The organism is Rhodovulum sp. FJ3, from assembly GCF_032918305.1.
In the GTDB taxonomy this organism is placed as follows: Bacteria; Pseudomonadota; Alphaproteobacteria; order Rhodobacterales; family Rhodobacteraceae; genus SAT37.
The window spans coordinates 1-42,484 of record NZ_JAWJUU010000012.1 but is presented as its reverse complement, the minus strand read 5'-3'; the positions used below and the strand labels follow the sequence as shown (position 1 = coordinate 42,484).

The window sequence follows — 42,484 nt, the reverse complement described above, 5'->3', positions numbered from 1 at the left end:
CGGTGAAGGGGTATCTACGGCCACAAACAAACACCCGCAACCCCTTTTTCATAAAAATATTAAAAAAGATGGGTTATTGTTTATTTTCAATGGGTTGCGAGATTGCTGCATTTGCAACGCTGCGCGCGCACATAGCCTTGGCTGTGGATAACTCGGGCTATGGCGGCGCAGGGGTTCGATTTACCCCGTTTGCGCCACCATCCGGGCCCGAATCCGGCGAATCCGGACGGCCAGAAGGGCCAGAATCACGGCCAGATAGATCATCGGCTCTATCTGCCAGCCTTTGACGACCATGACATAATGGACGCCACCGAGGATTACCGCAGGATAGACCAGCCGGTGCAACCGCCGCCATCCGGCGCGCAGTTTACGGATAGACCAGTCATTAGAAGTCACCGCCAAGGGCACCAGTAGAGCGAAGCCAACCATGCCGATGGTGATATAGGGGCGTTTGACGATATCCGCCCACACGCGGCCAAGGGTTTGGACATCAAGGATCGCCCAGACCAAGAGATGTGCGAGCAGAAAGAAGAAGGCGACCAAGCCCAGCGCGCGTCGGAACTTGATCAGGTTAATGCCTGCAAATCGGCGCAAGGGGGTGATGGCCAGACCTGCGATCAACAGTTGCAGCGCCAGTTCGCCATAGCGGTGTTCCAGTGCCTTGACCGGATCGACCCCCATGCCACCAGTCAGTGCCAGATAGAAGTACCACCCCGCGACCACAGCGCCCGCTATATATAAGACACCCGACGGAATCCGTCGGGCGCCTGCGTTGATGCGGTCAACCACAGCCATCAGAAGTATTTCTTGAGGTCCATTCCGGCGTACAGGCCAGCGACCTCTTCTTCATAGCCATTGAACATCAGCGTGTCCTGACGCGGCGCGAACAGTCCACCGCCGATCACGCGTTCGCTGGCTTGGCTCCAGCGCGGATGGCTGACGGTCGGGTTCACGTTGGAATAGAAACCGTACTCACGCGGGTTTTGCATGTTCCACGTGGTTTCGGGCTCTTCCCCGGTCAGGGTGATGCGGACGATCGATTTGATCGACTTGAACCCGTATTTCCACGGCACGACCAAACGGATGGGCGCACCGTTCTGGTTCGGCAGTTCCTCGCCATAGAGACCGGTCGCCATAATGGTCAGGGGATGCATCGCCTCATCAAGGCGCAGCCCCTCACGATAGGGCCAGTCCAGAATGTTGCGACGTTGGCCGGGCATCTCTTCGGGGCGGACGAGGGTTTCGAACGCCACATACTTGGCGGAGGGCTGGACACCGACGCGGTTCAACAGCGAACCCAGTTCAAACCCGATCCACGGGATGACCATCGCCCATGCCTCAACACAGCGGAAGCGATAGATGCGTTCCTCAAGCGAGACGCCCGACATGACGTCGGCCAGATCATAGGTGCCGGGGTTATCGACCAGACCGTCGATCTTGATCGACCACGGGTCTGTCGTCAGGGTGTGGGCGTTCTCGGCCGGATCGCCCTTGCCGGTGCCGAACTCATAATAGTTGTTGTAGGTCGTGATATGCTCAAGCGGATTGGGTTCCAGATCGGTGGAATAGATACTGGGCGCCGCGTCGATCTTGGCCATCGCCGGACCGGCAAGCGCCATCCCCGCCGCACCCGCAAGCAATTGGCGTCGATTCAGGAAATCCGCCTTGGGGGTGACGTCCGACCATTTCAGTTGTTTTGACATGCGCTTTACCCGTTGTCTCTGTGTCCTAGAGGATCATCTAGGGCGATGCGCAGAACAAACAAAAACAACTCAACTCACGAAACTGTTGGAACCACTACGAGGATAGAGTTGGTTCATCGGCACCGTAGACCCGTCAGGTTGAACGATGCGGACATGCCGGCGGCGCATCTGGCGGGGCTCGGCCACCCCGACCGAATGGGCGATCATCTCGACCTCATAGGTGATGCATTTGGCATAGGCGGCGACGCGTTTGAACTTGCTCTCGACGACCAGACCTTTTTGCAGACTGGGGTCGTGGGTGGTGATACCGGTCGGGCAGGTATTCTTGTTACATTTCAACGCCTGAATGCAGCCAAGGCTGAACATGAACCCGCGCGCCGAGGTCACGAAATCCGACCCCGCCGCAATGGCCCATGCCACATCGCCTGGATTGACCAGCTTGCCACTTGCGATCAGGCGGATGCGGTCGTGAAACCCGTAGGTGTCGCGCAAGTCGCTGACCATCAGCATCGCCTCGCGCAGGGGCAGACCCACCAAATCGATCAAGGGCATGGGGGCCGCACCGGTGCCGCCCTCACCGCCGTCGATTGTAATAAAGTCGGGCGCATGTTCGATTCCGCGCGCTGAAATCAGCTTGAACAGCTCCTCAAACGGCTCAGGCCCGCCGACAACGGTTTTGAACCCGACGGGTTTTCCAGTGACCTCGCGGATATGACAGAGCATATCCAACAGCTCTTCCATATTGGCGATGTCAGGGTGGCGGTTAGGGGAAATGCTGTCCTTACCCATGGGCACGCCACGGATTTCGGAAACCTCTTCGTTGATCTTGGAGGCGGGCAGGATACCGCCTTTGCCGGGCTTGGCACCTTGGGCGAGTTTCAGTTCGAACATCTTGACCGACGGGATCGCCGCCACCTCGCGCAGCTTGTCATCGGACAGGTTGCCGTCACGATCGCGCACCCCGTATTTGGCCGTCCCGATCTGATAGACCAGATCACAGCCCCCCTGCAGGTGATAGGGGGACAGGCCGCCCTCGCCCGTGTTGAGCCAGATCCCCGCCTCTTTCGCGCCAAGGCTCAGGGCCTCAACCGCGGGCTTGGAGATCGCGCCATAGCTCATCCCCGAAATGTTGAAAATCGACGGGGCATTATAAGGTGCACGCGCATAGGGACCGATCAGCATCGCCTCGGTCGAGGCAAACTGATCATCCAGCGGCGGAAAGGCGGCGTTGACGAAGATCGGCGTCCCCGGAATGTTCAGGTTGCGGGTGGACCCGAACGCCACCGTGTTGCCCTGCCCGCTGGATGCGCGCGACACCCAATCACGCTGGGCGCGGTTGAACGGCATTTCCTCGCGGTCCATGGCAAAGAAATACTGGCGAAAGAATTCCCCCAACATGGTGAACAGATGCCGGAACCGCCCGATGACAGGATAGTTGCGCCGGATCGCATCCGTGGTCTGGAACCGGTCGATCACCAAAAGGACCAGCGCGACCAGAACCCCCACGCCCAACAGGAAGACAAACCCCAGCGCCAAGAACTCAATCGCGCGTGCCGCAAACCCCATAGTACCACCTATTCAAAAAATGAAATGTTTCCGATGCATCACCCGTGGATTGGGGGTACTGTGGTCCTGCCGCCCCCGAACCACAAGGGGCCGCACGTCACAATTTAGAGGGAGGTTGCGATGAAACGACTATTCTCGATTGGTGTGGCCCTATGCGCCATGACCGTCGGTGCTTGGGCGGGGGATGATGTCATCACCTATGAAACGTCCGATACGTTTGACGATGTCACCTTTGCGCTTGAGAACGCGATTATCGGGCAGGGTCTGGTGATTGATAGCGTGTCGCACACCGGTGAGATGCTGGAACGGACCAAGGCGGATGTCGGGTCTGACATTACCCTGTTTACCGAGGCGCAAGTGTTCAGCTTTTGCTCGGCCAACCTGTCGCGCAAGGTGATGGAGGCGGATTTCATGAACATCCGCTTTTGCCCCTATGACATCTTTGTCTATGTGCGCCCCGATGCGCCGGACACCACCGTCGTCGGCTTTCGCACCTTTCCCGAGGGGGCAATGAAAGAGGTAGAGGCGCTCCTCGACGAGATCGCCCAGAGCGCCGTCGAAGGGTTCTAGTTGGGTGGGGGCGTACCCCCACCCGATTTTTAGATTAGTGGACCACCGCGTCCTGCGGCGGTTCGCGGCGGGATGATCCCACGCGGTCGCCGATGATCAGACCCTCGGCGCCTGCGTCGATCGGGATTTCATCCCCGTCCTTGACGTCACCGGCCAGGATCAACTCGGCCAGCGGGTCCTGAACGCTGCGCTGAATCACCCGTTTCAACGGACGCGCACCGAACACCGGATCGTACCCTTCGTCGGCCAGCCATTTCTCGGCGGCCTCGGTCAGGGTCAGCGTGATCTTGCGACCAGCCAGACGTTTTTGCAGACGTGCCAGTTGGATATCCACGATCCCGTCCATATCCTCACGGCTGAGACGGTCAAAGATCACCGTTTCATCCAGACGGTTCAGGAACTCGGGGCGGAAATGCGCCCGCACCGCATCCATCACGTCGCGCCGCGCCTGCGCCGGATCGGCCCCTTCTGGCAGAACGCTCAGGGCTTGGGACCCAAGGTTCGACGTCAGAATGATCAGCGTCTGTTTGAAATCGACCGTGCGGCCCTGACCATCGGTCAGCAACCCGTCGTCCAACACCTGCAACAGGACGTTGAACACGTCGGGGTGGGCCTTTTCGACCTCATCAAACAGGATCACCTGATAGGGCTTGCGCCGCACCGCTTCGGTCAGGACACCGCCCTCGTCATAACCGACATAGCCCGGAGGCGCGCCGATCAGACGGGCAACGGCGTGTTTCTCCATGAACTCGCTCATGTCGATACGCACCATCGCGGTATCATCGTCGAACAGATACTCGGCAATCGCCTTGGTCAGTTCGGTTTTCCCGACGCCGGTCGGCCCGAGGAACAGGAAACTGCCCAACGGACGGTTCTCGTCATTGAGACCCGCGCGCGCACGGCGAACGGCGTTCGACACGGCGGCGACGGCCTGTTTCTGACCGATGACGCGCTTGCCCAGTTCCTCTTCCATGCGCAGCAGTTTGTCCCGCTGACCCTCCAGCATCTTGCTGGTGGGGATACCGGTCCAACGCTCGACCACTTGGGCGATCTGCTCGGGGCGCACGGCCTCTTCGACCAGAACGTCGTCGTCCTGATCCTCGGCCTCGGCCAACTGTTTTTCCAGCTGCGGAATAACGCCATAGGACAGTTCCCCCGCGCGGGCGAGATTGCCCTCACGCTTGGCCAGATCCAGTTCGGCCCGTGCCTTGTCCAGCTGTTCCTTGAGACCGCGCGCGCCCTCCAGCTTGTCCCGCTCGGCCTGCCATTTGGCGGTCAGTTCGGCAGAACGCTGTTGCAGCTCGGACAGCTCTTTTTCCAGCTTTTCCAGACGGTCGATGCTTGCGGCATCGTCCTCTTTCTTCAGGGCCTCGGCTTCGATCTGCAATTGCAGGATTTGACGGTCCAGCGCGTCCAGTTCTTCGGGCTTGCTGTCGACCTCCATCCGCAGACGGCTGGCGGCCTCATCGACAAGGTCGATCGCCTTATCCGGCAGGAACCGGTCGGTGATATAGCGGTGCGACAGGGTGGCCGCAGCGACCAGCGCGCTATCGGAAATACGCACACCGTGGTGCAGTTCGTATTTCTCTTTGATCCCGCGCAGGATCGACACGGTGTCCTCGACCGTGGGCTCATCCACCAGAACGGGTTGGAACCGACGGGCAAGGGCCGCATCTTTTTCCACGTGCTTGCGATATTCGTCCAGTGTCGTCGCACCGACACAGTGCAATTCACCCCGCGCCAGCGCCGGTTTGATCAGGTTCGCCGCGTCCATCGCGCCATCCGTCTTACCGGCCCCGACCAGCGTGTGCATCTCGTCGATGAACAGGATGATTTCGCCCGCTGCGGCCTCAATTTCCTTGAGGATCGATTTCAGACGTTCCTCAAATTCACCGCGGTATTTCGCTCCGGCGATCAGCGCACCCATATCCAGCGCCATCAGACGTTTATTGCGCAGGCTTTCGGGCACGTCCCCGTTCACAATACGCAGCGCCAAGCCCTCGGCGATCGCGGTTTTACCCACGCCCGGTTCCCCGATCAGAACGGGGTTGTTCTTGGTGCGGCGGCTGAGGACCTGCATGGCACGGCGGATTTCCTCGTCCCGACCGATGATCGGGTCGATTTTGCCTTGCTCGGCGGCCTCGGTCAGATCGCGCGCGTATTTCTTAAGGGCCTCATAGCCGTCCTCGGCGCTTGCACTATCGGCGGTGCGCCCTTTACGCAGATCGTTGATCGCGGCGTTCAGCTTCATCGCAGTAACGGCACCGGCGTCCAGCGCCTCTTTGGCCTTGGACGGCACAACCGCCAGCGCGGTCAGAATGCGTTCGACGGGCACAAAGCTGTCACCGGCCTTTTGGGCCAGCTTTTCCGCCTCATCCAGAACCTTGGACGTGTTGCTGTCCAGATAGATCTGACCCGCGTCGCCGGTCACCTTGGCAACCTTGGACAGGCTCAGTTCAACCGCCTCTTTGACGCGCTCAGGCGCGCCACCGGCGCGGGTGATTAGATTGGCCGACAGACCCTGATCGTCGTCAAGCAGTGCCTTGAGCAGATGCTCGGGTCCCAGTCGTTGATGGTTTTCGCGTGCAGCGATGGTTTGCGCAGCTTGGATAAAGCCACGCGAACGCTCCGTGAACTTTTCGATGTTCATCGGCAGTCTCCTTTCCTACAGCGCCCCATATGTCAAACGCCCGCTCGGCGGCACGTTTTGTGGTAGGGCCTTGCCAATAATGTGGAGATGCAGGGGGATCAGTTCAAGATCACAGACGCGTGAATTGAGTCGAATTTTACCCTTAGTAGAGATCGGTAATCCGGTCCCAGATCGTGGGCGGCGCAAGGGTCGCGGGCGGGTTGAACCGGTCCAGTAGCGCGAATTCCTCATCGCTCAGGTTTCGGCGCAGATGCCGCCATGCGCGCGACCGGTTCCAATCGCACAGGGCGCGCTGATGAAAGGTGAAATCCTGTGGCGCATCTTTGGTTTTGGACCCGCCGCCCACGGCCTGTTTTACATCATATTGCTGACGGCTGTTCGCGCCCAACTGATCCCACTCTGCCGCGATGCGCACGCGGGTCGGTTTGCAATAGCCCTCTGCGGGGGTGATATCCATGAATTCCAGCAGATCGGCCATCACATCGGGCGAACTGACGAGGTCATTATAATAATAGACCCGTTTATCCGCCGCATTGGCGCGCGCATAGAACTGAATATTGCCGCTGTAACACTTGAACCGGTGTAAGGCGCGCTTGGCCATCCTTGCGTAGGTTTCCAAAGGGTCGCGCAGGATCAGAACCACGCGGTGCTCGGACATCTCATCTGGATCAAGTCGCTGCCACAATCCCGCGTGACGCTGACGTTTTGTCAGGTTCAGAGCATCGTGCGACCGCTGAAACGCGACCTCGGGACATTCATCGGCGGAAATCAGGGACGTCTTGCCCGGCGTCCGCACACCGTAAAAGTGCTCGGTACAATAGCGCAGCCAATTCATCCCACTGCGCGGCGCGGACACAACATAGGTAACCAAAACGTGAACTCCTCAACCTGAGGCGCTCTATACCACGTCGAATTGCCTTGAAAATAGGGTTCTGTCTTGCCGCTGTTGCAAACGGACGCTAAGCCCAGCGGGATCGATTTCACAGGAGCCACGCCATGACCAACCCGTCCGACAAACTGATCGTTGCCCTTGATGTGCCCAATGCCCTTGCGGGTCTGGAACTGGCCAACACCATCGGCGATGCCGCCAGTTTCTATAAAATCGGACTGGGGATGCTGACCGGCGGTGGTCTGGCCTTGGCGAACGAACTGAAAGACGAGCACGGCAAGCGCATCTTTCTGGACATGAAACTGTTCGACATCGGCGCCACGGTCGAGGCGGCGGTGCGCGGCCTTGCACAGTTCGATCTGGATTTTCTGACCGTCCACGGCGACCCCTATGTGGTCAAGGCCGCCAAAGAGGGCGCGTCGGGCAAGGACATGAAAATTCTGGCGGTGACGATCCTGACCTCGCTGGACCGGCAGGATCTGGACGGCGCGTTGATCAAGGACGGCGCAATTGCCGATCTGGTGCAGGAACGTGCGGGCCGTGCCTTTGACGCGGGCGCGGATGGTGTGATCGCCAGCCCGCAAGAGGCCGCCCTGATCCGCGCCCTACCCGAAAGCGCGGGCAAACTGATCGTGACGCCGGGCGTGCGTCCCACCGGTGCCGCGCTAGGGGATCAGAAACGCGTGGCGACCCCGGCCACGGCAATCGCGGACGGGGCCGATCATATCGTGGTGGGCCGCCCGATCTGGCAATCGGCCGACCCGCGCGGCGCGGCGCAGGCCATTCAGGACGAACTGGCCGCGCGGTAATCGCGCTTAGTAACCGACGGTGAACACCTGACCCGTGTGGGTCGGGTTTTCGACCTCATCCGCGAATGCGATGGCATAGTCCTCGGCGCTGATCCAGCTGCGGCCATCGGCGTCGGACAACAGGACATCAGCACCAACGCGGAAGGTGCCGGTCCGCTCACCCGGTGCGATTTCGGCAGACGGGGCCAGATAGGTGGTCACGACGCCGCCCTCGATCAACGTATCCTTCAGCGCGCGAATGCCCATCGCCTCGGGTTTGATTTCGGGCGGCAACAGGGCCATCACCGGCGATCCGTCGGGCAGGTTCAGCGTACCAGCCCCACCAACCATCAACACCGGCAGACCGGTCGCCTTGGCCGCATCAAGCAGGCCCTGACCCAGTGCTTTTGCATCGGCCTCGGCGTCACCGGTGCTGCGCGGGGACGAGGACGACAGGATGACCTCGGCGCCCTCGGCGGCCTTGGCCAGTGCGGCGCCATCGGTGGCGTCCACGGAGACGGCGGTCACATTCGGCAGGGCCGCGATCTTGTCCGCGTTGCGCGACACGGCGGTCACCGAATGGCCACGATCCGACAGTTCTTTCAGGATGCAGGATCCGATCATGCCGCTGGCGCCAATCAAAAGCAGGTTCATTGTAAATTCCTCTTTAGTTACTTTCGGTAACTTGATACGAAAGAGGAACTAATGTCGGAATACGCATTCTTGCGTCTTATAGTTACTTCAAGGGAACCGCCCCATGACCAACAGCCGCCGCCGTGAAAACCACAATTGCCCGATCCGCGATGTTCTGGACCGGATCGGAGACGCGTGGAGCCTGTTGACCATGATCGAACTGTCCAAGGGGCCTGGACGGTTCAACGCGCTGTTGCGGGTGATTGACGGGATTTCGCAACGGATGCTGTCGGTCACGTTGCGAAATCTGGAACGCGACGGGTTGGTGACGCGCACGGTTCTACCGACGGCGCCGCCGCAGGTGGAATATGCCCTGACCGAGATGGGGTTTGATCTGATCGCGCATCTGGAACCGATGCGCCAATGGGCGGTCAGCAACCAATCCGCCGTGCAGGCCGCCCGCGCCGAATATGACGCGCGCGCCGCTGCGGCCTAGTTGTCGTTGATGTCGTGATCGATGCGCCGCGCCTCATCGCCCGGAATGCCAAACACCTTGCGCATCGCGACCCACGCGATCAGGGACACCACCGCAAAGATCAGCAATAGCACCTCAAGCCCAAGGTCCGCGCCAATCGCGACCAAGAGGGACACGACCCCCGCCCCGATCCCGAACCCAAGCAGGATATAGCCTGGCAACAGGGTCTCAAGGATCACCAGAACGACCGCCGCCGCGGCCCAGACCCACCACAATTGCCAGATCATCACGACCGTCCTTTCAGCATCTTGAACGCATCGCCCAACGCGTCGATCGCATGTGCGGGAACCAGAACGGTATGCGTTCCGTCGCCTGCACTGATTTCCTGCAACGCCTCGACCTGTTTCAGGGCCACCTGATATTGCGCGGCCTCGATGCCGTTCTGGTTGATCGCCTTGGCCACGGTTTCTGTGGCATAGGCCTCGGCCTCGGCGGAGATGCGGCGCGCCTCGGCAGTTTTCTGGGCGGCGTAGAGTTCCGCATCAGCGGCCAATTCGACCGCACGCTTTTTACCCTCGGCCTCGGTCACTTGGGCACGGCGGGCGCGTTCGGCGTTCAACTGTTGCAGCATCGCGTCGCGCGTCGCCTGATCCAGATTGACGTCCAGAATTTCGGCGCGGGTCACCTGAATGCCCCAGTCATCAACCGCGTCTTTGACCAGCGCCTGAATCTGGCTGATCAGGCTAGAGCGGTTCGATTGCACCTCATCCAGTTCCATCTTGCCGATCTCGGCGCGTACGATACCGGCGACGGTTGTGGCAATCGCCCCGTCTACGTCGCGAATCCGGTAAACGGTACGTTCGGGTTCCAGAATGCGGTAAAACACGCTTGTTTCCACCTGCACCAAGACGTTGTCAGAGGTGATGGCATCCTGTTCTGCGTTCGGCAACTGACGCTCAAGGATCGACACCCGATGCGCCACCTTGTCCAGAAACGGCACGATCAGGTTCAGACCGGGTTTCAGAACCGAGCGCAACCGCCCGAACCGTTCGACCACATGCTGTTCCGATTGGGGCACGACGCGCACGCCTTTGAGGATCACCAGCACCACAAACAGCGCGATCAACAAAAGGACAATCGGCGCGCCTGACAGGCTCTCTAACTCGTTCATTCTTAACTCCGTACCAAATCCCGTTCCGTTTACACCGAACCCTACCATCCGCGTGTGACATTGCATAGAAACTGGCGTCCCTTAGATAGAGCGTGCTAGTTTAGCCACATCCTTTGACCGGTGTTTCATGCCCGCACTTTGCCGAGACTGTGAAGCGATCATTGCCCCCGCGCGACGCTGTCCCAATTGCGGCAGCCCGCGGGTTTTGCAGCATGACGAACTGTTCGATCTGTCCATCGCGCATATGGATTGCGACGCGTTCTTTGCCTCGGTCGAAAAGCGGGACAATCCCGATCTGCGGGACAAGCCGGTCATCATCGGCGGCGGCAAACGCGGGGTGGTATCGACCGCGTGTTACATCGCGCGGATCAAGGGCGTGCGATCCGCTATGCCGATGTTTCAGGCCCTGAAACTCTGCCCCGAGGCGGTGGTGATCAAACCGCGCGGCGATCACTACGCCGCCGTCAGCCGCGAAATCCGCGCGTTTATGGATGACCTATCCCCGTCGATTGAACCCCTGTCACTGGACGAGGCGTTTATCGACATGACAGGGACCGAGCGCCTGCACGGCGCGCCCCCTGCGGTGATGTTGGTGAAACTGATCAACCGGATGGAGCGTGAATTACGCCTGTCGGGCTCCATCGGCCTGAGCCATAACAAGTTTCTGGCGAAAATCGCCTCGGACCTCGACAAACCACGCGGGTTTGCGGTGATTGGGCAGGGCGAAACCGACGATTTCCTGCGCGACAAACCCGTGCGTATGATCTGGGGCGTGGGTCAGGCGGCGCAGGCGTCCTTGGACAAGGCCGGCATTCGCACGTTTCAGGATCTGCGCCGGTGGGAGAGGAACGATCTGATCCAACGGTTCGGGAAATTCGGCGACCGTCTCTATCACCTTGCGCGTGGGATCGACCATCGCCCCGTGTCGAACCGCACCCCCGTCAAAGGCATCTCGAACGAAACCACGTTCTTTGAGGACACCGCCGATCGCGAATTGCTAGAGGGGCATATCTGGCGCCTTGCCGAAAAGGTATCGGATCGCGCCAAGGCCAAGGACCGCGCGGGGCGAGTTGTGACGCTGAAACTGAAACTGTCAAACCACCGCATTCTGACGCGACGCCAATCGCTGGACGATCCGACACAGATGGCCGACCGGATTTTCCGCACGGCCAAGACCCTGTTTGACGGGGTGGATCAGGGGCCGTTCCGGTTGATCGGGGTCGGCCTGTCCGAACTCTATCCTGCGGGGGATGCGGACCGGTCGCACGATCTGCTTGACCCCGACGCACCGCGCCGCAATGCCGCCGAACGGGCGACGGATGCCCTGCGCGAAAAGTTCGGCAAGGACGCGATTGTCAAAGGGCGCTCGCTGCGCTGATCACTCGGCGGCCAGAGGGGTGGCGACGAAACGCCCGATTTCGGTGATCTGTTCTACGACAGAGGCGATCAGGGTCTGCATGCCTTTGAAATCCCGACCCGGACAGACATTGGCCTCATCCATATAAAGGGACCGGTCCAATTCGATCTGGATTGCGTGCTGGCGTTTGGACGGGCGGCCATAGTGTTGGGTGATATAGGCTCCCGCAAAGGGTGAATTGCGCGCAACCCGCAGGCCCGCGCTTTCAAATATCTCCTGAACGCGGTCCACGATGTCGGTATTGGCCGCCGCGCCGAACCGGTCGCCCAGAACCACCTGCGGGGTGGATTTGCCACGGCTGATTGATTCGATGGCCTCATGCGGCATGGAATGGCAATCGATCAGGATCGCCTCGCCACATTGGGCCAGATTCTCGTCCAAGAGGGCCTGCAACTTTGCGTGATAGGGGAACCACACAGTACGCAAACGGTCCTCGGCCTCGGTCAGGGGCATCTTGCCACTGCGAATCGCGCGCCCGTTCGCGACCACACGCGGGATCACCCCAAGGCCGGAATTCACCCGCGGATTGTGGCCGGTTTTGCGCACCCCCTCGATCAGCGCGGGGTCCAGTTCGTCGGCACTGCGGTTCAGGTCCACAAAGGCGCGCGGGGCCGTCGCAGCCAGCAAAGGCGCACCACATAAGGGCGCATTCGCGAATAAAAGATCAACAAACGCGTCCTCGGACGAGCGTACAGTGCGCTCATCCAGAATCGATTCCCGCAGGAACGTCCACGGATAATCCCGCCCGCTGTGGGGCGAGTTGAACAGGACGCTGGTCGTGCGCTCTTTGGGTAAGTGCAGCCGATAGGCAGCTTTGTGCATAGGTGGACCCTCCACAAAAAACTATAGACTGAAAATTTACATTGCCAAAAGGCCTTGAACCCCATTCCGACTCTGATTATAGGACTGCGAACCAAGACGACGCTGTTGGGATTTAACGATCTGTCCGGCGATGTTGAGGTAAGGGCGGTTAGCTCAGCGGTAGAGCACTACGTTGACATCGTAGTGGCCACTGGTTCGATCCCAGTACCGCCCACCATGAATTTCCTGTCGGTTTCCGGCAGGCCTGTGAAACCCTGGCGCACGCCGCGCCGCGAATGAGGAGAAGACCCATGAAGGTCAAGAACTCGCTCCGCTCGCTGAAGCAGCGCCACCGCGATTGCCGCGTCGTGCGTCGCAAGGGCCGCGTTTATGTGATCAACAAAACGCAGCGCCGCTTCAAAGCCCGTCAAGGCTAAGCGAACAGGCTGATGACAGAGAAAACCGCGCCCTAGAGCGCGGTTTTTTCATGTCTGGGGTACGGGGTTCGGAAAGGCCCGTCAGAACGGGCATTTCGCGGTGAACGTCATCCCCTTGCCCCCGTCGGGATGAGACACGCGCAGGGATTGCGCATGCAACATCAGACGCGGCGCATCGGCGGCAGGACCTTCGGCATAGAACGGGTCGCCCAGAATCGGATGGCCGATCGCCTGCATATGGACTCGCAACTGATGGCTGCGGCCAGTTTGGGGCATCAGACGGATGCGGGCGGTGTTGCCCTCGACCTTCATCAGGCGCCAATCGGTGATCGCTGGCTTGCCGTTTTCATGGTCAACCATCTGCCTTGGACGGTTCGGCCAATCGACGATCAGAGGCAAATCCACCGTCCCCGTTTTCTCGGAAGGTACGCCCCAAACGCGGGCGACGTAGATTTTCTTGGTTTTGCGATCCTCGAACTGGCGCGACAGGTTGCGTTGGGCATGCGGCGTCATCGCGAAGACCATGACGCCCGACGTGTCGCGGTCCAAGCGGTGCACCAACAGCACCTCGGGAAACACCGCCTGCAGACGCGACAGCATACAGTCGGCCAGATGCTCGCCCCGACCGGGGACGGACAACAGGCCGCTGGGCTTATTCACCACCAACAGTTCATGATCCTGATGGATCACGTCCAACGGGTCATTGGGCGGGTTGTAATCGCTGCTCATGTTCAGGCGGGCCAATCGCCGTGGAAACCGGTCCCGTCACGGTCCAGACGTTCAAACCCGTGCGCGCCAAAGAAATCGCGCTGTGCCTGAATAACATTGGCCGTGCCGCGCGCGTGGCGCATCGTATCAAACCACGCCAACGCATTGGCCAGCGCGGGCATAGCAACGCCCGCCGCCGTACCGGCCCCGACCACACGGCGCAGCGCGGGCACAGTATCCTGCAAGCGCGTCACGAACGCAGGCGCAAAGGCCAGTTGCCCATGCGGGGTTTCCCCACGAAACGCCGCCGCGATATCGTCAAGCAAGGTCGAGCGGATGATGCACCCCGCGCGCCAGATCTCGGCCACACGGGCCAGATCCAGATCCCAGTCGAATTCGTCCGACGCGGCGTTCAACAGGGTCATCCCCTGACCATAGGCCAGAATGCGCGCGGCCAGCAGGGCGTCGTGCAAATCGGCTAGGCTGGGCGGCGTGTCCATTGTCGCGGCTCCGAACAGATCTTGCGCATGGGCGCGGGCGTCACGCTGTGCGGACCAGCTGCGCGCGGCAACGGCGGCCTCAATCGTCGAGGGCGATTGACCGAGTTTCAGCGCCTCAATCACCGTCCAGCGGCCCGTGCCCTTTTGCCCCGCCGCATCGACGATCACATCGACCATCGGCTGATCCGTGCCCGTGTCGGTCGCGCCCAGAACCTTGGCCGTGATTTCGACCAGATAGCCATTCAGAGGCCCATCGTTCCAATCGGCAAACACCTGACCGATCTCGGACGGGGTCATCCTGTCGCGCAGACATCCATAGACCTCGGCGATCAGTTGCATATCGGCGTATTCGATACCGTTGTGCACGGTTTTAACGAAATGCCCCGCCCCGTCAGGCCCCAGATGTGCGGCGCAGGGCGTGCCCTGATAATCCGCCGCGATGGCCTCAATCACGTCCTGGATCACGGCATAATGCCCCTCGGGACCACCCACCATGATCGACGGGCCGTGGCGCGCGCCCTCTTCACCGCCCGACACGCCCATTCCGATAAAGGCAAAGCCCTTGGCGGACAGGTCCGCCTCACGGCGGCGGGTGTCGTTGAAATCGGCGTTGCCTGCGTCGATGATCATGTCGCCCTCATCCAGATGGGGCAGCAGGGTTTCGATGGTTTTGTCCACGGCCTCGCCCGCCTTGACCATCAGGATGATCGCGCGCGGCGATTGCAGGGAGGCGGCCAATTCCTCGGGCGATTTACACCCGATCACACGGTCGACCAGCGCGCCAGCGTCCGCGACAAAGTCGTCCACCTTGTCCGTGCTGCGGTTATAGACCGCGATATCAAACCCGTTGTCGGCAATGTTCAGCGACAGGTTGGCCCCCATGACACCCAATCCGACCAAACCAATTCTTGCTTTTCTGGTACTCATGTCATGTTTTCCCTATATGTGTCGCCTAACGTGGCGCTTGTTTTGCGTCCCTAACCAAGTATCCTCTCGGAAAAAGACTTTAAAGGCACTCAGCAGTACTTGATGTTTCAACAACCGAAAAAAGCGTGGGACACGATTGTGCAACCCATTCTGAAACGCCCCGCATACCTTCAGTTCTCGGCCCTGTGCTTTCGTCAGCGCAAAGGCGACACTGAGGTCTTGCTGATCACCAGTCGCGGGACGGGTCGTTGGATCATGCCCAAGGGCTGGCCGATTTCGGGGCTGTCGGGGGCGGAAACCGCCCGTCAGGAAGCATGGGAAGAAGCAGGCGTTAAAAAGGCCACCATCTATCAGCGCTCGCTGGGCCGGTTTTCCTATATCAAACGTCTGGATAATGAGGTCGACACCCCTTGCGAGGCGGATGTCTATGCGATCCGTGTGGACAAGCTGATCGATAGCTACCCCGAGCGCAAGATGCGCAAACGCCGGTGGGTCACGCCGAAACAGGCGGCCAAAATGGTGCAGGAACCCGGTTTGAAAAAGATCCTGCGCGACTTTGACCCCGCCAAACTAAAACGCACGAAATCATAAACCTGTTGATCCAAACGGCGTGCCTCTGCTAGGGGCAAGCCGATTGTAACAGATTTATGACAGGTGCGCAGATGAGCGACCCGAACAATACCAACCAGTGGAAGACGCTGGACAAGGATCTTGGCCGGATCAATCAGGTCGAGGTCGCCACGCAATACATCTCGCGTCCGCTGGTCGGGCTGGGGTTGTCGTTGGTGTTCATCGTTCTGGCGGGACTGGCCTCGATGCTGTTCTTTGGCCAACAACCCACGTCCTTTGTGGTCATCGCCGCCGCCGTATTCGGGGCCTATATGGCACTGAACATCGGGGCGAACGACGTGGCCAACAACATGGGCCCCGCCGTTGGCGCCAAGGCACTGACCATGGGCGGTGCCATCGCCATCGCCGCCGTCTGTGAAAGCGCGGGCGCGTTGCTGGCCGGTGGGGACGTTGTGTCGACCATTTCCAAGGGGATCATCGACCCCGCCTCGGTCGAGGACAGCCGCATCTTTATCTGGGCGATGATGGCCGCGCTGGTCTCGGCGGCGATGTGGGTGAACCTTGCCACGTACATCGGTGCGCCGGTTTCGACCACGCATTCGGTCGTGGGCGGCGTCATGGGCGCGGGTATCGCGGCGGCGGGCCTTGGTGCGGTGAACTGGCCCACCATGGGCGCGATCGCGGCAAGCTGGGTCATCTCGCCGGTTCTGGGCGGTGTGATCGCGGCAGCCTTCCTTGCCTTCATCAAGGCCAAGATCATCTATGTCGACGACAAAATCGCGGCCGCACGGCGCTGGGTTCCCGTCCTGATCGGGATCATGGCCGCCGCATTCGCCGCCTATCTGGCGATGAAGGGTCTGAAAAAGATCATCAAGATCGACATCCTGACCGCCCTTGGCATCGGGGCCGTGGCCGGTCTGGTGTTCTATGCGATCAGCGCGCCCTTGATCCGGCGTCAGTCCGAGGGCCTTGAGAACCGGAACAAGTCGCTCAAGGTGCTGTTCTCTCTGCCTCTCGTTTTGTCGGCAGGCCTGCTGTCCTTTGCCCATGGTGCGAACGACGTGGCCAACGCCGTTGGTCCGCTGGCCGCCATCGTACACGCCGCTGAATTCGGCGCAGCGGCGGGCAAGGTGTCTATTCCCCTGTGGGTGATGGTGATCGGCGCGCTTGGCATTTCGTTCGGTCTGTTCCTGTTTGGTCCGAAACTGATCCGGATGGTGGGTAGCCAGATCACCAAACTGAACCCGATGCGCGCCTACTGCGTGGCTCTGTCCGCCGCGATCACCGTGATCGTGGCAAGCTGGCTGGGTCTGCCGGTCAGCTCGACCCATATCGCGGTCGGTGCCGTGTTCGGCGTCGGGTTCTTTCGCGAATGGCACGCCGAACGCCGCGCGCGCAATTCCAACCGTAAACGCGTGGCCAAGCCCGTCGCGGCAGAGGAACGTCGCCGCCGGAAACTGGTCCGTCGCAGCCACTTTATGACCATCGTGGCGGCATGGATCATCACGGTTCCGGCCTCGGCCTGTCTATCGGCGGTTGCGTTCTTTGTGCTGAACGCAATCGGGTCGTAAAAGTTTTTCAGAAACTTTGAACGGAAACCCTCTGTTCGTGCGTTCAACATAGGAACGACGAACAGAGGTATCCGATATGACCGACACCCATGATCACGACCATGGCCTGAAACACGACCTGCCCCGCCTAATTGGACGGCGCCGCGCGCTGGCCCTACTGGGGTTGGGGAGCGGTATCGCCATGGCCAGCCCCGCGAACGCCCTGATGTGTGTGGCCGATCAATGGGAAACGGCGGGCCCCTACCCCGCCGACGGCACAAACGCCAAGGCTGGTCAAACCGTCAACGTCCTGACCCAAGAGGGCGTCATTCGCCACGACATACGGCCCAGTTTTGGCGGGTATTCCGGTACGGCGGCGGGCGTTCCCCTGACGTTTCAGATGCAACTGGTCGACACCAAGAATGGTTGCGCGCCCTTGGCGGGCTATGCGGTTTATGCGTGGCATTGCGATGCGACGGGGAACTACACCCTCTATGACCTGACCGATCAGAATTATCTGCGCGGGGTAGGTGTGTCGGATGAAAACGGCGTCGTCGAATTCACCAGCATCTTCCCCGGATGTTACAATGGACGCTGGCCGCATGTGCATTTTGAGGTGTTCGCAACGCCCGAAGACATCGCCACCGGTCGCGACAGCCTCTTGATCTCGCAATTCGCCTTTGCCGAGGCCGACTGCGCCGAGGTCTATGCGGCCAAGTCAGACATCTATACGAACGGCACCCGCAATCTGGGCCGTCAGTCCCTGACACGCGACGGGATTTTCCGCGATAGCAGTGCCGCCCAATTGGCCCAACGCACGATGACCGTCACCGGTGATCCCGAGGGCGGCTATACAGGCACGGTTATGATTGGTTTGGAAACCTAGGTTCGCGTGGCGCAACCAAATTGAAAAAGGGGCCTTGCGGCCCCTTTTGTTATTTTCCTAGGCAGTAGCGCATCACGGCCTTTTGCGCGTGCAGCCGGTTTTCGGCCTCATCAAAGATGACGGAGTTCGGACCGTCCATCACGGCGGTGGTCGCCTCCTCATCCCGGTGCGCGGGCAGGCAGTGCATGAACAACGCATCCGGTTTCGCCAGCGCCATCAGATCCTGATTGACCTGATAAGGACGCAGTTGGTTGTGGCGACGTTCGCGGGCGGATTGGGGATCATGCATGCTGACCCATGTGTCCGTCACGATCAGATCGGCACCTTCCACGGCGGCACGCGCGTCGCGTTCGATGGTGATGTTGACGCCCTTGGCGCGGGCCTCTTCGACAAAAACCGCCTCAGGGTCCAGCGTTTGTGGACCGGTAAAGGTCAGATCAAACCCGAACTGCCCCGCCGCATGGATGAACGAAGCACAGACGTTGTTGCCATCGCCCGACCAGACCACCTTTTTGCCAGCGATCGGGCCGCGATGCTCCTCAAACGTCAGGATGTCGGCCATGATCTGACACGGGTGGGTGCGGTTGGTCAGGCCGTTGATCACGGGCACGGACGCGTATTCCGCCATCTCCTGCAGAGTGGCCTCTTCGAACGTGCGGATCATGATCATATCGACATAGCGCGACAGAACGCGGGCCGTGTCGGCGATGGTTTCACCATGACCCAGTTGCATGTCCTGCCCCGACAGGACCATGGTCTGGCCGCCCATCTGGCGCACACCGACGTCGAAAGACACGCGCGTCCGCGTCGAAGGTTTCTCAAAGATCAGCGCGACCATCTGACCGGCCAGAGGCGCGTCAGCATCCAGCGCGCCCTTGGGCAGGCCCGCGCGGGCGTTCTTGATCGCCTTGGCCTGATCGATAATGGCCCGCAGATCGTCGGCGGGGGTGGTGTTGATATCCAGAAAATGCGTCATCGTACTGTTCCGTGTCGGGGCGCGGCCCCGCCTTATCTTATGTTTGCGCGGTCGCTTTGGCCCGCACGGCGGCGGCGGCGGTATGCAAACGCGCCACGGCCTCGGTGATTTCGTCGTCAGAGATGTTCAGCGGCGGCAACAGGCGCACCACGTTGTCGGCGGCAGGTACCGACAGGAATTCGGCGTCATAGCCCGCGGCCACGACATCGCCCGCAGGGGCCACACATTTCAGACCCTGCATCAGGCCCGAACCGCGCACGCTTTCAAACACATCGGGGTATTCGGCGACGAGCCCCTCTAGCGACTGGCGCAGCGCACCGGCCTTGCGCGATACGTCCTGCAAAAAGGCGGGATCGCCCACGATGTCCAAAACGCGTTTCCCCACGGCACAGCCCAGCGGGTTGCCGCCATAGGTCGATCCGTGCGTACCTGCGGTCATGCCGCTTGCCGCATCCTCGGTTGCCAGAACAACGCCCAGCGGAAAGCCACCGCCGATGCCCTTGGCCACCATCATCACATCGGGTTCGATCCCCGCCCATTCATGCGCGAACAACTTGCCCGTCCGGCCAACGCCGCACTGGACCTCATCCATGACCAGCAACGCGCCGGTTTCATCACACAGATCGCGCAGCCCCTTGAGGCACTGATCGGGGACGGGGCGAATGCCGCCCTCGCCCTGCACGGGTTCGATCATGATCGCGGCCACTTCGGGATCGCGCGCGGCCTCTTGCAGGGCCTCGTGATCGCCGAATTCCAGCTGAATGAAACCGGGCAGCAACGGACCAAAGCCTTTGACCATTTTTTCGGTGTTCACCGCCGCAATCGCCGCCGAGGACCGACCGTGGAACGCACCGCTAAAGGTAATGATCTTGACGCGCTCGGGCTGGCCCTTTTCGTACCAGTATTTGCGCACCATTTTCACGACCAGTTCACAGCATTCCGTGCCCGAGTTGGTGAAAAACGCGGTGTCGGCAAAGGTCTGATCGACCAGAGCATCGGCCAGCGCCTTTTGCTCGGGGATCTGATAGAGGTTCGACAGGTGCCACACCTTGGACGCCTGATCGGTCAGCGCCTGAATCAGGTCAGGGTTCGCATGGCCCAGCGCGTTCACCGCAATACCCGCGCCGAAATCCAGAAAACGTCGCCCGTCTTCGGTGTACAGCCACGCGCCTTGGCCGTGGGTAAACGCAAAGGAAGTCCGGTTATAGGTCGGCAGGATCGACGAAATCATAGAGGTGCCCTCAGAAATAGAAGCAGATTGGTGCCCTAGGGACAGGGTCAAGTCAACGCTTTGGGAAGGAAAATGCGCGTTATGGGCGCACGGGATCACAGGTCAGACGCGGGCGCGTCGACGTCGCAGGCAGTTATCTGTGCGCAAAGTGATCATGGCGCCCGCATAGGACCTTTGCGGGCGTCTGTCTACTGAAATCAATCGCGCGTTAATAAAGCCGCCCGAATGTGGCGTCCAGAATGGTGCGCAGGGCGTCCGCGTCGATCTGGGTAAAGGCCTCGGGCTCTTCGCTGTCGATGTCCAGAACGGCGATCAGATCACCCCGACCGTTCCACACCGGCAACACGATTTCCGACCGCGTGGCCGAGGAACAGGCGATATGCCCCGGAAACGCATCCACATCATCGACCAGTTGCGTTTCCCCCGTGCGCGCCGCCGCGCCGCAAACCCCGCGCGAGAATGGAATGACCAGACAGCCATGCCCACCCTGATACGGCCCGACCTTCAACAACCCGTCGGACACCACGCGGTAAAACCCTGTCCAACTGAACCGGTCATCGCTGTGATGCAGCTCACACGCCATGGTCGCCATTATCGCGACCTCATCGGTTTCGTCCTTGGTCAGGGACGCAATCACCTTGGCCAGTCGGGGATAGTCAGCACGCATCGCGAAACCCTTTCGTTTTATCAGGCTTTTACACGGTTACGGATTGGTAAGAAAACCATTCTAGCCTGCCTGTAAAGCGAAGGTAGGGAAAGATAAAATGCAACTGAATACACAAACGACGGATGATGTTCTGATCATCCATGTGGACGAACCTCGCATCGATGCCTCGGTCGCGATTCAGTTCAAGGACACCGTGCGCGGGTTGATCGCCGATGGGCCTAAACAGGTCCTGCTGGATCTGGCGCGGGTCGATTTTCTGGACAGTTCGGGTTTGGGCGCCGTTGTCGCGGTGATGAAACATCTGGGCAAGGACCGGCAACTGATCCTCAGCGGGCTAACCCCAAACGTCGCCAAGGTGTTTCGCCTGACCCGTATGGACCGCGTATTCCGAATCCACGACTCGGTCGATGACGCGCTTGGCGCGCCAGGGGCGGCCGCATGATGGGGGGCGCAGTGAGCGAAACGCGTGCGTCCGTCCGGTTTCCCGCCACACCGCCCAAGGTGCGGGAATGTCTGCTGTATCTACGCGAATGGCTGCACGGGGTTGTCGATGACGTCGGAGAGGTCGAACTGGTTCTGGCGGAACTGCTGAACAACGTGGCCGAACATGGCTATCCCGCGGATACAGGCGGCGATGTCAGTGTGACTCTAGAGGTCGAACAGGGCGCGCTGCGGCTGGAAATCTGTGATCAAGGCGGGGTTTTGCCCGACTTTTTGATGGAGCATAAAACCCTGCCCGATCCGCTTGATCTGCCCGAGGGCGGGTTTGGCTGGCCTTTGATCCACGCCTTAACCGAAGACATTTCCTACAACCGCAAGGACGGGGTGAACCAATTGCAATGCCGCATGCCGCTAAGCGCGGGTCCGGAAATCGGGATGACAGAGGCCGTTTAAGACCGTTTCGCCCTTTACATTGGTAAAAATGATTGGCCAAACTGTCCCAAAATTCGGGGGGACAGCATTACAATGCGAGATTTTCATAAACCTGGACGCTCTGCCGTTTTCGCCCAGAACGGGATGTGTGCAACGTCGCATCCGCTTGCCGCCAAGGTCGCGGTCCAAATCCTAGAGGCCGGCGGTAACGCCGTTGACGCCGCGATTGCAGGTGCCGTTCTGTTGGGCATTTGCGAACCCCAAATGACGGGGATCGGTGGGGACTGCTTTGTCCTGCTGAAACCGGCCGGTTCGGATGACATCGTTGCCCTGAACGGATCGGGGCGTGCGCCCGCCGCACTGGACGCCGCAGAGATGCGTGCGCGGGGTCTGAAAACCGTGCCCCTGAACACCGCCGATGCGGTCACTGTCCCCGGTGCTATCGACGCGTTCTGCCGCCTGTCCAAGGATTGGGGCAAGATCGGTCTAGCGACCTCTCTGGCCCCCGCGATCTATTACGCCGAACATGGTGTCCCGGTCGCGCCGCGCACGGCCTTCGATTGGGCCGAGGCGGCGGATAAACTGCAGGGCGACGCGCGCCGTCATTACCTGTTCAACGACCAGCCCCCCAAAGTCGGTCAGGTGTTCCGCGCCCTCGGTCAGGCCGAGGTCCTCCGCAAAATCGCGACAGACGGGCGCGAGGGTTACTATGAAGGCGAGGTCGCCGAGGATATCGCCAACTCCCTAAACGCGCTGGGCGGGGTCCATACGCTGGACGATCTGGCGAATACGCGCTGTGATTACACGACCCCGATCTCGGGCACCTATAAAGACATCGAACTGGTTGAGCATCCGCCGAACGGCCAAGGCGCGACCGCGATCCTGATGGCGAATATCCTGTCGAATTTTGACCTGCCGAACATGGACCCGTGGGGGGCCGAGCGCGCCCATATCGAGGCCGAGGCGGCCAAACTGGCCTATAACGCCCGTGACCGGTTCGTGGCCGACCCCGATCACATGTCGCGTCTGGACCATATGCTGTCCCTTGATACGGCCGCGCGTCTGGCCGGCCTGATCGACCCGACCCGCGCCATGGCCGATGCGCATGTGACGTCCGAGGCGGTGCACAAGGACACCATCTATCTGACCGTGGTGGACAAGGACCGGATGGTTGTGTCCCTGATCTATTCAGTGTTCCACAGCTTTGGCTCGGGCCTTGCGTCACAGAAATTCGGCATCGGATTTCAGAACCGCGGCGCGGGCTTTACCCTGCAAGAGGGCCACGCGAACGAGGCCAAGGGCGGCAAACGTCCGATGCACACGATCATCCCCGCGATGCTGCGCAAAAACGGCAAGGTCATCATGCCGTTCGGCGTCATGGGCGGCGCCTATCAACCCAACGGGCACGCGCGGGTTCTGACCAATATCGTGGATTATGGCCTGCACCCGCAGGCAGCCATCGACGCGCCGCGCTGTTTCTCGGACGCGGGCACGATGCAGGTCGAGCGCGGCTATTCCGACGATGTCCGCGCGAAACTGGCCGAGATGGGCCACAAGGTCGACACGCCCAGCGCCCCCATCGGCGGGGCCCAAGCGATTCTGATCGACGAAGACACCGGCGTGTTGCAGGGCGCATCGGACCCGCGCAAAGACGGCTGTGCGCTGGGATACTGATCGGGTGCTTAGTTCAGCTGGAACTGCAGGGGGTAATGGCCGTTCTCAAACTCACCAAAGATGTCTTCGACATCGGGGTGTTGAACGGGCTGCCCCGTCTGGTCGGGCACCAGATTTTGTTCCGACACGTAGGCCACGTAATAGCTTTGGTCGTTTTCGGCCAGCAGATGGTAAAACGGCTGATCCTTGGCGGGGCGGCTGTCTTCGGGGATGGCGTCATACCATTCCTCGGTATTCGAGAATTTCGCATCCACGTCAAAAATCACACCGCGAAACGGATGTTTCCGGTGGCGCACGATTTGTCCCAAATGATACTTGGCCTGCGTCTTTTGCATCATGTTGCATTCCCCCAACTCCTATTTCTAAAGGGACGGGCGGGGGAATGTCCATGAAAACACTTTTGAAAACAGGAAACAGTCTGTGAACCTCTTTGTCACAGTATTAGAGATCGTCGCGCCCGTATTTTTGCTTGCCGCCATTGGGTTTAGCTGGGTCAAGCTGGGGTTTGAGTATCGGGTCGAGTTCGTCACGCGCCTTGCGATGACCCTGTCCGTGCCCTGTCTGATCTTTACCTCGTTGATGCAGACAGAGGTCGATCCGGTCGCCCTGACCACCGTGTCGATTGCGGCGACTGTGTCCTATGCCGCGATTGCGGTGGCGTTTTACGCGATCATCCTGTTGTTCCGGTTGGACGTGCGCACTTATCTTGCGCCGCTGGTGTTCGGAAATACGGGCAATATCGGCATGCCCTTGGCCCTGTTTGCCTTTGGTCAGGACGGGTTGGGATATGCGGTCGTGGTGTTCGCAGTCATGGCCATCGGGTCGTTCACATTCGGCATTTGGGTCGTGACGGGCGGCGGATCGTTGACCAAGGTCATCAAGGAACCCATCGTGGCCGCCACGATCCTTGGCGGCATTTTCCTGTCCCAAGGGTGGCAAACGCCACGGGTTCTGACCAACACATTGGAATTGATCGGACAAATCGCGATTCCGATCATGCTGATCACACTTGGGGTCGCGGTTGCGCGCTTGCATCCCGGGCGTCTTGGGCGGGCGTTAATCCTGTCCTTGGTCAAGGCTGCGGTCTGTGTGGCCGCCGGTCTGGGGATCGGCATGGCATTCGGTCTAAGCGGCATGGCCTTGGCCGTTCTGACGGTCCAATTGGCGACGCCCGTGGCGGTGACGTCCTATATGCTGGCCGTGAAATACGGCGCGGATGATGACGCGGTTGCGGGTCTGGTTGTGGTGTCGACTTTGCTGTCGGTCGGCCTGGTTCCGCTATTGCTCGCATTTTTGATCTAGGTTTTCCCGCAAACCCGTTTCAACCGGCATCATTTTTGCGTATTCTGCCCAAAACACAAAGAAAGCGAGAGGCAGATGAGCAGACTTCTTCGCGCCGTACTATTGTTGATGCTGGTCGCCAGTTGTAGCGGCGGGGACAAATCGCCCCCGCGCAATCTGGACAATGCCTGTAGCATCGTCGATCAGCGCCCTAAGTACCTTAAGGCGTTCAAGCGGACCGAACGGAAATGGGGCGTGCCCGTGCATGTCCAGATGGCCACGATCTATCAAGAGAGCCGTTTTGACGGTGATGCGCGCACGCCAGTGCAATACGTCCTCGGGATTATCCCGATGGGGCGGCAGAGCTCGGCCTATGGATACGCGCAGGCGCTGGACGGGACATGGGACGAATACCGCAAGGACACCGGTCGCCGTGGCGCGGACCGCGATGACATCTATGACGCGTCGGATTTCATCGGCTGGTACATGAACAAAACGCGCGATCGCAACGGCATCGCCCTGTCGGATGCGCGCAATCAGTACCTTGCCTATCATGAGGGCCACACCGGCTACGCCCGTGGCAGTTACCGTAGCAAAAGCTGGCTTGTCCGTGTGGCAGATCAGGTTGCGGCGCGCGCGGACACCTACCGGTCCCAGTTGACGCGCTGCCGCTAAGGTATCGACGGGGCGTTATTGCCCCGTCCGTTCCGCCGTTTCCTGAACAATGTTGAACATCCGCGCGCCCAATTCGACGCCGGTTTCCAGTTCCGACAGTTCGACCAAGGTTTGCTGACCCGCGCCGTTGTCGATCGTCCACTGCGCCAAACGCACCGGCGCATTTTCAAAGATCAGTTCGATATAGCCGTATTCCGGATGCTCGGGGTCTTGGGCCACGACCGAGGTATGGGTGGCGTTGCCGCTGTGGCCGACGACCATGCTGCGCCGGCTGAGGTCGACCTTGCGCTCAAGGATCAGGTTCAGAGGCGTCCGTTTCAACGGATATTGCTCGGGGCGCTGCTTGATGCGGTTGTCATAGATCGCCACCTGTCCGCCCCCCGCAAGGACCAACGCGTCGTTGGGCGGATCATATTCAAACCGCGCGCGACCGGGCCGTTTCAGGAACAGACGACCGGTGGAAACCGAGCCATCAGCGTTCCTCTGTCGGAATGTGGCCTGTGCGGTGGTAAAACTGTTCAGATAGGTTGAGATCTGATCCAGCGACAGCATGTCGGCTGCGAATGCGGGACGGGCGGTCAGTGCCGCCAATCCTGCCATAAATGTACGTCGTGCGAGTTTCATTCGATATACCTAAGCACTGATCGACGCGGGAAAACCCCGCCTTGGACCAGACATAGGCATTCCCCGCCTGATAGGCGATATCACGCCGCCGGTTATCCCTGTTCAGGCACCAGAATTTCGCGTTTACCCACGTGGTTCGCGGGGGAGACGACGCCGTTCTCTTCCATCTGCTCAACCAGTCGCGCGGCCTTGTTATAGCCAATCGACAGCTTGCGCTGAATGTAAGAGGTCGAGCATTTCCGGTCCTTCAGGACAATCGCCACAGCGGTGTCGTAAAGGGCGTCTTCCATATCGGTGTTGCCACCGGTGTTCAGACCCAGAACCGCGTCAATATCGGCCTCTTTGTCGTCATCGGGCCCCTCAACTACGCCGCCGACATAATCGGGCGGGCCATAGGCCTTGAGGTAGGTCACGATTTCCTCGACCTCTTCGTCACTGACGAAGGGCCCGTGCACACGCGTGATGCGCGAACCACCGGCCATGTACAGCATATCGCCCATGCCCAGCAGCTGTTCCGCGCCCTGCTCACCGAGGATCGTGCGGCTGTCGATTTTGCCGGTCACCTGGAACGAGATACGGGTGGGGAAGTTCGCCTTAATCGTGCCGGTGATCACGTCAACCGACGGACGCTGGGTCGCCATAATCAGGTGAATACCCGAGGCACGGGCCATCTGGGCCAGACGTTGGATACAGGCCTCAATCTCTTTGCCCGCGACCATCATCAGGTCGGCCATCTCGTCCACAATGACGACGATATAAGGCAGGGTTTCGGGCGCGAATTCCTCGGTCTCGAACATGGGTTCGCCCGTCTCATCGTCAAAGCCGGTCTGAACCGTGCGCTTGAACATCTCGCCCTTGGCCTGTGCATCACGCACACGACCATTATAGCCATCGATGTTACGCACGCCCATTTTGGACATCTTGCGATAGCGCTCTTCCATCTCGCCGACGACCCATTTCAGGGCGACAACCGCCTTTTTCGGGTCGGTCACAACCGGTGACAACAGGTGCGGAATGCCGTCATAGACCGACAGCTCCAACATCTTGGGGTCGATCATGATCAACCGGCATTCATCCGGCGTCAGTTTGTAGAGCAGCGACAGGATCATCGTGTTGATCGCCACCGACTTACCCGAACCGGTCGTCCCCGCGATCAAGAGGTGGGGCATCTTGGCAAGGTTCGCGACAACCGGATCGCCGCCGATGTCTTTGCCAAGTGCAAGGGGCAGGCGCATGTTGCTGTCGCCGAAATCACGGGCCGACAGGATTTCGCGCAGAACCACCTTTTCGCGGTTGGCGTTCGGCAATTCGATCCCGATCACGCTGCGCCCCGGAACGGTGGAGACACGGGCCGACAGGGCGGACATGCTGCGCGCGATATCGTCAGCCAGACCGATCACGCGGCTGGCCTTGAGACCCGGCGCGGGTTCCAGTTCGTACATGGTGACAACGGGACCGGGGCGGACCGAGACGATTTCGCCTTTGACGCCGTAATCATCCAGAACGTTTTCCAGCATCCGCGCGTTTTCTTCCAACGCTTCATCGGACAGGTGGTGACGCTCAATGCTGACGGGGTTGGTCAACAGGCTGAGGGGCGGATGTTCATACTCGGCGCCCGTGTCCTCAAACTGCAGGGCTGGTTGGGCCTCTTGCTGGGCGCGGCGCGACGGTTGAACGGCGCGTTTCACCGGATGCTGCACGACCTTTTTGGGTTCCGGCGCGGCGGGCGCGCGATATGCGGCAACGGGGACCTCGGGCACGGCGGCAACGGGTTCATCATAGGCCGGTTCATCGAACGACGGCTCATCATACACACGGTCGTCAAAGTCGCGTTCGTCATAGCCATAAGCGTCAAAATCGACCTCAACCTCGTCGACCAGCGGCTGCGGCGGGGCGGCAAATTCCTGCGGCTCGACAAAGACGTTGGTGATTTCCTGATCGTCGATCAGTTCGGCCATGTCGCCTGCGGGCGGCTCCGTCAGGATCAGGGGTTTCGGCCCACGACGGCGCGCCATTGCGGCGGTGGCAAGGCCCGCGCCATTGGCGGACGGCGCGCTCAGCGGCGGTTCCGCGCGGGATGCTGCCGGTGCAGCCTGCAACGGCGGCTCGGCGCGGCGGGCCGGTGCGGTTTGTGCTTGGGTACGGGCGCGGCTGCGGATCACGTCGGCGATGCGCGCCTTGATGCGTTCCTCGGACACGGGTTCCATGTCGGCCACGGCCTCCGGCAGGGCCTGCTCCACCCATTCGGGTTCGGGATCGGGCGCGCGACGGATCAGGGACGGCATCCGCGACAGGAAACCCTTGGTCGGGCGGGTGTCTTGCGGCATGTCCTCATACAGGACCTCGTCATCGTCATCCTGTGCGACCACGGGGGCGCGACGGACCAGCGACGGCTCGGTATGACCGGCGGTCGAAACACGAACCTCGCGGCGGGTTTTCTGACGGGCATGCAGGGTCTGCGCGCCGCGGTAGGCGCCGCTTGCCCCACGGCCCAGCAACCGCATCAACCCGTCATAGGCCACGATCAGACCGATCAACAGATACCGCCCGATCAGGAACATCTCGCGCCGGTTAAACGCGGTAACAAACAGCATGATCGCGATGAACGCGCCCAGCGACAGCAGGCTGAGGAATTTGAGGCCCAGCGCCAGCGGCAGCGGGATCACATTCAGCAACGCCGCCGTCACGGTATCACCGAACAGACCGCCCATGCCGAATTCATGGGTCCAGCTTTCACCGGGCGTCAGGGTCGCCGCAAAAACCGAGGCCAGCGCGATAGCAATCGGGGTGAAAATCGCACGGCTCAGGACACGGTCGGCCCCTTGGTGCAGCGCAAATCGCGCACCCCAACCCAGAAACGCAAGGCCCAGCGCCCATGCACCAAGCCCCACAATCACATGCAAGGGCGACGCGATAGACGCGCCAAACCGGCCAAGCAGGTTCGCCGCCGGTGCATCCGTCGCGGCCATCCAACTGGGATCTTCGGGCACGTATGAGGCCAGCATCATGCAGGTCAAAATCCCCAACCCCAACAGGGCAAGCCCCATCAGTTCGCGGCCACGTCGTTCGATGGCCGCCTGCATGTTGGTGTCAAACAGAGGATCGCGATGCTTGGACTGATACGATGCCATGCGCCTTCCCTTACCCGTACAAACAGTCGCGTAGCTGGATCAGCCCGCGCTTCATTTCTTCTTTTGGGGCCACCATCGCGGCCCGGATATACTTGGCGCCGGGGTTAAACCCGTCCGCCTCACGCGCCAGATAGGCACCCGGCAGAACCCGCACGCCGGTTTCGGTCCACAGGCGCAGGGCCGCCTCTTCGCCATCCTCGACCGGCAACCACAGGAAAAAGCCCGCCTGCGTCGGGAAATAGCCCGGCACATTGCCAAGGATCTCATCGGCGGCGCGGAACTTGTCCTGATAGAGGGCGCGGCTGGCGATCACGTGTTCTTCGTCCGACCAGACCCGCGCCGATGCCATCTGCAGCGGCTGGGGCACGGGCGTGCCGGAATAGGACCGTTGCAGACGCATCCGGCGGATGTTCTCCGGCCCACTGGCCGCAAAGCCCGAGCGCAAACCGGCAAGGTTCGACCGTTTGGACAGGGAATGGAACACCACGATACGTTCGGGGTCCGCGCCCATATCACGCGCGACGGTCAGGGCCCCCACGGGCGGATTGCCCTCTTCGCGGTAAATCTCGCTATAGCATTCGTCGGCGAAGACCTTGAAATCGTACTTCTCGGCCAGACCGATCAGGGTCTCCCAATAGTCGCGGCTGGCCACGGCCCCTTGGGGGTTCGAGGGCGAGCACAGATAGGCAATCGTCACGCGGTTCAAAACGTCCGGCGACAGGCCTGCGAAATCGGGCAGGAAATTGTTGTCCTGCGTCGCGGGCAGATACATCGGCGTCGCACCCACGGACAGGGCGGCCACCGCATAGGCCTGATAGAACGGGTTCGGGATCAGAACGATCGGCGATTGGCCGTTCTTGGTTTCAGGGGCCAGTGCCATCGCGGCGTTATAAAGACCCTCACGCGTCCCGTTCAGCGCCAAAAGCTGTGTCGCGGGATCAATCTCGACGTCGAAACGGGATTTGACCCAACCGGCCATTGCGCCCAGCAATTCAGGCGCGCCCTCATTCGTCGGGTAGTTCCGGAAACCGTCCGCATGGGCGACGATTTCATCCGTGACCCAAGCCGGAAAGTCGTGCTTGGGGTCACCAATGGTCATGTGAATCACTTCACCGCCCGGCGCATGTACGTCGAGAAGCGTCCGCAAACGCGGAAATGCGTATTCGGGCAGGTTCGAAAACCGCTCTGGATAGGAGGTCATGGGACCGCTCTGCTGCCTTTATGGACCGGGGTCGTTGCGCCCCGTTTTGACCGAGCATAGCCCAGCGCGCGGACTCCGTCCAGAAAAACGCAACCCTGTCAGGGCGATAATGTGGCTTTTAGGTCAGGACCCGTTCCGCCGCTGCCCCAAGATGCAGCAAACGCATCTCATCGCCATGCGGGGTCAGGAACATGATGCCCGTGGACGGCACCCCCGTCGGCAGGGTCAGAGCACAGCCCCCCATCAGGTTCCCGATCCGCGTGTTACGCAGCGCCAACAGGTTTTCGGCGGTGAAATAGTCGGGATCGCTCAGCAACCGGTCCGCATTGGGTGGCAGGTTCGCCACCGTCGGCAGGATCACCACGTCATAGCCCGCCGTCATCGCCGCGAATTCGGCGCGCAGGCGGTCCAGATCCTGCCATGCCTTGACGTAGTCGGCGGCTGTGAAATCGCGCCCGCCACGGAAACGGGCCAAAATCGGCGGGAACATCTTGTCCGGCGCGGCCTCAATCACGTCGCGCCATGTGCCGTAGGCCTCGGGCGCATAGAGAACACCGGACAGGGCCATCGCGTCGGATACCTGCGGGATATCGGCGTGATCAATGATCGCACCGGCGTCGCGCAGGCGTTTGACACTGCTCTCGAACCCCGCGTCCGATTGCGGCGACAGGTCGTCCATCGCGATGGTGCTCAGGACCAGAAACCGCCGCCCCGCGATGTCCGCCCCGCGCAGATCGGGAGCCTTAACCCCCGCAAGGGTCGCGAACAGGACCGCCGCGTCCTCAACATTGCGGGTGATCGGGCCGACCGTGTCAAACCGCGCGGCCAAGGGCACAACACCCTGCAACGACAGCCGCCCCGATGTGGTTTTTAGACCCACCAGATCGTTCCACGCCGCGGGCACCCGCACCGACCCGCCCGTGTCCGACCCGACCGCCGCCGCCGCAAGTCCAAACGCCACCGACGTCGCCGCCCCCGAGGACGATCCGCCCGACACCGCGTCATGATCGTTGATACAGGGCGGGCTGGCCGTCGAGGGGTTCAGGCCAAGGCCGGAGAACGCCAATTCGGTCATGTGGGTTTTGCCAATGCACACCGTGCCCGCGTGGGTCGCGACCTGTAGCACATGGGCGTCTGCATCCGGCACCCGCCCGGTCAGCAATTTCGACCCCGCCTCGGTCGCCGTGCCCGCCGTGTCAAACAGATCCTTCCACGAAATCAGCACGCCATCCAACGGCCCCGTGCGCAACCCCGCGCGGGCGCGTTCGCGGGCCGCTGTCGCCTCGGCCATGGCGCGTTCGGGGGTGGTGCGCGCATAAATCCGGTCGCCAAACGGGTGGTTCGCAATCGCGTCCAGCGTCTCGGCCACCAAATCCACGGGATCGACATTTCCGCGTGCGATTTCACGGCCCAGCGCCACCGCGCCCATGGAATTTGCTTGGCTCATCACGACCTCCTGAACTTAGCGCACGCTAGCGGCACGCGGGCGCATGGACAATCCCGTTCAGGCGCGCATATTGCGGTGCATGAGCTACGATTCAGATATCATCATCGTGGGTGGGGGCCTGAACGGCCCTGCCCTTGGGCTGGCCCTTGCGGATGCGGGACAGACGGTCACGATTATCGACGCCCTGCCTGCGCAGGCACGCGAACAGGACACGTTCGACGGGCGCAGCTATGCGCTTGCGCTGGCATCGCAGAAAATGCTGGCGGCCATCGGCATCTGGGGCGCGGTCGGCGATCGCGCCCAGCCGATGCTAGAGATCAAGGTCAGCGACGGGCGCGCAGGTGAAGGCCCCTCGCCGTTCATTCTGGAATTCGACCATGCCGAAATCGAAGAGGGCCCGATGGGATATATGGTCGAGGACCGGTATCTGCGCGTGGCGTTTCTGGAGGCGCTGGAAAACCACCCCAAGGTGACGCATCTGTCGGGCGAAACCGTCATCGCGCAGGATATCGAAGCCAATGGCGCGACCGTCACGCTGGCCTCGGGTCGGACGTTGCGGGGCAAGGTTCTGGTCGGCGCGGATGGCCGCAAAAGCGGCACGGCCGAGCGCGCGGGGATTTCCCGCACGGGTTGGGATTACGGTCAAACCGCACTGGTCTGTGCCATCGGCCATGAACGCCCGCACAATGGCATCGCGCATCAGTTTTTTATGCCGCCCGGCCCATTGGCGATCCTGCCCTTGCCGGGTAACCGGTCCTCTATCGTCTGGAGCGAAAGCCACGACATGGCCGCGCGCATCAATGCGATGGACGACGCGGAGTATATGGACACGCTGCGCCCGCGGTTTGGCGATTTCCTTGGGGATATCGAACTGGCCGGTGTGCGGTTCAGCTATCCGTTGAACCTGACGCTTGCCAATGCGTTTGTGAAACCGCGTCTGGCCCTAGTCGGGGATGCGGCGCATGGGGTGCACCCGATTGCGGGTCAGGGGTTGAACCTTGGGCTGCGGGATGTGGGTGCCTTGGCCGAGGTTCTGGTCGATGCCGCACGGCGGGGCGAAGACATCGGCGCGATCAATGTTCTGGAACGCTATCAGACGTGGCGCCGGTGGGATACAGCGACGCTTGCCGCCGCGACGGACGGGTTCAACAAGCTGTTCTCGAACGACAACCCGATTTTGCGCGGGGTGCGTGATTTGGGGATGGGCGTGGTGAATTCGATGCCGAACCTGCGCCGCCGGTTCATCCGTGAGGCCGCTGGCCTGAACGGAGACCTACCGCGCCTGATGCTTGGCCGTCCGCTTTAGTCTAGCGGGCGCGCCTCATCCACCAGCATGATCGGAATGCCGTCGCGGATCGGAAAGGCAAGGTTCGCGGCCTTGGACACCAGTTCCTGACGCTCGGCGTCATAGGACAGAACGGCGTGCGTCACCGGACAGATCAGGGATTCAAGCATACGGCGGTCGGATTTCGGGTTGTCGGTCATTGCAGGCGATCCTCATTGTCGCCACCCCGAATGGCGAATTGCAGCAGGGTGGTCAAGGTCTCACGCCGGTCAGACAGGTGCGGCGTTTCCAACAACGCCTGCTTTTCCTCGGGGCCCAGTGGACAGAGCATCGACAGCGAATTGATCAGCAATTCGTCCTCGGCGTTCTGCAGGCTTTCCCAATCCGTCGACAGACCCATTTCGTTGAAATAGCGCCCCAAAAGGTCGAAAAACCCGTCGCGTTCGAAATCGGGGTCGGTCTCGGCCTTGCCCAAATCCGCCTCAAATCCTGTCCATTTGACGCGGGCACGGCGATAGGGGGTGAACCCGCTTTCTTCAGTCACGATACGGAACCGCGAAATGCCGGTCAGGGTGATCATATACCGCCCGTCCTCGGTTTCCGAAAACGCGGTAACGCGCCCCGCACAGCCGATGTCGTGCAAGCCCTTTTCGCTGCGCCCCGGAACCTCGACCGGTTGGATCATACCGATCAACCGATGCGGGGTTTTCAAAGCATCCTCAAACATCGCCAGATAACGCGGTTCAAAAATGTGCAGCGGCAGGTTCGCGCGCGGCAGCATCAGCGCCCCCGGTAAGGGGAACAGGGATATCGTGTCTGGAAGATCATTCGCCGTGAGCATGGATAAAATCCTAGCGCCGCGACGCGATCAGGCAAATATCATCGACGACAATTTACGGCGACCGCGCAAAACAACCGGATCCTGGGGCTTGAGAGCATCGAAAATGGTGAACAGCTGATCCTTGGCGGCGCCGTTGTTCCATTCGCGATCACGGCGGAACAGGTCCAGCAACTCATCCACAGCCGCCTCAACATCACCGGCAGCGTGCAGCGCCTGCGCCAGATCGAAACGGGCCTGATGGTTGTCAGGTTCGGCGTCCACGGCGGCGCGCAATTCGGCCACAGGACCGGCATCTTGGGCCTGTTTCAACAGCTCCAGTTGCGCGACAGCGGCCTCATATTCCTTGGACCCTTGGATTTCGGCAGGGGCGGACGCCAACAGGGCCTCGGCCTCTTCCAGCTGTTCCAGTGCCAGATGCGCACGCACCAGACCGCCGAATGCGGCGGCGTTGGTGGGGTCCTCACCCAGAATGGCGGCAAAGGTTTGCGCGGCGTCTTCGACCGCGCCCTCGGCCAACATCGCCTCGGCGGCCTCGACGGCCTCGGACAGACCACCGTCCCCGCCCAGATCGGCCACACGGTTCACGAAATCGGTGATTTCCGCAGGCGATACCGCGCCTTGGAACCCATCGGCGGGGCGGCCTTGGTGAAAGGCATAGACGGTCGGAATGGATTGGATGCGCAGTTGCGCCGCAATGCCTTGGTTTTCGTCGACGTTGACCTTGACCATTTTGACACGGCCACCGGCCTTGCGCACAGCGTCCTCAAGCGCGGGGCCAAGCGCCTTGCACGGGCCACACCACGGGGCCCAGAAATCGACGATGACCGGCACCTCGGCAGAGGCCTCAATCACGTCCTGCATAAAGGTCGCTTCACCGATATCCTTGATCAAGTCGCCGTCTTGCGCCTGTGTCGTCGGATTTCCGCCCAGCTCCAGCATATTCTGCCCCCAAACCAATCTAAGATGATGCTCATATATGGGCGTGATCGCCCCAAAGGAAAAGGCCCAAACCGGATTTGGGCCCCGTGATTACAAATCGAATGTCGCGAAGACGGGGGCGTGGTCGCTGGGCTGTTCCCAACCGCGCGCATCACGCAACACGCGCGAGCCGTGCGCCGCGTTGGAAATATCGGGCGTGGCCCAGACGTGGTCCAAGCGCCGCCCCTTATCCGCCGCGTCCCAATCCTTGGCGCGGTACGACCACCAGCTATAGAGCAACCCCTCGGGGATGTCCTGACGCGTGATGTCGACCCATTTGCCCGCATCCATCACCTGCCCCAGATGGTCGACCTCAATCGGGGTGTGGCTGACAATCTTCAGCAGGTTCTTGTGGTTCCAAACATCGTCTTCGCGCGGGGCAATGTTCAGATCGCCCACCAAAATGGATTTTTCGGGTTGATCCGCAAAGAACGCGTCGCGCATGTCGGTCAGATAGTCCAGCTTTTGCCCAAACTTTTCGTTCACCTCACGGTCGGGTTTGTCCCCGCCCGCAGGCACATAAAAGTTGTGGATCGTCACGCCATTTTCCAAACGTGCCGCGACATGGCGGGCGTGGCCCAGACCCGCGAAATCCTGATCGCCCGCATCCGTCAGGGGCAGTTTGGACAGGATCGCAACGCCGTTATACCCCTTTTGGCCGCGCGCAACCATGTGGGTATAGCCCAGTTCGGCAAAGCCTGCGGTCGGGATTTTCTCAACCGGACTTTTGCATTCCTGCAGGCACAGAACATCGGGGGCCTCTTCGGCCAAGAGTTTCAGGACCAGCGGCTCACGCAAGCGGACCGAGTTGATGTTCCATGTGGCCACGGTAAAGGGCATGCGCGTCTCCTGCATCAAAGTTGCGCGCAGGTTAGTGCCGCGTCCCAGCGGGGGCAAGCCGCCCCTGCCCGGCCAAGCCTGAAACCTGTTCACGAAAAAAAGGCCCTCGAAAAATCGAGGGCCAGTCCAACAGGGAGGTCACGTCTATGTCCCGGACGTGAACGGGGTTCGCTATTCGTGTGGCGGGGCGCGGACGCCCCGACCGATCAGGCCACCAGACGGTAGCCGCCGCTTTCCGTCACCAGCAGACGCGCATTCGAAGGATCGGGCTCAATCTTTTGGCGCAGACGGTAGATGTGGGTTTCCAGCGTGTGGGTCGTTACGCCGGCGTTATAGCCCCATACCTCATGCAACAGCACATCGCGTGCCACAACGCCCTCGGACGCACGGTACAGGAATTTCAGGATGTTGGTTTCTTTCTCGGTCAGACGAATTTTGCGTTCGTCATCGGTAACCAGAACCTTCATCGCGGGCTTGAACGTATACGGACCAAGCTGGAATACAGCATCTTCGGACTGTTCATGCTGGCGCAGCTGGGCGCGGATACGGGCCAGAAGGACGGGGAACTTGAACGGCTTGGTCACATAGTCGTTGGCGCCTGCATCCAGACCCAAGATCGTGTCAGCATCGCTATCGTGACCGGTCAGCATCAGGATGGGACATTTCACGCCTTGCTTGCGCATCAGGCGGCACAGTTCACGACCATCGGTATCCGGCAGACCCACGTCGAGGATGACCAGATCATAGATCCCCTCTTTGGCCTTATCCATCGCCGAGGCCCCGTTGTTGGCCTCAAAGACGTCAAAGTCTTCTGTCATTACAAGCTGTTCGCTCAACGCTTCGCGAAGATCTTCGTCGTCATCGACCAGCAGGATCTTTTTCAAATTGCCCATCTTTGGCGCTCCTCGTTTCGTTGACCTCCAAATGTTGATAGTTGGTCAGAACGACAAGATTACCTTTCAAAAGATCACGCAACCGTGTCGCTCAGAAGGGTTATGTTTCATCTTTTCGCAACACAGGTTACTACCTGTTGCATAAATAACGACGAAAACGGTTTTCTTATGACTCTTGGCCTGTCTGCTGATGAACGCATCGCCCGCGCCCGCGCTGATTTGCGCATGGGTGTTCCGGTTGTTTTGCGGGGCGAAAACGGCGCGGTGGTCTTTGTATCTGCCGAGACTCTGACGCCTGAACGCCTTTCAGCATTGGCCGGATTCGGACCCGAACTGACCCTGACGATCACCGCGCGCCGCGCCGAAACCTTGAACGCCTTTGTCTATGACGGGGACATCGCGCGGCTAAAAGTGCCCTCGCACGCCTGCGCTAACTGGATCAAATCTGTGTCAGATCCGGCCGATGATCTGAACAATCCGATGAAGGGACCGTTCACCGCGATCCGTGGTGGCGACCCGAAACTGCACCGTTCGGCGATTGGCGTGGTGAAATCCGCGCGCCTCTTGCCCGCGATTGTGGTTCAAGACATTGCCGAGCCCGCCGTGTTCGCCGCCGAACACGGGCTGACGGTGCTGGATGCGGGGATGGTGGACACGGCTCTGGCGTTGAGCAGCCCGATGAACGCCGTGGTCAACGCCCGCGTCCCGATCACCGCCGCCGAAAAAACCCGCCTGCATGTGTTCCGCCCTGACGACGGGGGCGAGGAACATTACGCCATCGAAATCGGCAATCCGTCCCGCGACGAACCGGTTCTGGCGCGCCTGCATTCGGCCTGTTTCACCGGCGATGTGATGGGCAGCCTGAAATGCGATTGCGGACCGCAGTTGAACGCCGCCCTGGCACAAATGGGCGAGGAAGGCGCGGGCGTGTTGCTGTACCTCAACCAAGAGGGACGCGGCATCGGTTTGACCAACAAGATGCGCGCCTATTCCTTGCAGGATCAGGGGTTCGATACGGTCGAGGCGAACCACCGTCTGGGGTTCGAAGATGACGAACGGGACTTTCGCATTGGGGCGTCCCTGCTGCGCAAACTGGGGTTCAGCGCAACCCGCCTGATGACGAACAACCCGAATAAAATCAAGATGATGGAGCAAAACGGCATCAACGTGACCGAACGCGTTCCGCTCAAGGTCGGGGAGAACGCCCACAATACGAACTACCTTGCGACCAAGGCGGCCAAGTCGGGACATCTGTTGTGATCACGCCCCGCGATCTGGTCCTGACACCGACGGGCGTGCGGTTCTACGGGCGCAATTTTGCGTGCTCAATCGGACGTGGTGGCATTAAACGGCGCAAACGCGAAGGCGACGGCGCAACCCCCGTGGGCGAACACCAGATTGTCGGGATGCTCTACCGTCCCGACCGCATGGCGCGGCCCACCGATTGGGCCCTGCCGATCCATCCTGGTGACTTGTGGTCCGATGACGTGCGCGATCCGGACTATAACCTGATGGTCCGCGCGCCCCACCCGTTCGGGCACGAGCGTCTGCGCCGCGCCGATCCTCTGTACGATTTGGTTGTGATCACAGACTGGAACTGGCCCTACGCGGAAAAGGGCGCGGGGTCCGCGATTTTCATCCACCAATGGCGCAAACCGCACCACCCGACCGAGGGCTGCGTGGCGTTTTCGCGGTCTGACCTACGGTGGATCGCGCGCCATATCACCTATGGCACGCGACTGATCGTGCGGGGCTAAGCCTTTACGCGGTCACCGAAAATCGCCGAACCGATGCGGACATGCGTGGCGCCAAGGGCGATCGCGCGCTCAAAATCGCCGCTCATCCCCATGGACAGTCCGGTCAGGTTGTTACGCGCTGCGATTTTGGCCAACAGGGCGAAATGCAGGCTGGGCTCTTCGTTCACCGGTGGGATGCACATCAGGCCCTCAACCGGCAGGCCAAGGTCGCGACATTCCGCGACCAATGCGTCGACACCGTCCAGCGGAACGCCAGCTTTTTGATCCTCATCCCCCGTGTTCACCTGTACGAAAACGCGCGGGATACGGTCGATTTCCGCGCCGATTGACGCGATACGACGGGCCAGCTTTTCACTGTCGACCGTGTGGATCACGTCAAACAGCTCTAACGCCGCACGGACCTTGTTGCTCTGCAACGGGCCGATCAGGTGCAATTCCACCCCACCGTATTTCTCTTTGAACTCCGGCCACTTACCGGCGGCTTCCTGCACGCGGTTCTCGCCGAACACGCGGTGGCCTGCGGCCAAAACCGCCTCAACCCGTTCGTTCGGCTGTACCTTGGACACCGCGATCAGGGTCACATCATCGACCGAGCGCCCCGCCGATGTGGCGGCCTTGGCCATCGCGTTTTGAATATCGCTCAACCCCATGATGGCCTCCTTAGTCTACCGCGTCGCCCAAGGCCTCAATCATCGGGGCCAGATCGTTTTCGAACCTTTTCCACGCCGCTTGGGACGTTTTGTAGATCGGTTGACGCACCTGCGCGAGGCTGAGCGTCGCCACACGGCGGTCATTCTGGTGGAAGTTCAAACAGTCGTCCTGCCATTCCAGATCACAGGCCGCGACCAGTTTGCGCGCCTCTTCCTCGGGGTTTTCGATCAGGTCCTCATAGGAGATTTCATAGAAGCCGCCCGGCATCTTTTCGCGCCAGAAATCAACGATTTCCTCGAACATCCGGTAATAGAGGCCAAGGTCGCGCTGATTATACGCGTAGCGGTGGTTGCCCTCGGAAAACACGTTTTTATAGATCGACAGCAGGGTGTCGCGCGGATCGCGACGGACCAGAACGATATGGGCGTTCGGGATAACGGCCTTGATCGCGCCGATATAGCTGAACGTCTGGATCGCCTTGTCCGTGATCCGTTCGGCATCGGGGCAGATTTTGCGCAGACGCTCTTCGACCTGATAGCCGAGCGTGGCAAGTTTATCCTGCGGTAAGTCATTGAAATGATGGAACGACTTTCCATCCGGCTTGATCAGCATCCGCATCAGTTCGCCGTTGAACACCCCGACCTCACCTGCGCCGTCAACGCGGCTGTGGCTGGCAAGGATCTGTTCGACAAGCGTCGTGCCCGAACGCGGCAGGCCGGTCACGAAGATCGGGGCGAAATCTGTCGCACCCGGCACCGGTTTGATGTTGGTGAAATCGATGCCGTCGAACGCGGTCTTGATGCCGTCGACCTCCATCCGGCGAGATTGGATGGTGTAGGGGTATTTCTTGCGCATCAGATCGTTCGCCGGATCCAGATAGCGGAACACCTGATCGTATTCTTTCTGCTGTTCCTTCGCGCGAGCAAGAGCAAAGCCCATGTGCATCTTGCTGTTGTCATCAAGACCGCCGTTGTCAAAAAGATCCTGCATTTGCGCGACAAGAGGATCGTCCGGCGTCGCCTTATAAGAGGCAAAGAAGGTGCGATAGGTCTCGCCCATCTTGGGGTTCAATTCGATCGCCTTGCGGAAATCGGCCTCGGCTGCATCGAAATCCCCCAATGTTTGCAGATACATACCACGTAGGGACCAGATCATCGGGTTGCTCGGGCCCTTTTCCACGGCGGTCGCGAAATCGGCCAGTGCGCCCTCCTGATCACCCGCCTTGCCACGTGCCTCGGCACGGCGCGCCCAAAAGATCGGAAGCTTTACCCCCGCCTTGAATGCATCGTCATAGACCGCAATCGCGGCCTCGGCGCGGTCACTGTTTACATAGACCCGCGCAAGGAACGCATAGCTTTCCGGCAGGTTCTTGTTCAGCTTCAGCGCCTCGCGAAAGGCCTGTTCTGCCTTGTCATTGCTGCCCGCGCGCATCATCCCGATCCCGAGGTTCTGATACCCCAGCGGCAGTTTCGGCGACAGTTTGAGGGCCTGTTGCACGCGCTGAATGCCCTCACCCACACGGTCACTTTCGATCAGGAACCGACCAAAGGTGTTATGCGCCTCGGCGTAATTTGGGGCCATAGCGGTTGCCTTGCGATAATTCGCCTCGGCATCACGCATTTTACCCATAGAAAACTGCGCATTAGCCATAACCAGAACCAGAATCGCGGCATCCGGATGGACGGTCAGCAGAGCCTTGGCGCGGCGCTCGGCCTCGGCGAATTTACCGGTTTCGACCAGTTGGATCACCGCCTGCACCTCGGCGGGCGGCGCGGTTCCGGCGGACGGTTTCTGGCTGACCGGTTTGGCAAGGTGGTTTTGCAGCGTCACCAATAGGCTCGCGGGCAGGTTCGCCGCCTTGGCCTCGGCCAAAAACGCGCTGTTTTGCGCACCGTCACCGACTTTGCCCAGCGTTTCCGCCGTCATCATCCAAATCGCGCTCTCTTTCGGCTTGAGCCGACGTGCATTTGCAAGGTGCAACAGCGCCGGACCCGGCTGACGGCGCAACAAGGAAATACGTCCGCGTTGAAAATGCGGTTCGGCCAGTTTTGGCGCGGATGCCGCGACGTGCGCGAACATCTTATCCGCCTCATCCAACTTGCCCGCAGACATCAGTTTCATCGCCTGTTCATAGGTCGATTTGATTTGCGCAGAACTTAGCGGCAGCATTCGAAACCCTCGGATCAATCGTTTGTTGTTGGCTAGCACGCCGGTCGCGCCATGTCGAATGCCACAAAAGAAAAGAGCGGACCAAATGGCCCGCCCTTTCCGATCGTAATCCTTGGGAGGATTAGAACGACATTGCTACACCCAGCGAGAAGGTGTCGGTGCCGGTCGAGCTGTCGCCGTAACCGAACTGAACAACAGCACCGCCGCCCAGATCGTAGTTCGCAGCCAGACCAAAGCCGTCTGCGCCGGTGTCGAACTCACCGTAGTTTACAGTGAACGACAGTGCGTCAACGGTGTAACCCAGAGCAACGCCGATGTAGTCGTTGTCGGTCGTTGCGGTGCCAGCCGACAGTTCCCAGTAGTTCAGGACAGCTTCGAAACCGTTGCCAAAGTCAGCGTCAACCGACACACCAACGATGTCGCCGTAGGTCGAACCACCGTCTTGGTAACCCAGGCCAAAGCCCAGAGCGATGCCGCCCAGGTCGGTGCCGTAGGTCAGACCCAGACCGTAAACATCATCAGCCGAACCCGAGTCATCCAGTTCCAGCGATGCAGCAACGCCGAAGTGGCCGAACGAGTAGTCGTAACGCAGGATTTGACCGTCGTTCAGACCGTCGAACTCGTCAGCTTCCGAGAAGCCGGCGTGCGTGGTTTGGTCGTCAGCGATCGCGCCGGCAGCGATTTCCAGATCGGCCAGAGCCCAAGCCAGAGCGCCGTCAACGTCACCCAGGGTTACGGTACCGAAGCCGCCCGAAACGAACACAGCCAGTTCTTCAACCGGGTCGCCGTTGTTCGGGTTAGCGTCGATCGGGTCACCAGCGACGACACCAGCGGGATCGTCATCACCGATTTCGTCCAGATCGATGGTCGCGCCAAAGGTCAGGCCGTTGTCCGACTCGCCCGACAGGGTGAAACGGATGTCCAGATCGCTGTGGAACTGGGTGTCGGTAACGCCATCGTCAAAAATACCGATTTCAGCCGAACCGGAGAGATTTACGTCCGCCGCAGCGAAGCCAGCCGAAGCAACCAGGGCCGTAGTAGCAAAGAGA

At 60.6% G+C, this 42,484-nt stretch carries 43 protein-coding genes and 1 tRNA gene; 17 read left to right on the top strand and 27 right to left on the bottom strand.

Translation table 11 applies throughout. The annotated features are described in order from the left end of the window. Positions 1 to 180: 180 nt before the first annotated feature. The 3 genes from msrQ to R1W00_RS17995 form a co-directional block, all read right to left on the bottom strand. On the bottom strand, positions 181 to 795 hold the full coding sequence (msrQ, locus tag R1W00_RS18005; RefSeq protein ID WP_317264162.1) for a protein-methionine-sulfoxide reductase heme-binding subunit MsrQ: 615 nt from the start codon (positions 793 to 795) through the stop codon (positions 181 to 183). After that, complete coding sequence (msrP, locus tag R1W00_RS18000) at positions 795 to 1,703, bottom strand: protein-methionine-sulfoxide reductase catalytic subunit MsrP (RefSeq protein WP_317264161.1); 909 nt, start codon at positions 1,701 to 1,703, stop codon at positions 795 to 797. Before msrP ends, msrQ begins: the two co-directional genes overlap by 1 nt. Before the next feature lie 69 nt (positions 1,704 to 1,772). Then, positions 1,773 to 3,269: an FMN-binding glutamate synthase family protein gene (locus R1W00_RS17995; RefSeq protein WP_317264160.1), complete on the bottom strand. Its 1,497-nt coding sequence runs from the start codon at positions 3,267 to 3,269 to the stop codon at positions 1,773 to 1,775. Between the two features lie 120 nt (positions 3,270 to 3,389). On the opposite strand from R1W00_RS17995, the gene R1W00_RS17990 reads away from it, so the two are divergent. Continuing rightward, complete coding sequence (locus R1W00_RS17990; protein ID WP_410901578.1) at positions 3,390 to 3,839, top strand: DUF302 domain-containing protein; 450 nt, start codon at positions 3,390 to 3,392, stop codon at positions 3,837 to 3,839. 34 nt (positions 3,840 to 3,873) lie between these two features. On the opposite strand, the gene clpB is transcribed toward R1W00_RS17990, so the two are convergent. Further along, positions 3,874 to 6,489 (bottom strand): ATP-dependent chaperone ClpB, encoded by a 2,616-nt coding sequence (gene clpB / locus R1W00_RS17985; protein WP_317264159.1) that lies wholly within the window; start codon positions 6,487 to 6,489, stop codon positions 3,874 to 3,876. A gap of 142 nt (positions 6,490 to 6,631) precedes the next feature. Further along, positions 6,632 to 7,360, bottom strand: coding sequence for a hypothetical protein (locus tag R1W00_RS17980; RefSeq protein WP_317264158.1), 729 nt, complete (start codon positions 7,358 to 7,360; stop codon positions 6,632 to 6,634). A 125-nt stretch (positions 7,361 to 7,485) separates the two neighbouring features. Here R1W00_RS17980 and pyrF point away from each other — a divergent pair, with 125 nt between their 5' ends. After that, a complete protein-coding gene (pyrF, locus tag R1W00_RS17975; protein WP_317264157.1) occupies positions 7,486 to 8,187 on the top strand; it encodes an orotidine-5'-phosphate decarboxylase in 702 nt (233 codons plus the stop codon). Between the two features lie 6 nt (positions 8,188 to 8,193). Here the strand turns inward: pyrF and R1W00_RS17970 are convergent, their stop codons facing one another. Continuing rightward, on the bottom strand, positions 8,194 to 8,820 hold the full coding sequence (locus tag R1W00_RS17970; protein WP_317264156.1) for an NAD(P)-dependent oxidoreductase: 627 nt from the start codon (positions 8,818 to 8,820) through the stop codon (positions 8,194 to 8,196). 103 nt (positions 8,821 to 8,923) lie between these two features. Here R1W00_RS17970 and R1W00_RS17965 point away from each other — a divergent pair, with 103 nt between their 5' ends. Continuing rightward, positions 8,924 to 9,295 (top strand): helix-turn-helix domain-containing protein, encoded by a 372-nt coding sequence (locus R1W00_RS17965; protein WP_317264155.1) that lies wholly within the window; start codon positions 8,924 to 8,926, stop codon positions 9,293 to 9,295. Here the strand turns inward: R1W00_RS17965 and R1W00_RS17960 are convergent. After that, positions 9,292 to 9,561 (bottom strand): hypothetical protein, encoded by a 270-nt coding sequence (locus tag R1W00_RS17960; protein WP_317264154.1) that lies wholly within the window; start codon positions 9,559 to 9,561, stop codon positions 9,292 to 9,294. The two genes, R1W00_RS17965 and R1W00_RS17960, sit on opposite strands and share 4 nt — an antisense overlap. After that, positions 9,561 to 10,445, bottom strand: a complete 885-nt coding sequence (locus R1W00_RS17955; protein WP_317264153.1) for an SPFH domain-containing protein — start codon at positions 10,443 to 10,445, stop codon at positions 9,561 to 9,563. Before R1W00_RS17955 ends, R1W00_RS17960 begins: the two co-directional genes overlap by 1 nt. Positions 10,446 to 10,572: 127 nt before the next feature. Here R1W00_RS17955 and R1W00_RS17950 point away from each other — a divergent pair, with 127 nt between their 5' ends. Continuing rightward, positions 10,573 to 11,823, top strand: coding sequence for a DNA polymerase IV (locus tag R1W00_RS17950; protein WP_317264152.1), 1,251 nt, complete (start codon positions 10,573 to 10,575; stop codon positions 11,821 to 11,823). Here the strand turns inward: R1W00_RS17950 and R1W00_RS17945 are convergent, their stop codons facing one another. Next, the gene (locus R1W00_RS17945) at positions 11,824 to 12,684 is read right to left on the bottom strand and encodes an N-formylglutamate amidohydrolase (RefSeq protein ID WP_317264151.1); all 861 of its coding nucleotides are present in this window, start codon (positions 12,682 to 12,684) and stop codon (positions 11,824 to 11,826) included. It lies immediately after the preceding gene. Between the two features lie 142 nt (positions 12,685 to 12,826). On the opposite strand from R1W00_RS17945, the gene R1W00_RS17940 reads away from it, so the two are divergent. Together R1W00_RS17940 and ykgO are read left to right on the top strand one after the other, a co-directional pair. After that, positions 12,827 to 12,901: transfer RNA gene (locus R1W00_RS17940), tRNA-Val, on the top strand. A gap of 73 nt (positions 12,902 to 12,974) precedes the next feature. Further along, a complete protein-coding gene (gene ykgO, locus R1W00_RS17935; protein ID WP_012177066.1) occupies positions 12,975 to 13,100 on the top strand; it encodes a type B 50S ribosomal protein L36 in 126 nt (41 codons plus the stop codon). 81 nt (positions 13,101 to 13,181) lie between these two features. Here the strand turns inward: ykgO and R1W00_RS17930 are convergent, their stop codons facing one another. Both R1W00_RS17930 and gndA read right to left on the bottom strand, forming a co-directional pair. Continuing rightward, complete coding sequence (locus R1W00_RS17930; protein WP_317264150.1) at positions 13,182 to 13,829, bottom strand: RluA family pseudouridine synthase; 648 nt, start codon at positions 13,827 to 13,829, stop codon at positions 13,182 to 13,184. 2 nt (positions 13,830 to 13,831) lie between these two features. After that, complete coding sequence (gene gndA, locus R1W00_RS17925; RefSeq protein WP_317264149.1) at positions 13,832 to 15,235, bottom strand: NADP-dependent phosphogluconate dehydrogenase; 1,404 nt, start codon at positions 15,233 to 15,235, stop codon at positions 13,832 to 13,834. A gap of 102 nt (positions 15,236 to 15,337) precedes the next feature. On the opposite strand from gndA, the gene R1W00_RS17920 reads away from it, so the two are divergent. From R1W00_RS17920 to R1W00_RS17910, 3 genes are all read left to right on the top strand, one after another. Further along, on the top strand, positions 15,338 to 15,826 hold the full coding sequence (locus tag R1W00_RS17920; protein WP_317264148.1) for an NUDIX hydrolase: 489 nt from the start codon (positions 15,338 to 15,340) through the stop codon (positions 15,824 to 15,826). 71 nt (positions 15,827 to 15,897) lie between these two features. Next, positions 15,898 to 17,376 carry an anion permease gene (locus R1W00_RS17915; protein WP_317264147.1) on the top strand — a complete coding sequence of 493 codons (1,479 nt, stop codon included), beginning with the start codon at positions 15,898 to 15,900 and terminating at the stop codon, positions 17,374 to 17,376. Positions 17,377 to 17,452: 76 nt separating this feature from the next. Further along, positions 17,453 to 18,241 carry a hypothetical protein gene (locus tag R1W00_RS17910; protein WP_317264146.1) on the top strand — a complete coding sequence of 263 codons (789 nt, stop codon included), beginning with the start codon at positions 17,453 to 17,455 and terminating at the stop codon, positions 18,239 to 18,241. 49 nt (positions 18,242 to 18,290) lie between these two features. Here the strand turns inward: R1W00_RS17910 and argF are convergent, their stop codons facing one another. From argF to R1W00_RS17895, 3 genes are all read right to left on the bottom strand, one after another. After that, positions 18,291 to 19,217, bottom strand: coding sequence for an ornithine carbamoyltransferase (gene argF, locus R1W00_RS17905; protein WP_317264145.1), 927 nt, complete (start codon positions 19,215 to 19,217; stop codon positions 18,291 to 18,293). A 37-nt stretch (positions 19,218 to 19,254) separates the two neighbouring features. Further along, the gene (locus R1W00_RS17900; RefSeq protein WP_317264144.1) at positions 19,255 to 20,448 is read right to left on the bottom strand and encodes an aspartate aminotransferase family protein; all 1,194 of its coding nucleotides are present in this window, start codon (positions 20,446 to 20,448) and stop codon (positions 19,255 to 19,257) included. A gap of 208 nt (positions 20,449 to 20,656) precedes the next feature. Further along, entirely contained in the window at positions 20,657 to 21,115 is a 459-nt protein-coding gene (locus R1W00_RS17895; protein ID WP_317264143.1) for a GAF domain-containing protein, read from the bottom strand. A 97-nt stretch (positions 21,116 to 21,212) separates the two neighbouring features. Here R1W00_RS17895 and R1W00_RS17890 point away from each other — a divergent pair, with 97 nt between their 5' ends. From R1W00_RS17890 to R1W00_RS17880, 3 genes are all read left to right on the top strand, one after another. Further along, the gene (locus R1W00_RS17890; protein WP_317264142.1) at positions 21,213 to 21,557 is read left to right on the top strand and encodes an STAS domain-containing protein; all 345 of its coding nucleotides are present in this window, start codon (positions 21,213 to 21,215) and stop codon (positions 21,555 to 21,557) included. An 11-nt stretch (positions 21,558 to 21,568) separates the two neighbouring features. Beyond that, positions 21,569 to 22,009, top strand: coding sequence for an ATP-binding protein (locus tag R1W00_RS17885; RefSeq protein ID WP_317264141.1), 441 nt, complete (start codon positions 21,569 to 21,571; stop codon positions 22,007 to 22,009). A 72-nt stretch (positions 22,010 to 22,081) separates the two neighbouring features. Further along, positions 22,082 to 23,662 carry a gamma-glutamyltransferase family protein gene (locus R1W00_RS17880; protein WP_317264140.1) on the top strand — a complete coding sequence of 527 codons (1,581 nt, stop codon included), beginning with the start codon at positions 22,082 to 22,084 and terminating at the stop codon, positions 23,660 to 23,662. An 8-nt stretch (positions 23,663 to 23,670) separates the two neighbouring features. Here R1W00_RS17880 and hspQ read toward each other — a convergent pair whose 3' ends face one another. Beyond that, positions 23,671 to 23,997 (bottom strand): heat shock protein HspQ, encoded by a 327-nt coding sequence (gene hspQ / locus R1W00_RS17875; protein ID WP_317264164.1) that lies wholly within the window; start codon positions 23,995 to 23,997, stop codon positions 23,671 to 23,673. Positions 23,998 to 24,082: 85 nt separating this feature from the next. Between hspQ and R1W00_RS17870 the strand changes: the two genes are divergently transcribed. Beyond that, positions 24,083 to 24,964: an AEC family transporter gene (locus tag R1W00_RS17870; RefSeq protein WP_317264139.1), complete on the top strand. Its 882-nt coding sequence runs from the start codon at positions 24,083 to 24,085 to the stop codon at positions 24,962 to 24,964. 75 nt (positions 24,965 to 25,039) lie between these two features. Next, a complete protein-coding gene (locus R1W00_RS17865; protein ID WP_317264138.1) occupies positions 25,040 to 25,618 on the top strand; it encodes a lytic transglycosylase in 579 nt (192 codons plus the stop codon). Between the two features lie 15 nt (positions 25,619 to 25,633). On the opposite strand, the gene R1W00_RS17860 is transcribed toward R1W00_RS17865, so the two are convergent. From R1W00_RS17860 to R1W00_RS17845, 4 genes are all read right to left on the bottom strand, one after another. Next, positions 25,634 to 26,242 (bottom strand): outer membrane lipoprotein carrier protein LolA, encoded by a 609-nt coding sequence (locus tag R1W00_RS17860; protein ID WP_317264137.1) that lies wholly within the window; start codon positions 26,240 to 26,242, stop codon positions 25,634 to 25,636. A gap of 92 nt (positions 26,243 to 26,334) precedes the next feature. After that, entirely contained in the window at positions 26,335 to 29,373 is a 3,039-nt protein-coding gene (locus R1W00_RS17855) for a DNA translocase FtsK (RefSeq protein ID WP_317264136.1), read from the bottom strand. Positions 29,374 to 29,383: 10 nt separating this feature from the next. Continuing rightward, complete coding sequence (locus tag R1W00_RS17850; RefSeq protein ID WP_317264135.1) at positions 29,384 to 30,574, bottom strand: aminotransferase class I/II-fold pyridoxal phosphate-dependent enzyme; 1,191 nt, start codon at positions 30,572 to 30,574, stop codon at positions 29,384 to 29,386. Between the two features lie 118 nt (positions 30,575 to 30,692). Then, on the bottom strand, positions 30,693 to 32,021 hold the full coding sequence (locus tag R1W00_RS17845; protein ID WP_317264134.1) for an amidase: 1,329 nt from the start codon (positions 32,019 to 32,021) through the stop codon (positions 30,693 to 30,695). Between the two features lie 79 nt (positions 32,022 to 32,100). On the opposite strand from R1W00_RS17845, the gene R1W00_RS17840 reads away from it, so the two are divergent. Beyond that, positions 32,101 to 33,327, top strand: coding sequence for a UbiH/UbiF/VisC/COQ6 family ubiquinone biosynthesis hydroxylase (locus R1W00_RS17840; protein ID WP_317264133.1), 1,227 nt, complete (start codon positions 32,101 to 32,103; stop codon positions 33,325 to 33,327). Here the strand turns inward: R1W00_RS17840 and R1W00_RS17835 are convergent. From R1W00_RS17835 to R1W00_RS17815, 5 genes are all read right to left on the bottom strand, one after another. Continuing rightward, a complete protein-coding gene (locus tag R1W00_RS17835) occupies positions 33,324 to 33,506 on the bottom strand; it encodes a Trm112 family protein (protein ID WP_317264132.1) in 183 nt (60 codons plus the stop codon). The two genes, R1W00_RS17840 and R1W00_RS17835, sit on opposite strands and share 4 nt — an antisense overlap. Then, the gene (locus R1W00_RS17830) at positions 33,503 to 34,147 is read right to left on the bottom strand and encodes an LON peptidase substrate-binding domain-containing protein (protein WP_317264131.1); all 645 of its coding nucleotides are present in this window, start codon (positions 34,145 to 34,147) and stop codon (positions 33,503 to 33,505) included. Before R1W00_RS17830 ends, R1W00_RS17835 begins: the two co-directional genes overlap by 4 nt. A 27-nt stretch (positions 34,148 to 34,174) precedes the next feature. After that, the gene (gene trxA / locus R1W00_RS17825; RefSeq protein ID WP_317264130.1) at positions 34,175 to 35,086 is read right to left on the bottom strand and encodes a thioredoxin; all 912 of its coding nucleotides are present in this window, start codon (positions 35,084 to 35,086) and stop codon (positions 34,175 to 34,177) included. Positions 35,087 to 35,176: 90 nt separating this feature from the next. Continuing rightward, complete coding sequence (locus R1W00_RS17820) at positions 35,177 to 35,965, bottom strand: exodeoxyribonuclease III (RefSeq protein ID WP_317264129.1); 789 nt, start codon at positions 35,963 to 35,965, stop codon at positions 35,177 to 35,179. A gap of 206 nt (positions 35,966 to 36,171) precedes the next feature. After that, a complete protein-coding gene (locus R1W00_RS17815) occupies positions 36,172 to 36,858 on the bottom strand; it encodes a response regulator transcription factor (protein WP_317264128.1) in 687 nt (228 codons plus the stop codon). A 168-nt stretch (positions 36,859 to 37,026) separates the two neighbouring features. On the opposite strand from R1W00_RS17815, the gene ribA reads away from it, so the two are divergent. Both ribA and R1W00_RS17805 read left to right on the top strand, forming a co-directional pair. Next, positions 37,027 to 38,118, top strand: coding sequence for a GTP cyclohydrolase II (gene ribA / locus R1W00_RS17810; protein ID WP_317264127.1), 1,092 nt, complete (start codon positions 37,027 to 37,029; stop codon positions 38,116 to 38,118). Continuing rightward, entirely contained in the window at positions 38,118 to 38,615 is a 498-nt protein-coding gene (locus tag R1W00_RS17805; protein ID WP_317264163.1) for a L,D-transpeptidase, read from the top strand. The genes ribA and R1W00_RS17805 overlap by 1 nt, the downstream gene beginning before the upstream one ends. On the opposite strand, the gene R1W00_RS17800 is transcribed toward R1W00_RS17805, so the two are convergent. The 3 genes from R1W00_RS17800 to R1W00_RS17790 all read right to left on the bottom strand — a co-directional run. Continuing rightward, positions 38,612 to 39,265 (bottom strand): YggS family pyridoxal phosphate-dependent enzyme, encoded by a 654-nt coding sequence (locus R1W00_RS17800; protein WP_317264126.1) that lies wholly within the window; start codon positions 39,263 to 39,265, stop codon positions 38,612 to 38,614. The two genes, R1W00_RS17805 and R1W00_RS17800, sit on opposite strands and share 4 nt — an antisense overlap. 10 nt (positions 39,266 to 39,275) lie before the next feature. After that, a complete protein-coding gene (locus R1W00_RS17795) occupies positions 39,276 to 41,435 on the bottom strand; it encodes a sulfotransferase (RefSeq protein WP_317264125.1) in 2,160 nt (719 codons plus the stop codon). Positions 41,436 to 41,556: 121 nt separating this feature from the next. Further along, positions 41,557 to 42,484 (bottom strand): porin (locus R1W00_RS17790; RefSeq protein ID WP_317264124.1); only part of this gene is annotated, 928 nt, incomplete at its 5' end.

Coding starts and splice junctions, on each gene's coding strand:
- msrQ (WP_317264162.1), bottom strand. CDS start 795: ATGGCTGTGGTTGACCGCATCAACGCAGGCGCCCGACGGATTCCGTCG.
- msrP (WP_317264161.1), bottom strand. CDS start 1,703: ATGTCAAAACAACTGAAATGGTCGGACGTCACCCCCAAGGCGGATTTC.
- R1W00_RS17995 (WP_317264160.1), bottom strand. CDS start 3,269: ATGGGGTTTGCGGCACGCGCGATTGAGTTCTTGGCGCTGGGGTTTGTC.
- R1W00_RS17990 (WP_410901578.1), top strand. CDS start 3,390: ATGAAACGACTATTCTCGATTGGTGTGGCCCTATGCGCCATGACCGTC.
- clpB (WP_317264159.1), bottom strand. CDS start 6,489: ATGAACATCGAAAAGTTCACGGAGCGTTCGCGTGGCTTTATCCAAGCT.
- pyrF (WP_317264157.1), top strand. CDS start 7,486: ATGACCAACCCGTCCGACAAACTGATCGTTGCCCTTGATGTGCCCAAT.
- R1W00_RS17970 (WP_317264156.1), bottom strand. CDS start 8,820: ATGAACCTGCTTTTGATTGGCGCCAGCGGCATGATCGGATCCTGCATC.
- R1W00_RS17965 (WP_317264155.1), top strand. CDS start 8,924: ATGACCAACAGCCGCCGCCGTGAAAACCACAATTGCCCGATCCGCGAT.
- R1W00_RS17960 (WP_317264154.1), bottom strand. CDS start 9,561: ATGATCTGGCAATTGTGGTGGGTCTGGGCCGCGGCGGCGGTCGTTCTG.
- R1W00_RS17955 (WP_317264153.1), bottom strand. CDS start 10,445: ATGAACGAGTTAGAGAGCCTGTCAGGCGCGCCGATTGTCCTTTTGTTG.
- R1W00_RS17950 (WP_317264152.1), top strand. CDS start 10,573: ATGCCCGCACTTTGCCGAGACTGTGAAGCGATCATTGCCCCCGCGCGA.
- R1W00_RS17945 (WP_317264151.1), bottom strand. CDS start 12,684: ATGCACAAAGCTGCCTATCGGCTGCACTTACCCAAAGAGCGCACGACC.
- ykgO (WP_012177066.1), top strand. CDS start 12,975: ATGAAGGTCAAGAACTCGCTCCGCTCGCTGAAGCAGCGCCACCGCGAT.
- R1W00_RS17930 (WP_317264150.1), bottom strand. CDS start 13,829: ATGAGCAGCGATTACAACCCGCCCAATGACCCGTTGGACGTGATCCAT.
- gndA (WP_317264149.1), bottom strand. CDS start 15,235: ATGAGTACCAGAAAAGCAAGAATTGGTTTGGTCGGATTGGGTGTCATG.
- R1W00_RS17920 (WP_317264148.1), top strand. CDS start 15,338: ATGTTTCAACAACCGAAAAAAGCGTGGGACACGATTGTGCAACCCATT.
- R1W00_RS17915 (WP_317264147.1), top strand. CDS start 15,898: ATGAGCGACCCGAACAATACCAACCAGTGGAAGACGCTGGACAAGGAT.
- R1W00_RS17910 (WP_317264146.1), top strand. CDS start 17,453: ATGACCGACACCCATGATCACGACCATGGCCTGAAACACGACCTGCCC.
- argF (WP_317264145.1), bottom strand. CDS start 19,217: ATGACGCATTTTCTGGATATCAACACCACCCCCGCCGACGATCTGCGG.
- R1W00_RS17900 (WP_317264144.1), bottom strand. CDS start 20,448: ATGATTTCGTCGATCCTGCCGACCTATAACCGGACTTCCTTTGCGTTT.
- R1W00_RS17895 (WP_317264143.1), bottom strand. CDS start 21,115: ATGCGTGCTGACTATCCCCGACTGGCCAAGGTGATTGCGTCCCTGACC.
- R1W00_RS17890 (WP_317264142.1), top strand. CDS start 21,213: ATGCAACTGAATACACAAACGACGGATGATGTTCTGATCATCCATGTG.
- R1W00_RS17880 (WP_317264140.1), top strand. CDS start 22,082: ATGCGAGATTTTCATAAACCTGGACGCTCTGCCGTTTTCGCCCAGAAC.
- hspQ (WP_317264164.1), bottom strand. CDS start 23,997: ATGCAAAAGACGCAGGCCAAGTATCATTTGGGACAAATCGTGCGCCAC.
- R1W00_RS17865 (WP_317264138.1), top strand. CDS start 25,040: ATGAGCAGACTTCTTCGCGCCGTACTATTGTTGATGCTGGTCGCCAGT.
- R1W00_RS17860 (WP_317264137.1), bottom strand. CDS start 26,242: ATGAAACTCGCACGACGTACATTTATGGCAGGATTGGCGGCACTGACC.
- R1W00_RS17855 (WP_317264136.1), bottom strand. CDS start 29,373: ATGGCATCGTATCAGTCCAAGCATCGCGATCCTCTGTTTGACACCAAC.
- R1W00_RS17850 (WP_317264135.1), bottom strand. CDS start 30,574: ATGACCTCCTATCCAGAGCGGTTTTCGAACCTGCCCGAATACGCATTT.
- R1W00_RS17845 (WP_317264134.1), bottom strand. CDS start 32,021: ATGAGCCAAGCAAATTCCATGGGCGCGGTGGCGCTGGGCCGTGAAATC.
- R1W00_RS17840 (WP_317264133.1), top strand. CDS start 32,101: ATGAGCTACGATTCAGATATCATCATCGTGGGTGGGGGCCTGAACGGC.
- R1W00_RS17835 (WP_317264132.1), bottom strand. CDS start 33,506: ATGACCGACAACCCGAAATCCGACCGCCGTATGCTTGAATCCCTGATC.
- R1W00_RS17830 (WP_317264131.1), bottom strand. CDS start 34,147: ATGCTCACGGCGAATGATCTTCCAGACACGATATCCCTGTTCCCCTTA.
- trxA (WP_317264130.1), bottom strand. CDS start 35,086: ATGCTGGAGCTGGGCGGAAATCCGACGACACAGGCGCAAGACGGCGAC.
- R1W00_RS17820 (WP_317264129.1), bottom strand. CDS start 35,965: ATGCCCTTTACCGTGGCCACATGGAACATCAACTCGGTCCGCTTGCGT.
- R1W00_RS17815 (WP_317264128.1), bottom strand. CDS start 36,858: ATGGGCAATTTGAAAAAGATCCTGCTGGTCGATGACGACGAAGATCTT.
- ribA (WP_317264127.1), top strand. CDS start 37,027: ATGACTCTTGGCCTGTCTGCTGATGAACGCATCGCCCGCGCCCGCGCT.
- R1W00_RS17800 (WP_317264126.1), bottom strand. CDS start 39,265: ATGGGGTTGAGCGATATTCAAAACGCGATGGCCAAGGCCGCCACATCG.
- R1W00_RS17795 (WP_317264125.1), bottom strand. CDS start 41,435: ATGCTGCCGCTAAGTTCTGCGCAAATCAAATCGACCTATGAACAGGCG.